The sequence below is a fragment of the Streptomonospora halophila genome (assembly GCF_039542725.1).
Classification (GTDB): Bacteria; Actinomycetota; Actinomycetes; order Streptosporangiales; family Streptosporangiaceae; genus Streptomonospora; species Streptomonospora halophila.
On record NZ_BAABIK010000004.1, the window covers coordinates 171,499 to 227,868 of the forward strand.

Genomic DNA, 56,370 nt, shown 5'->3' on the forward strand with positions numbered 1-56,370 from the left:
GGAACCGCCGTGAGGAAGTCGCCCAGGCCCAGGGCGCGCAGCACCAGCAGGCGCGGCCGCGCCTCCCCGCTGCCGCGCTGGGGGCCCGTGGCCGCCGCGGCGCCGCTCATGGTGGCGCCGCTACCGCAGCCCGTGCGGGGCAAACGCGCGGGCCCGGGCGGAGCGCCGCCCGGGCCCGGATCGGCGGGCGTGCCGGGTCAGGTGTTGGCCCGGCTTCCGCTGATCGATGCCAGCACCGACGAGGGGTCGCGCTCGACTGCGAGGTCGCCCAGCGAGACGACGCCCACGACGCGGTCGGCGTCGATCACCGGCAGCCGCCGCACCGCGCTCTCGCGCATGATGCGCACGGCCTCGTCGATGCTGTCGTCGGGGCCCACCACCGACAGGCGGCCGCTGAGGGCGCCGCCGGCCGTGGCGGTGCCGCAGTCGGCGCCGTCGGCGACGCAGCGCACCACGATGTCGCGGTCGGTCAGCACGCCCAGCGCCGAGTCGTCCTCGGTCACCACCACGTCGCCGATGTCCTTGTCCCGCATGATGACGGCGATCTCGTACAGCGTCGTCTGCGGAGACACGGTGTAGGGAGGCTGGGTCATGATCTCCCGAACCTGCTCGGCCATTGGATCCTCCTGCGTTGCGGCTGTCCCGGATACCGGGTTCGCCCAGGGGGCCCGCACCCCCGCCCGCCGCTCCGGCGCCGGGCGGCGGCGTCCGGGTCGCTCCTCGGCCTCTGCGCGCCCACTACCGCGGTCTCGCGGGGCCAAACCACGCCGCGCGCCGCTCCCGCGGCGGCCCGGGCCCGGACGCGCCGGGGCGAAGCCCTGGTTAGGCAGGCGTCGCTGCGGGTAGCGGCGCGCTCGCCGATCCGGGACCGGTCGGGCGGTACCGGACGGCGGGGGAGAGCAGGAGGACGGCGATGGCCCTGGAGCGCGGTGAGCGGGCGAAGCTGGACCGGATCGGCCGGCACCTCGCCCGGGAGGACCCCGACTGCCGCCGGCGCATGCGCGCGTATTCCGAGCGGCTCGCCCGAAACGCCGGAGAGGCCGACCGCGAGCCGGCGCCCTGGGCGGCCGTCCTGCTGGTGTGGGCGGCCGTGCTCACGTCGGCGCTGGTACTTCTCGCCGCCACGGTCGGCGCCGTCTGAGCACCCGACCGCCGCGGCACCCCGCTTCGCGCGCCCCCGGGCCCGGACCTGCGGGTACCCGAGCGGCCGCGTCCACGCCTTCACGAATGACCCGGCCTGTGCCCGGGCGAGACGAACGGAGTCCCGATGACCCAGACCGTGCAGTCGGAGCGCGAGGCCTCGCATGAGCGCGGTCCGATCGCCGGCGGATCGACCTTCGTCAGCTGGATGTCCTCCACCGATCACAAGGTGATCGGCAAGATGTACCTCATCACCTCGTTCGGGTTCTTCGTCGCGGCCGGCGTGATGGCGATGCTGATCCGCGCCGAGCTGATGTGGCCGGGCATGCAGGTCGTGACCCACGAGGGCTACAACCAGCTGTTCACGATCCACGGCACGGTCATGATGCTGCTGTTCGCGACCCCGCTGTTCGTGGGGTTCGCCAACGTGATCGTGCCGCTGCAGATCGGCGCGCCCGACGTGGCCTTCCCGCGGCTCAACATGTTCAGCTACTGGCTGTTCCTCTTCGGCGGGCTGATGGTCGTCGGCGGCTTCCTCACGCCCTCGGGAGCGGCCAGCTTCGGCTGGTTCGCCTACACGCCGCTGTCGGACGAGGTGCGCTCGCCCGGCCTGGGCGGCGACCTGTGGGTGCTGGGCCTGCTGGTGTCGGGCCTGGGCACCATCCTGGGCGCGGTCAACTTCCTGACGACGATCGCGGTGATGCGCGCGCCGGGGATGACCATGTTCCGGCTGCCGCTGTTCACCTGGAACACCGTGTTCACCGGTGTGCTGATCCTGCTCGCGTTCCCGGTGCTGACCGCGGCGCTGGCGGCGCTGGCAGCCGACCGCATCCTCGGGGCCCAGGTCTACGACGCGTCCCACGGCGGGGCGATCCTCTGGCAGCACCTGTTCTGGTTCTTCGGCCATCCCGAGGTCTACATCGTCGCCCTGCCGTTCTTCGGGATCGTCACCGAGGTGATCCCGGTCTTCTCGCGCAAGCCGCTGTTCGGCTACGGGGGGATGGTCGCCGCCACGCTGACGATCACCGGGCTGTCGATGACGGTGTGGGCCCACCACATGTTCGCCACCGGCGCGGTGCTGCTGCCGCTGTTCTCGTTCCTGTCGTTCCTGATTGCCGTGCCGACCGGAATCAAGTTCTTCAACTGGATCGGCACGATGTGGCGCGGCCAGCTCACCTTCCCGTCGGCGATGCTGTTCTCCGTGGGGTTTCTGGTGACGTTCCTGTTCGGCGGGCTGACGGGGGTGATCCTGGCCTCGCCGCCGCTGGACTTCCACGTCACCGACTCCTACTTCGTCGTGGGCCACTTCCACTACGTGCTCTTCGGCACCGTGGTGTTCGCGATGTTCTCCGGCTTCTACTTCTGGTGGCCCAAGATGACCGGGAAGATGCTCCACGAAGGACTGGGCAAGGCGCACTTCTGGTCGCTGTTCGTCGGGTTCCACACCACGTTTCTGGTCCAGCACTGGCTGGGCGTGGAGGGCATGCCCCGCCGGTACGCCGACTACCTGCCCTCCGACGGGTTCACCGCGCTCAACATCGTCTCCAGCATCGGGTCGTTCGTCCTGGGCGCCTCGACGCTGTTCTTCCTCTGGAACATCTGGCACACGGCGCGCACCGCGCCCAAGGTCGAGACCGACGACCCCTGGGGCTACGGGGGCTCCCTGGAGTGGGCCACCTCGTGTCCGCCGCCGCGGCACAACTTCACCACGCTGCCGCGGATCCGCAGCGAGCGGCCGGCGTTCGACCTCAAGTTCCCGCGTGTGCCGCGGCCCGAGAACACCGCGAACGCGGTGGAGAACTGAGGACGCGGTGGAGAGCTGAGCGAGAATCCCGCGCAGTGCCGGGCTGGGCAGGCCGGGGCGCCCGGCGGAGCGCTGAGGGGCGCGCGGACGCGGCCGGGCGCTGCGGCGAGCGGCCCGCGGCGGTGGCTCGGGGCGCAGCCCGGTCGGCCGCCCGCGACTACAATCGGGCGGCGTCGGCGGCCCCGATCAGCGCGCCCGGCACGCTGTGCCGAAGGGCGCGCCCGCGAGACCGGGACGGACGGTCTCGCGGGCGCGGTCAGGGTGCCCGGGGGCCGCTCGGCGGCGCCCCGCGCGGGTGGCCGGGCAAGCCGCGCCCCCCTCGGCGCGGGCGGCGGCGGGGTGCGGCGCCGGGAGGGCGCTGCCGCGGCGGTGCCCGCCGGCGCGGGCCGGGCGCGGTACCGGTACGGCCGCCCCGGATTCCGTATTTGGTTGAGGATTGAACGATCTGGCGGGAATTCTACCCGCTCAACGCGCCGCGGCCGAATCGTGCCGGACGCAACCGCCCGTGGGTGCGCCACGCCCCCGAGGGCGCGGCGCACCGTCGGTCACTGCTTCGTGGCGTGCTCGGGACGCACCGAGATCACGATCCGCTCCTCGTCCGGCGCGGCCCACGGGTAGCGGTCCCGGCCGAGGTAGCGCTTGGCCAGGTGGTCGATGAAGGCGTTGCCGTCGTCCTCCTCGATCGACTCCACCCGGCCGCGCACCTCCACGTAGCGGTACGGGTCGTCGGGGTCCTGCACCGACATCGCGATGCGGTCGTCGCGCAGCAGGTTGCGGTACTTCTGCCGACCGCGGGTCTGGCTGAAGCGGACGTGGTCGCCGTCCCAGTCGATCCAGACGGGGTTGGCCTGCGGCTCGCCGTGCGGACCGAGCGTCGCCACGTGCGCGAAGCTGGGTTTGTGCAGAATGTCTTCGCGGTCATCGGGGATGGTGTTCATGCGGCTCCTTTCAGCGGCGGTCACACGCGGCTATCCCCCTATCACGACGCGGCCGGTCCAAACGTCCTCCGTCCCGGTGGGGGCGGAGCCGCTGCGCAAGCGCCCCGCCTGCCCCCTCGGCGCGCCCCGGCCTGACCGGCGGTTTCGCCGACGGGGCCACGGGTAGCGGCGGTCCCGGAGGCGACCTCGGCGCGTGGCGGAGACCGCGCGCCGCGCGCCGACGCTGAGACCGAACGCGGGGAACGGAGTGATGTTCCATGTCCGCCGAGCGGAACGCACCGCCGATCGCGGGCTATGAGGGCCTGCCCGTCGGAACGCTGCAGCATCGCGTCCGCGCGCTGACACAGGAGCAGATGCGTGACCTGATCGACTACGAGGCCGCACACGCCGACCGGCCCCAGGTGCTGGAGATCCTCCGATCGCGGCTGCGGGAGCTGGAGAACGGCGCCGAGCCCTCCGGCGGCGACCAGGACTTCCACCCGGAGACCCCGCAGGCGGCCCGGGGCGGATCGGAGGTCGGCACCGGCGGGCAGGCGCCCCCGGGCAACCCGCCGCCGCACGGCGTGCCCGCCCAGCCCGCCAAGCCCAAGGGCGACAATCCGCCCGGCCCCGGAAACGGGTGAGGAAGAGCCTGCGAACACGGCCACCGGGGCGCCCGAACAGCGGGGCGCCCCGTTCCATGAGGAGGTCCCGGCGATGACACACGACTTCCCTGGGGGAGGCGGAGGCTACGACCCGCGCTCCTTCGAGGAGTTCCTGGCGCGCTTCTTCGGTTCCGGCGGCGCGCGCCGCGCCTCGCACCGCGTCGACCTGTCCAAGCTGATGGACACCGCCACCCGGGAGGTGGTGTCGGAGGCGCTCGCGCGCGCCTCCCAGAGCGACCGGACCGATCTGGACGCCGCCCACCTGCTGTGGGCGGTGCTGCGCTACGCGCCGGCGCGCGAGCTGGTCCAGCGCACCGGGGCCGACCCCGAGGCTCTGGCGGCGTCGGCCGGGAGCGAGGCCGAGCGGGCACCCCAGGCCGGGCCGGGCGTGCCGGCGCTGACCCCGGCGGCCAAGCGCACGCTGCTCGACGCCCACCAGATAGCGCGGGCGATGGGCCGCCCCTTCATCGCTCCCGAGCACATGCTCTTCGCCCTCGCGGTCAACGGCGAGTCGCGGATGGGCCGCATGCTCGCCGAGTCCGGCGTGACCCCCGAGTCGCTGCAGTCGGCGGCGAGCTCGGGTCCCGCGCCCGCGGGCGCCGGATCGCAGAGCGGCACCGCCGCCCAGCAGGAGAGCACGACGCCCAACCTGGACGAGTTCGGCACCGACATCACCGCCCTGGCCGGCGAAGGCCGGCTCGACCCGGTGATGGGCCGCGAGTCCGAGGTCGAGCAGACCATCGAGGTGCTGGCGCGCCGCCGCAAGAACAACCCGGTGCTCATCGGCGACCCGGGCGTGGGCAAGACCGCCATCGTCGAAGGCATCGCCCAGCGGATCTCCGACAACGACGTCCCCGACACCCTCAGCGGGCGCCGGCTCGTCCAGCTCGACCTGGCCGGCGTGGTGGCCGGCACGCGCTACCGCGGCGACTTCGAGGAGCGGGTGCGCAACATCATCGAGGAGATCCGCAACGACGACAAGCTGCTGATCTTCATCGACGAGATGCACACCGTCGTGGGGGCGGGCGGCGCCGAGGGCGCGATGAGCGCGGGCAACATGCTCAAGCCGGCGCTGGCCCGCGGCGAGCTGCACATGATCGGCGCCACCACCCTCGACGAGTACCGGCAGAACGTCGAGAAGGACGCGGCGCTGGAGCGCCGCTTCCAGCCGGTGCTGGTCTCCGAGCCCAGCGTCGCAGACACCGTGGAGATCCTGCGCGGCCTGCGCGACCGCTACGAGGCCCACCACCAGGTGCGCTTCAGCGACGACGGGCTGGTGGCGGCCGCCGAGCTCTCCGACCGCTACATCTCCGACCGGTTCCTGCCCGACAAGGCGATCGACCTGGTCGACCAGGCGGGCGCGCGGGTGCGGCTGCGCGCCAAGCGGCCCAGCGTCGACGTCCGCGAGCTGGAGGAGCGCCTGCGCGAGCTGGAGGCCCGCAAGGAGCAGGCGGTCCGCGACGAGGACTACGAAGCCGCCTCGCAGGCCCGCGACGAGATCAACCGGACGCGCGAGTCCATCGCCGAGGTGCGCGACACCGGGCCCGAGCAGGTGCCCGTGGTCGGGGTCGAGGACGTCGCCGAGGTCGTCTCGCGGATCACCTCGATCCCCGTCTCCCAGCTCACCCAGGAGGAGCGCGAGCGGCTCACCGGGCTGGAGGAGCGGCTGCACGCCCGCGTGGTCGGCCAGGACGAGGCCGTCACCGCGGTCGCAGAGGCGGTGCGGCGCTCGCGCGCCGGCCTCGCCTCGCCCGATCGGCCCATCGGCAGCTTCTTGTTCCTGGGGCCCACGGGTGTGGGCAAGACCGAGCTGGCGCGGGCCCTGGCTGAGGCGCTGTTCGGCTCCCAGGAGCAGATGATCCGCTTCGACATGAGCGAGTTCCAGGAGCGCCACACCGCCGCGCGCCTGGTCGGGGCGCCCCCCGGTTACGTCGGCTACGAGGAGGCCGGCCAGCTGACCGAGGCGGTGCGGCGCTCGCCCTACTCCGTCATCCTGCTCGACGAGATCGAGAAGGCGCACCCGGACATCTTCAACCTGCTGCTGCAGACGCTCGACGACGGGCGGCTCACCGACGGGCAGGGCCGCACCGTCGACTTCCGCAACACCGTGGTCATCATGACCAGCAACCTGGGGTCGGAATTCATCACCGGCGGAGGGCCGATCGGATTCATCGGCGCCGAGGAGGGCGAGCGCGACCGCGCCACCCGCGAGCGGATCATGGCGCGGCTGCGCGACGAGTTCCGGCCCGAGTTCCTCAACCGCGTCGACGAGATCATCGTGTTCGCCCAGCTCACCGAGGACGAGCTGGCGAAGATCACCCGGCTGCTGCTGGAGGAGACGGCGCGCAGGCTGCACGCCCAGGACATCGGCATCGAGTTCACCGACGACGCGGTGCGCTGGCTGGCGGCGACCGGCCACCAGCCCGAGTTCGGCGCCCGGCCGCTGGCGCGCACGATCCAGCGCAGCGTCGGCAATCCGCTGTCGTCCCGGCTGCTCAACGGCGAGCTCGCGCCGGGCGACCGCGTGACGGTGCGGGTCGGCGAGCAGGGGCTGGACTTCAGCGTGGACACCAGCACCCGCCGCACCGCGGAGAGCCGCCCCGCGCAGGCGTGACCGCCGCGCCGCGGCCCCGGCCGGCCGGGCCTTCGGGCGGGCCCGGCCGGGCCCGCGGCCGCTGTCCGGCGCTCGCCCCGCCGGCGCCCGGGGCCGGAGGCGCACCGGCTTGAACGGGCCGGACGAGGCGGGTGTCGTGAGGTCCTCGTGCACGCCGCCGGACTCGGCGGCGGATTCCGGCACGCCGCCCCCCGGTGAACCGCGCCGCCGGCACTCCGCGGTGGCGCCACCCCGCGGTGGCGGCGGCGATGCGCATCGCGGGTGAGCGGCTCCCGACCCCTGTCGCGGCCCAGGCCGCCGAGGACGGCCTCGGCGCGCGGGCCGCCGGCGTTCAGCGGCGGGCGCGGCGCTTTCCTGCAGACCGCCCGGTGCCTCCGGCGGCGCCCCCCGCGACCCGCTCGCCTTCCGGTACTCATCCCGCACTTCGTCACACAGCGTGACCATAGTGCCCGATGCGGGAGGGCACCCGTTTCAGCGTCGCTGCGATTGGTAGTCGACTGATCGTGCCCACAGGGCGGGGCGTCCACCGCCGCACGAGGCGGGGGCCACGGGGGGAAGGAGTCGACGGACCATGAGGTTCCTCGGTGTCAACGCCGTTTTCCACGACCCGGCCGCAGCGCTCGTCGTCGACGGCTCGATCGTGGCCGCGGCCGAGGAAGAGCGGTTCAACCGGCGCAAGCACGGCAAGCGCCCCGTGCCGTTCTCGGCCTGGGAGCTGCCCGAGCAGTCCATGCGGTGGTGCCTGGAGACCGCCGGACTGGCGCCCGAGGACCTCGACGGCGTCGCCTACTCCTACGACCCCTCGCTGGTCCGGCCGGAGGGGGAGCGGCTCGACCCCGCCTGGGAGGACCTGCGCACCCTCTACGCCCGGCGCGCGCCCGTGTTCCTGGCCACCGCGCTGCCGGGCCTCGACTCCGCCCGGGTGCACCACGTGCCCCACCACGTCGCGCACGCGGCCTCGGCCGGGCTGGCGGCCCCGCCCGCGGGCGGCGGGCGCGACCGCGCCGTGCTCACCGCCGACGGCCGCGGCGAGGACACCGCCCACCTGCTCGGCGCCTACCGCGGCGGCGAGCTGGAGATCCTGGCGCGCCAGAGCCTTCCGCACTCGCTCGGGCTGGTCTACGAGGACCTCACCGACCACCTCGGCTTCCAGCGCTCCAGCGACGAGTACAAGGTCATGGCGCTGGCCTCCTCGGGGACGCCCCGCTTCATCGGCGCCCTGCGCGAGATGATCGCCCCCACCGGCGACGGCGGCGTCCGCGTCGGACCGATCGACTTCGCCGCCTTCGCCAAGCGGCGCGCGCCCGGCGGCGAGGTGACCGCCGACCACGCCGACCTCGCCGCCGGAATGCAGCGGCGCCTGGAGGAGGTCCTGCTGGAGCTGGCCTCCTGGCTGCACCGCGAGACCGGCCTGCCGCGGCTGGCCATGGCCGGGGGAGTGGCGCTGAACTGCGTCGCCAACACCCGCATCGCCGCCGAGGGCCCGTTCGAGGACGTCTGGGTGCAGCCCGCCGCCGGCGACGCCGGAACCGCGCTCGGCGGCGCACTGCACCTGGCACGGCAAGCGGGCGAGGACGTCGCCCCCATGACGGGCGCGGACCTGGGGCGCGGCTGGAGCGAGGCGGAGCTGGCGGGCGCGCTGGAGGCGGCCGGCCTCGACTACGAGCGCCCCGACGACATCGCCGACACCGTCGCCGCCGCGCTCGCGCGCGACGAGCTGGTCGCCTGGTTCCAGGGGCGCAGCGAGTACGGCCCCCGCGCGCTGGGCCGCCGCTCCCTGCTGGCCAACCCGACCGATCCCGCCAACCTCGACCGCATCAACGCCGTGAAGGGCCGCGAGAGCTTCCGCCCCGTCGCACCGATGGTGCCCGCCGAGCGCGCGGGCGAGATCTTCGCCCGCGGCCCGCTGCCCAGCCCGTACATGCTGTTCGTGCACGACGTCGCCGAGCACTGGCGCGACCGCATCCCCGCCGTCGTGCACACCGACGGCACCGCGCGGGTGCAGACCGTCGAGCCCGGCGACGAGGTGCTCCACCGGCTCCTGCACCGCTTCGAGGCCCGCACCGGCGTCCCCGTCGTGATCAACACCAGCCTCAACACCGCCGGGCGGCCCATGGTCGACAGCCCCCGGGACGCCCTGGAGTGCTTCGGGTCCTCACCGGTGGACCTGCTTGCCATCGGGCCGTTCGCGGTGCGGCGCTCCCGGCTGAACGGGAAGGGCTGACCCGTGGACCGCGCATCCGCCGCCGCGCGGGCGGAGAAGAAACGGGCGCCCGCCTACGCCGTCGTGGTGCCGACGGCGGGCCGCCCCGAGCTCGAGCGCACCCTGCGCCCGCTGCTGGCCGCGGGCCCCTGCGCGCCCGCCGAGATCGTCGTCGTGGACGACCGGCCCGCGCCGCAGGGCCCGCCGCCCGGCGTCGACCCCGGCGTCGGCAACCTGCTGCGCTCGGGCGGGCGGGGCCCGGCCTGCGCCCGCGACGTCGGCTGGCGCCGCACCGCCGCACCCTGGGTCGTCTTCCTGGACGACGACGTGGCTCCCGGCGACGACTGGCCCGCCGAGCTGGCCGCCGACCTCGCGGCCTGCGGCGACGGCGTCGGGGGATGCCAGGGCCGCATCGAGGTCCCGCCGCCCCGGGGACGGCGCCCCACCGACGCCGAGCGCGGAACGCTGGCGCTGGCCCGCGCCCGCTGGATCACCGCCGACATGGCCTACCGCCGCGCCGCCCTGGCCGCCGCCGACGGCTTCGACCGCCGGCTCAAGCGCGCCTACCGCGAGGACACCGACCTCGCGCTGCGCGTGCTCGACGCCGGCTACGCCCTGGTCGCCGGGACGCGGCGCAGCGTGCACCCGATGGTCCGCGACGCACGGCTGCTGCGCAGCGTGGCCGCGCAGGCGGGCAACGCCGACGACGCGCTGATGCGTCGCCTGCACGGGCCCCGCTGGCGTGCACGCGTCGGCGAGCCCCCGGGCCGGCTGCGCCGCCACGTGGCGGCCACGGCGGCGCTCGCCGGTGCGGCCGCCGCCCCGCTGCTCGCCCCGCTGTTCGGCCCGCGGACCTCGGCAGCGGCCGCCGCCGGGCTGGGTTCTTTGTGGCTGGCCGCCACGGCCGAGTTCGCCTGGCGCCGGATCGCGCCGGGCCCGCGGACCCGCGACGAGACCGTGCGCATGGCGGTGACCAGCGCGCTCATCCCACCGGCAGCGTGCGCGCAGCGGGTGGCGGGGGAGTGGCGCCACCGGCGAGCCCGGCCGCACCGCGAACGGCACGTCAAGGCCGTGCTGTTCGACCGCGACGGCACCCTCGTCCACGACGTCCCCTACAACCGCGACCCCGGCCTGGTGCGGCCGCTGCCGCACGCGCGCGCCGCGCTGGAGCGGGCGCGCACCGCCGGACTGCGTGTGGGCGTGGTGACCAACCAGTCGGGCGTCGCCCGCGGCCTCATCACCCCCGCCGAGCTGGAGGCCGTCAACGCCGCCGTGGAGGAGCGCCTGGGCCCCTTCGACGCGTGGCGGGTCTGCGTCCACGGCGAGGACGACGGCTGCACGTGCCGCAAGCCGCGCACCGGCCTGATCGAGGCCGCCGCCGCCGACCTGGGCCTCAGCCCCCGCGAGTGCGCGGTCATCGGAGACATCGGGGCCGACGTCGAGGCCGCGCGCGCCGCCGGCGCCCGCTCCGTGCTGGTGCCCGGCCCGGCGACGCGCGCCGCGGCGGTGGCGGCGGCGCCCGAGACCGCGCCGCGGCTGACCGGTGCCGTGCGCCGCCTGCTGCGGGACGGTGCGGCATGACCGCCGCCGAAGGGCGCCCGGCGCCGCGCGGCGGCACCGTGCTGGTGGCCCGCATGGACAACGTCGGCGACGTGCTGCTGGCGGGCCCCGCCGTGCGGGCGGTCGCCGCCGGTGCCGATCGCCTCGTGCTGCTCGCCGGCCCGCGCGGGCGCGCCGCCGCCGAGCTGCTGCCCGGGGTGGACCGCGTCCTGGAGTGGTGCGCCCCCTGGATCGACCCCGAGCCGCCGCCGCTGACCCGCGACAGCGCCGACGAGCTCGTGGCCGCCGTCCGGGCCGAAGCGCCGTCGGCCGCGCTCGTCCTCACCTCCTTCCACCAGTCGCCGCTGCCGCTGGCCGCGCTGCTGCGGACGGCGGGGGTGGGCTGGATCGGCGCGGCCTGCGAGGACTACCCCGGCTCCCTGCTGGACCTGCGCCACCGGACCGACCACACCCGGCCCGAGGCGGCGCGCATGCTGCGCCTGGCCGAGGCCGCCGGGTACCGGCCGCCGCCCGGCGACGACGGCAGGCCGCGCGTGCGCCGCCCGCTGCCACCCACCGCCCACCTGGCGGGAAGCCCCGGCTACGTCGCCGTGCACACCGGCGCTTCGGTGCCCGCCCGCGCCATACCCCCGCAGCTGGCCGCCGGCACCGCGGCGTCGCTGGCGGCCCGGGGCCGGCGCGTCGTGGTCACCGGGACCCACGGCGAGCGGGCCGAGACCGCGGCCGTGGCCGGCGAGGCCGGCGACGCCGGCCTGGACCTGGGCGGACGCACCGGCCTCGCGGAGCTCGCCGGCGTGCTGGAGTCCGCGTCGGTGCTGGTCAGCGGAAACACCGGCGCGGCCCACCTGGCCGCGGCCGTCGGCACCCCGGTGGTCTCGCTGTTCGCGCCGGTCGTGCCGGCCTCCGCCTGGGCGCCCCAGGGCAGCCGGGTGCGGCTGCTCGGCGACCAGGACGCGCCCTGCCGCGGCACCCGCGCCCGCACCTGCCCCGTGCCCGGCCATCCGTGCCTCAACCGAGTGACTCCCGACGACGTCCTCGACGCCGTCGACGACCTGGACCGAGGAGCGCCGTGACACTGCAGCGGTCCCGCCCCGCCGAGCGCCGCGAGCCGCGGCGCCCGTCCACTCTGCGCGTGCTCCTGTGGCACGTCCACGGCTCCTGGACCACCTCCTTCGTGCAGGGCCGGCACCGCTGCCTGCTGCCGGTCGACGCCGACCGCGGCCCCGACGGCCGCGGCCGCGCCCGTACCTGGGACTGGCCCGGCGGCGCCGTCGAGGTCGCGCCCGAGCGGCTCGCCGACGAGCCCGTGGACGCGGTCGTGCTCCAGCGCCCCCACGAGCTCGACCTCGCCGAGCGGTGGCTGGGCGGGCGCCGCCCCGGACGCGACGTCCCCGCCGTCTACGTCGAGCACAACGCGCCGCGCGGCGGCGTCCCCGACACCCGCCACCCCCTCGCCGAGCAGTCCGACATCCCCATCGTGCACGTCACCCACTTCAACGACCTGTTCTGGGACAGCGGCCGCGCGCCCACCGCCGTCGTCGAGCACGGCGTCCTCGACCCCGGCCACCGCTACACCGGCGAGGTCGAACGGGCCGGCGTGGTGGTCAACGAGCCGCTGCGCCGCGGCCGCGTCACCGGAACCGACTTGCTGGCCGGCTTCTCCCGGGCCGCCGCCCTCGACCTCTTCGGCATGGGAACGGCCGGCGCGCCCGCCGCGCTCGGCCTGCCCCCCGAGCGGCTGCGCGCCTACGAAGACCTCCCCCAGCACCGCCTGCACGCCGAACTGGCCCGCAGGCGCGTCTATCTGCACCCCGTGCGCTGGACCTCGCTGGGACTCTCCCTCATCGAGGCGATGCTGCTGGGCATGCCCGTCCTCGCTCTGGCCGCCACCGAGGCCGGCGAGGCGATTCCCCTGGACGCGGGACTCGCGACAACCCGTGTCGACGCATTGCACCGGGCGCTGGGCGAGCTCGTCCGCGACCCCGCCCGCGCCGCCGAGCAGGGCCGGGCCGCGCGCCGTGCGGCCCTGCGCCGCTATTCCGTCGACCGGTTCCTCGACGACTGGGACCGGATACTCCAGGAGGTGACACGGTGAGAATCGCCATGGTCTCCGAACACGCAAGCCCGTTGGCGGCCCTCGGCGAGCAGGACACCGGAGGGCAGAACGTGCACGTCGCCGAGCTGGCCGCCGCCCTGGGCGCACGCGGCCACGAGGTCGTGGTCCACACCCGCCGCAGCGGGCCCGACGAGCCCGAGAACGTCGAGCTCGCGCCCGGCGTCCGCGTGCACCACGTCGACGCCGGACCGCCGCACCCGCTGAGCAAGGACGAGCTTCTGCCCTACATGGGCGAGTTCGCCGAACGCCTCGCCGAGGCGTGGCAGCGCGACCGCCCCGACATCGTCCACGCCCACTTCTGGATGAGCGGGCGCGCCGCCCTGGACGCGGCCGCGCCGACCGGCACCCCCGTGGTGCAGACCTTCCACGCCCTGGGCACCGAGAAGCGCCGCCACCAGGGCCCCGACGACACCAGTCCCCCCGAGCGGGAGAGCGTCGAGCGCGCCGTCGCGCACGGGGTCGACCGGATCGTCGCCACCTCCGGCCAGGAGCGCCGGGAGCTGCGCACCTGGAACGTCGCCCGCAACCGGATCGCCGTGGTCCCCTGCGCCGTCGACTGCGAGGCCTTCCGCCCCGAGGGGCCCGCCGCCGAACGCGGCGACCGCCCCCGCATCCTCACGCTGGGCCGGCTGGTGCCCCGCAAGGGGATCCGCACCGCAATCGGCGCGCTCGCCGGGGTGCCCGACGCCGAACTCGTGGTCGCGGGCGGGGCCCCGCCGGAGCGGATCGACGAGGACCCTGAGATCGCCGCACTGCGCGCGTCCGCGGAGGAGGCCGGTGTGGCCGACCGCGTCGTCTTCACCGGCGGCGTGCCCCGCTCGCGGGTGCCCGAGCTGCTGCGCTCGGCCGACATCGCCGTCAACGTGCCCTGGTACGAGCCCTTCGGCATGAGCACCGTCGAGGCCATGGCCTGCGGCGTACCCGTCATCGCCTCCCACGTGGGCGGCCACCTCGACACCGTCGTCCAGGGCGTCACCGGCCGGCTCGTCCCGCCGCGCGACGCCCGCGCCCTGGCCTACTGGATCCGCATGCTGCTCGCCGACCCCGTCACGCGCGAGAGCCTGGGGATCGCGGCCGCCGACCGCGCCGCCGTGCGCTACACGTGGCCGCGGGTGGCCCGCCAGACCGAGGACTGCTACGCGAGCGTGCTGCGCGAACGCGGCCGCGAGGTGCCCGAACCGGCGGGCGAAGCCGCCGCCCTGGCCGCGGGAGGTGTCTGATGCATCCCCGGCTGAAGCGGCTGAGCGGCGCGCTGGAGGGCGTCGACAGCGAGTGCGCCGTGCGGTGGGGCCGCATCCTCGGCGAGGAGCTGCCGCGCGGGCGCCGGCTGCTCGCCTGCGGCAACGGCGGCAGCGCCGCCGAGGCCCAGCACCTCACCGCCGAGCTGACCGGGCGGTTCGCCACCGAGCGCATCCCGCTCTCGGCGATCTGCCTGCACGCCGACACCTCCAGCCTCACCGCCATCGCCAACGACTACGGCTACGGCCAGGTCTTCGCCCGCCAGCTGCGCGCCCACGCCCGCCCGGGCGACATCCTGATATGCCTGTCCACCAGCGGCAGCAGCGAGAACGTGGTCGCCGCGGCCGCCACCGCAGGCGAGATCGGCCTGCGCACCTGGGCGCTGGCCGGCGCGTCCCCCGGCGCGCTGCAGGCCGTGTGCGAGGAGAGCCTTGCGGTCCCCTCGCCGGACCCGGCCACGGTCCAGGAGGTCCACCTCTCGCTCATCCACCTGATGTGCGAGGAGGTCGACGCCGTCTGCGGCGCGGCCGCGCCGGCCCCCCGGCGGGCCGGGCTGTCCGCGGAAGGGGCGGCGTGAGCCGCGCCCGCGGGCCGCTGGTCGTCGTCGGCGACGCGTTCCTCGACGTCGACGTCGTCGGCGATCGCCGCACCACCGGGCACGGCCAGGACGCGCCGGTGCTGGAGGCCTGCGGGGCCCGGCACCGCCCCGGCGGCGCCGCCCTGGCCGCATGGCTGGCGGCCCGCGACGGCCACCCCGTCGTGCTGGTCTGCTCCCTGGGCTACGACGGCCCCGGCGAGCGCGTCGCCGAGCTGCTGCAGGACGCGCTGACCCTGGTGCGCCTGGACCAGTCCGGGGCCACCCCGGTCAAGTCGCGCATCCGGGCGAACGGGCGGACCCTGCTGCGCGTCGACGACGGCGAGGGCCGCCCCGACACCGCGGGCGACCACGCACGCGCGGCCGAGGTGATCGGCCGGGCCGGCGCCGTGCTCGCCGCCGACTACGGCCGCGGCGTGGTCGAACTGCCCGCCGTCCGCGAGGCGCTGACCCGCGCCGCCCGGCGCCGGCCCGTGGTGTGGGACCCGCACCCGCGCGGCCCCGCGCCCGTCACCGGTGCGGCCCTGGTCACCCCCAACGCGGCCGAGGCCGGCGCCGGGGCCGCCGACCCCGAGCGGGCCGGCGAGATCGCGGCGCGCCTGGCCCGCACCTGGCGGGCGGACTCGGTCGCGGTGACCCTGGGCGGCGAGGGCGCCGCCTGGGCGCCGCCGGACGGGCCGGGCCGCTTCTTCCCCGCACCGGTGAGCGTGTCCGAGGCCGATGCCTGCGGCGCCGGCGACCGCTTCAGCGGAACCGCCGCCGGGGCCCTGCGCACCGGCGCCGACACGGCCGACGCCGTCGCCGAGAGCGTCCAGGCGGCCTCCCGGTTCGTCGGCAACGGCGCCGCGGGCGCCACGGCGGAGTCGGGACCCATGGCCGGGGCGCTGCCACTGGGCCTGGGGGAGAGCGCCGATGCGCTGGCCGAGCGCGTGCGCCGCAGCGGCGGCAGGGTCGTCGCCGCCGGCGGGTGCTTCGACGTGCTGCACGCCGGGCACGTCAGCCTGCTGCGCCGGGCACGCTCGCTCGGCGACTGCCTGATCGTCTGCCTCAACAGCGACGCCGCCGTGCGCGCGCAGAAGGGGCCGCACCGGCCCCTCACCTGTGCCCAGGACCGGGTGCGTGTGCTGTCGGAGCTGGAGTGCGTCGACGCGGTCACCGTCTTCGACGAGCCGACACCGGTCCGGGTCGTCCAGCGGCTGCGGCCCGACGTGTGGGTCAAAGGCGGCGACTACGCGGCCGAGGAACTGCCCGAGCTGCCCGCCGTGACCGCCGGCGGCGGCCAGGCGGTCATCCTGCCGCTGCTTCCGGGGCGCTCCACCAGCCGCATGGTGGCCGCCCGCAGCCGCACGCCCCCCTGAGCACCGCCGGGGCGCGCCCGCACCACGCCCCCGTGCGCGTCCGCCCAGACGGTCGAGAACACGAGGTGGAGGGAGTACGCAAATGCGACCGCTCGGAAACACACTGATCACCGGTGGCGCCTCCGGCCTGGGAGCCGCCGTGGCCCGGGCCGTGGCGGAGGAGGGCGGTCGGCCGCTCGTCGTCGACCGCGCCCGCCCGGCCGAGGGCCTCGACTACGACTACGTGTGCGCCGACATCGCCGACCGCGCCGAAGCCGAGGACGCCGTCCAGCGCTCGGCCGACCGCGCCGGCGGCCTGCACGCCGTCGTCAACGCGGCGGGGATCGACGCCTGCGGGCCGCTGGACAAGGTCGACGCCGACGACTGGGAGCGCGTCGTCAAGGTCAACCTCATCGGCACCGCCTCGGTGGTCCGCGCCGCCCTGCCCCACCTGGAGGCCTCGCGCGGCACCGTGGTCGACTGCGCCTCGACGCTGGGCACGCGCGCCGTCCCCGACGCCACCGCCTACTGCGCCTCCAAGGCCGGCGTCATGGGCTTCACCCGCGCACTCGCCGCCGAGACCGCCGGGCGCATCGGCGTGACGCTGCTGGTCCCCGGCGGCATGGACACCGCGTTCTTCGACGACCGCCCCGAGGCCTACCGGCCCGGTCCCGACGCCCGCCTCAACCAGCCCGAGCACGTCGCGCGGGCCGTCGTCTTCGCCTTGGCCCAGCCGCCCGGGTGCGAGGTGCGCGAACTCGTCGTCTGCCCCTCGCAGGAGACGTCCTGGCCCTGACCCGGGGCCGCTTCGCCGGTGCACCGCGAGCAATGGGGGGATCATGAGTCAGGCACACATCGGCCGCGCCGTCGTCACCGGCGGCGCCGGTTTCGTCGGCTCGCACCTGTGCGAGCACCTGCTGGACGCCGGCGCCGAGGTCGTCTGCGTGGACAACTTCGCCACCGGCTCCGCCGCGAACGTGCGCCACCTGGCCGACCGCGCCGGGTTCAGCACGCTGGAGGCCGACGCCACACACCCGCTGGTGGTTCCCGGGCGCGTCGACACCGTCTTCCACCTGGCCTCGGCGGCGTCGCCGCGCGACTACCTGCGCCTGCCCGTGGAGACCCTGGAGGCGGGCAGCCGGGGCACCCGCAACGCGCTGGACCTGGCGGCCGAGCACGGTGCCCGCACCGTGCTGGCCTCCACCAGCGAGGTCTACGGGGACCCGCTGCACCACCCCCAGCACGAGAGCTACTGGGGCAACGTCAACCCGGTGGGCCCGCGCAGCGTCTACGACGAGGCCAAACGCTACGCCGAGGCCCTGACCATGGCCTTCCACCGCTCCCGCGGCGCCGACGTCGGCATCGCCCGCATCTTCAACAGCTACGGGCCCCGGATGCGCCCCGACGACGGCCGCGCGGTCCCGACCTTCATCCGCCAGGCGCTGGCCGCAGAGCCCATCACCGTCTCCGGCGACGGCATGCAGACGCGGTCGGTGTGCTATGTCGACGACACGGTGCGCGGCCTGATCGCCCTGGCCCGCTCCGGCATCGTCGGCCCGGTCAACATCGGCAGTCCGCACGAGCTGTCCATGCGCCGGCTCGCCGAGCTGGTGCGCGGCGTCTGCGGCTCCGACTCGCCCATCGTCGCGGTGGGGCGTCCCGCCGACGATCCGCGGTTCCGCCGCCCCGACACGTCGCTGGCGGCCCGGGCGCTGGGCTGGCGCCCGCTGGTGCCGATGGAGGAGGGGCTGCGGCGCACCGTCGCGTGGTTCGTGCGCACCCGGGCGGCCGCCGCGCCGGGGGAGGACCGTACGGTGGAACCGACCGCGGGCCGCGCCTGAGCCCGCAGGCCTGAGCCGCAGCAGGGTGGACGGCACCGCACGAACGGGTCCCCGGGGCGCCTCGGCGCCCCGGGGACCTGCGCGTGAAACCGTCGGCCGATCCCTCAGACGTCGGGTACCAGCTGCTTGCGCAGCTTGGCCAGGGACGCCGAAAGGGTCCGCGAGACATGCATCTGCGAGAGGCCGACGATCTCGGCGATCTCGGCCTGGGTCTTGTTGCCCGCGAACCGGAGGAGCACGATCCGCCGGTCGCGCGGCGAGAGGGTTGCCAGCGCCGGCCGCAACGACGCCCGGTCGGCGACGTTCTCCAGGTCGTGGTCCTCCTCGCCGAGCGTGTCGCCCAGCGTCTTGTCCTCCTCCTCGGCCCCGTAGGGCACGTCGAGGGACAGGGCGCTGTAGGCCGACGAGGCGTCGATGAGCTCAAGCGTGTCGTCGACGCTCATCTCCAGCCGTTCGGCGATCTCGGCGACCGTGGGCGAGCGGCCGTGCTCCTGGGCGAACGACGAGGTCACCCGGTTGAGCTCGGGCCGCTTCTCCTGATACTTGCGCGGCACCCGAATCGCCCATGTGCGGTCCCGGAAGTGGCGCTTGACCTCTCCGGTCATCATAGGCAGGGCGTAGGAGATGAACTCCTTGCCGTAGTCGGGATTGAAATCGCGGATCGCCTGGACCAGGCCGACTGTCACAACCTGGCGCAGGTCTTCCTCGGGCTCACCGCGGTTGCGGTAGCGGCGGGCGATGCGGCGTACGACCGGAGCATGCAGATCCACCAGGTTCCGATAGATCTCATCACGCTCGGCCGGGCCCGCGGACCCACCCTTGAGCTGCGCGAACAGTTCCCGCGTGCGGGTGTAGTAGGCTTCGTCGGTTTTGCTGTTCCCTCGGGAACTGCGCGGACGCGGTACTGCGGTCTCTCGTTCGCGGAGCGTGCTCGATGCGCTCATCGTCAACGTTCCTTCTGCGATCGGAGTTGACCACCGACCACATGCCCCCGGATCGCACGGCATGTTGTGCACCATGCCGGCGATGTGGCTCCCCCGTACTGTGCGGTGGGTCACCGCAGCGGGGGCCGGGACGCACATGATGGCGTCGTAGGCCGCGCTGTCGGACCTCCTGCACAACACGTTGACCATATCGAGATATGCGCGATTAAGCCAGCCCGCCCCCGTCCGATTCCGCCCGGTTTTGCGCTTAATTAACGCGTGAGATTACGAAGCCGCAGGGTAGACGGGGTGAGGACAACAGTGGTCTTTGCCATAGGAAATCTCACGCAATCGCTTTCCTTCGTCAGGCGGTGTGTGTGTTTATGGGGGGTATCGGGTAGTGGGCGACAGCGCGGATCCCGAGCGGCGGCGCGGCGCGCCGGATCGCGGCATGCGACCGCGTGCGGAGGCGAACCCGGCGGGTGCGCGGGTGGGGGTCGTCGTGGCCACCCGCAACCGCCGCGCGGACCTTGCCCGGACATTGCGCCGGCTTTCCTCGGCCTGTCCGGACGCGCCGGTCACCGTGGTCGACAACGCCTCCAGCGACGGCACCGCCGACCTCGTCCGGTCGGCCTCGCCCGGCGCCGGCGTGGTGGAGCTGGCCCGTAACCGCGGATGCGCCGCCCGCAACGACGGCGTCGCCGCCAACCCGGCCCCCTACATCGCCTTCTGCGACGACGACTCCTGGTGGGAGCCGGGCGCACTGGAGCGCGCCGCGGCCGCCTTCGACGCCCATCCCCGCCTGGGCCTGGTCGCCGCGGCCACGTTCGTCGGCGAGGACGCGCGCCCCGACCCGATCAACGAGGAGCTGGCCGCCGGACTGGGGCCGGCCCCGCGCGGCCTGCCCGGCCCGCGCGTCCTCGGCTTCCTCGCCTGCGCCGCGGTCGTGCGCCGCGAGGCGTTCCTCGACGCCGGCGGGTTCAGCGACCTGCTGTTCTTCACCCACGAGGAGGCCCTGCTGGCTCAGGACCTCGCAGCGCTGGGCTGGGAGGCCTGCTACCTCCCGCAGGTGCGCGCCCGCCACCACCCCTCCGCCGACCGCCCGCCCAGCGCCTGGCGGCGGCGCCTGGACCTGCGCAACCGCGTCCTGGTCTGCTGGATGCGGCGCCCCGCCGAGCGGGCGCTGGCCGAGACCGCCCGGCTGGCGCGCGCGGGCAGCCGGGAGCCCGCGGCCCGGCGCGCCGTGGCGGGCGGCGACCGCGGCCTGCCGCGCGCGCTGGTGCAGCGGCGACGGCTCCCGCCCCGCGTCGAACGCGACCTGCGCCTGCTGGAGCGGCGGTGAGCCGCCCGGGCCGCCCCGATCCCCGTGTGGGCGCGGTGGTCATCACCCGCGACCGCCGCGGCGAGCTGCTGGGCGTCCTGGAACGGCTCACGGCCCTGCCCGAGCGGCCCCCGATCGTGGTGGTCGACAACGGCTCGCGCGACGGCAGCGCCGACGCCGTCGCCGCGTCCTTCCCCGATGCGGCGCTGCTGCGCGCGGGGGCCAACCTGGGGGCGGTGGGCCGCAACCTCGGAGCCGAGGCACTGGATACCCCCTACATCGCCTTCTGCGACGACGACACCTGGTGGGAGCCGGGATCGCTCGCGCTTGCGGCCGACCTGCTGGACGCCCATCCGGACGCGGCCTCGCTGACGGCGCGGATCCTGGTCGAGCCGTCGCTGCGCGAGGACCCCATCACCCCCGAGCTGCGCGACTCGCCGGTCCCGGCCCCGGCGCACCTGCCCGGCCCCGCCCTGCTGAGCATCCTCGCCGGCGCCTCCGTCCTGCGCGCGTCGGCGTTTCGGGACGCCGGGGGCTTCCACGAGCGGCTGTGGCTGGGCGGCGAGGAGGAGCTGCTGTCGCTGGACCTGGCCGCGGCCGGGTGGTGGATGTGCTGGATCGAGGAGATGCGGGTGCACCACGCCCCCTCCCGCGCCCGCGACAGCAGGGCGCGGCGCCGCCTGGGCATCCGCAACACCCTGTGGACGGCGTGGCTGCGCCGTCCCGCGGGCGCGGCGCTGCGGCGCACCGGACGGGTGCTGGCCTCGGTGCCCGGGGATGCGGCCAGCGCGGCGGCGGTCGCCGAGGCGCTGGCCGGGCTGCCGTGGGTGCTCGGCGAGCGCCGACCGGTGCCGCCCCGGGTGGAGGAGGGGCTGCGGCTGCTGGAGGCGCCGCAGGGCCGCTCGGCGGCGCGGCGCTACATCGGCTGAGCGGGTGCGGGGGACCGGGAGGGGGCGGGAAGGAAGGGGGTCAGTCCACGGGCGAGGTGGGGTCCTCGCCGGTGAGGGCGATCTTCTCGGCGAGTTCGGCGAGCTTGACGTTGAGCTTCTGCGAGGCCTCCCGCAGGCGCTCCCAGGCCTGGTCGGCGGTCATGTGGTGGCGCTCCATGAGGATGCCCTGGGCCTGGCCGATCGTCTCGCGGGTGTCCAGGGCGCGGCTGAGGTTGGCGATGTGCCGGTTGGCGGCGAGCGCGGAGGCCGCCTGCGCCGAGTAGATGACCCCGACCTCGTGGGCGTCCTCGCCGAAGGACTGCGGGCGCGCCGCGTAGAGGATCAGTACCCCCAGCGTCTCGCGCGCCGTGAACAGCCGGAAGCTCAGCAGGCTGCCGATGGGCAGCTTGGCGGCCTCGGCGGCGTATCTGGGCCAGCGCGTGGAGGAGGTGAGGTCGGGGAGGTAGACGTAGGTCCCCTTGCTCATCGAGTCCAGCGACGGGCCTTCGCCCAGCTCCAGTTGCAGCGCGTCGCTGCGGCGCACGATGTCGTGGGTGCACACCGGGGTCTGCAGACTGGTCCGCGACTCCACCAGGCTCACGCCGGCGTAGTCGCATCCGGGGACGGTGGTCACCGCCAGGTCCACCATCCGCTGGAGCGTCGCGCGCAGGTCCGGTTCAGCGAACAGCGAACGCACCACCTCCGCGAACCCCCGGGGTGAGGGAGAGTGGTCCTTGTTGAGCATCGCACGCCCTCCTGTGCCGTTATTCGAGCGCCGACTCGAATCGCCCCTCCGGTGCGGAGCCCGCGCACAGCACAAGCGCTCGGCCAGGTGACCGAATGGCTCCGCAGTGTGAGAATCGAGGTGCGACCGATCCGGTCGTTGGCCTTCCCGATCGAATGCGAGTATTGCCCGCACTCCTTGCCTGTGTCAACGACTGTACCTGCCGCCGGACGGCGTCGATTCGCGGACCCGCGGACCCCGGGGGTCTCCGCGGTCTCCGGCGGTGCGGGCCGGAGGACCTGCGGGGCGGCGATCGGCTAATCCGTCGTCCGCGGCCGTTTCCGGAGAGGCGGCGCAGCGATCCGATCGGCTGCGCGGCGGGCCGCGCGATTCCATGCGGAATCCGCATCGAATCGCCGCCCGGCCGTAGTCGGGACCTTCGTCCCCGCCACCCGCGGATTCGCCACAGAATTCCCCATGCGGGGTTCAATCCCGTGCAAACGGAAAGCGGGCCCGGAAATGTGCGCAGGACCACCGGGATTGGCGGCGGCCCGCGTGTTCCGCCGCGGAACGCGCTTGCCCGCCTGTCCCCTCGCTTGCGGTGTTCTGCGGGCGTGCCGGACGTCCCGGCCGCACCGGGGTTCGGGCCGGCGCCCGGTCCGCTCGGACCGGGCACCGACCCGGGGAGCCCGGCGGCGTCGCTCTGCCGCGGGCGCCCCGCGTCGGCTTATGCGTCCCGCGCGTGGGCCGGGGTGCACCCGAGCGCGCCGTTCGCGACGGGCGCTGCCGCGGCCCCGCTGGCTAGCCCTCGCCGTGGAAGCCGAACTCCTCGGGCGAGGGCCGCTCGACGTCGCCGGCCTCGGTGATCTCGCCGCCGGCGTTGTCGGTGACGCGGGCCTCCTGCAGGGTTTCGGGCTCCTTGCCCGCGCGGAACTCCATGACCAGTGCCCCGGAGTATCCGCCGTGGTCGCCCTCGGAGGAGGCGAACGGCACCAGGCCCGGCCCCGACCAGTCCTGGCCGTGCACGGCGTCGATCAGGCTCTGCCGAGTGGGGTCCTCGCCCGCCGCCATCAGTGCCTTGGACATCAGGGTGGCCTGCACCATGCCGTAGACCGTGGTGTTGGTCATCGGCCTGTCGCTGTCGGCGTACTCGTCGTAGATCCCGGCGTACAGCTCGATCCAGGGGTCCTCCTCCTGGGTGACCGCGGGCAGGTAGCCGGTGTAGATCATCCCGTCCAGCAGTTCCTCGACGGGCAGGTCCTCGTTGCCGGCCTCGGCCGCGAACTCCGAGAGCAGGCCCTTCAGCGTCGCGGTGTCGGCGCCGATGGTGCTGACCACGAACTGCGGGTCGTAGCCGATGCTCGCCGACTCCAGTATCGCCAGGGCGGTGAACGCCGGGATGCACGAGCACACCACCACCTCGGCGCCCTCCTCCTTCAGCGCCGCGATCTGCGGGCCCAGGTCGGTGTTGCCGGAGTCGTAGGACTCCACGGCCACGCGCTGCTCGGCGATGTACTGCTCCAGGCCGGCCTCGGAGTCGGCGCCCACGTCGTCGTTCTGGTGCAGGTAGCCGACCTTGGCGTCGGGCAGGTTCTCGGCGATGTACTGCCCCTGGATCTTGGCCTCCTTGGTGTAGTCCACCTGGAAGCCGTAGGTCAGCGGGTACTTGTCCGGCTGGTTCCACATCAGCGCGCCCGAGGACACGAACAGGTCGGGCACGCCCTCCTTGTCGAGGAAGTCGACGACCTTGGAGTGGGTGGGCGTGCCCAGGCCGCCGAGCATCGCGAAGATCTCGTCGTTGTGCACAAGCTCCCGGGTCACCTCGATGGTGCGGGCCGGGTCGTAGGCGTCGTCCTTGACGACGTAGTCGATCTCGCGTCCGTTGACGCCGCCGTTGTCGTTGACGTAGTCGAACACGGCTTGGGCGCCGATGGAGATCTGGCTGTAGCCGGGGGCGGCCGGTCCGGTCAGCGGCTGGTGCGAGCCGATCTTGATGCTGCTGTCGGTGACGCCGGTCGAGACGTCCAGGTCGGCGGCCGCGCCTTCCTGCACTTCGCCGGCTCCTCCGCAGGAGGTGGCCAGCAGGACCGCCGCCGTCAGGGCGGCGGCCGGGGCGATGCGTGATCTCATGTTTTCTCCCGGGCGGTGGGTCGGGGACGGGGTGCGGGCGGGGTGCGGGGTGGGTTGGTCAGCGCCCGCGGCGGACCAGTCCGGCGAGGCTGCGCAGCATCCCGTGCAGGCCGTGCGGCCACACGAGCACGACGACGATGAGCAGCACGCCGAAGAACACGATCGGCAGGTTGTTGGCGACGTCGGTGTCCAGGGACAGCGCGTGGGCCAGCTCCTCGCCCCACACCTCCACGTAGACCAGGGCGACCGCGCCGAAGAAGGCGCCCCACATGCTGCCCAGCCCGCCCAGCACCAGCGCCGCGAGCAGGCTCAGCGACAGCGTCACCGTGAAGGAACTGGGCGTGGCCGTGCCCAGCAGATAGGCCTGGCAGGCGCCGGCGAGCCCGCCGGCGCCCGCGCTGACGACGAAGGCGATCACCTTGGTGCGGCCCACCGGGACTCCGGCCAGGCCCGCGGCCGCCTCGTCGTCGCGCAGCGCGCGCATCCGCCGGCCCAGCCGTCCCGCGCTGATCGTGGCCAGCACGACCAGGCAGACCAGCGTGGTCAGCCACACCGCCGCGGACTGCCACTGGGTGTCGGTGACCACGCCCGCCAGAGCGGCGGGCGCGCCGCGGGTGGAGAAGGCCAGTCCGTTGCTGCCGCCGAGCAGCTCGGGGAAGCGCACCGTCAGCGAGGGCAGCCCCACGGCCAGCGCCAGGGTCGCGCCCGCGAGGTAGGGGCCGTGCAGCCGTGCCGTGGCGGCGCCGACCAGTACCCCGGCCGCGCAGCTCAGCACCACGGTGATCACCATGTTCAGCCACAGGGGCAGCGCGGGCTGGTTCAGCACGAGCAGCGCCATGGTGTAGGCGCCGATGAACATGAACGCGCCGTGGCCCAGGGAGATCTGCCCGCTGTAGCCGATGAGCAGCTGCAGGCCGGCGATGGCCAGCATGTAGTAGCCCACGCTGCCGATACGCAGGTCGCCGGTGGGTCCGGTGACCCCCATCAGCGCGACGACCGCGGCGAAGGCGGCGGCCGCGGCCAGCGGGAACCGCACCAGGGCCGGAAGCGCCCGCCAGCGGTTGGCGAGCGAGGGCGCGGCCGAGCCCGGGGCCGGGGCGCCCCGGCCGGTGGACGCGTGGTTGCGCAGCGAGACCATCACTACACCTTTCGCGCGGTCGGGCGGGAGAACAGGCCGTCCGGCCGGATGCTCAGCACCAGGACGAGGACGGCCAGCGCCGCCAGCGTGGTCAGCTCCGGCCCCGCATAGCCGGAGACGTAGGACAGGCACAGGCCGAGGAGCACGCCGCCGGCCAGGGCGCCGAAGGGGTTCTCCAGCCCGCCCACGACCGCGGCGGCGATGGCGTAGATGAACACGGCGTCGAGCACGTTGGGGAAGATGAACGGCGGCGCCGCCAGCATCCCGGCCAGCGCGCCGATCACCGAGGCGATGGCCCAGCCGGTGGTCAGCATCAGGCCCACCCGCACGCCGCTCAGCCGCGCGGCCTCGGGGCGGAACGCCGCGGCGCGCATCCGCAGCCCCAGCGGGGTGAATCGGTACAGCCCGAACAGCAGCAGCGCCGCGCCGCCCACCGAGGCCAGCGCGAACCAGTCGGAGGGCGAGAACCGGCCGCGAAAGCCCAGCGGGTAGGAGAACGAGTGCGGCTCGTTGCTCCAGATCATCCCCGCCAACCCCTGCAGGACCAGCAGCAGGCCCAGCGTGACGATGATGGCGCTGAGCGGGGAGCGCCCGTGCACCGGGCGGATCAGCAGCCGCTCGGTGGCGGCGCCGAGCACCAGCCCGGTCGCCAGGGCGGCGCCGAACCCCAGCCAGTAGCTGCCGGTGGCCTGCGAGACCGTGTAGGCGATGTAGACCGAGATCAGCGCCAGCGCCGGCTGCGCGAAGTTCACCACGCGGGTGGCCTGGTAGATGATGACCAGCGACAGTGCGAGCGCCGCGTAGACCGCGCCCGCGGACAGACCGCTCAATGTCAGGTCGATGAAGTGGTCCACGGATCTCCCTCTTCTAAAAGCCCAGGTAGGCGTGGCGCATGCGGTCGTCGGCCAGCAGCCGGCCGGCGTCCTCGGCCATGGCGACCTCGCCCTGGTTGAGCACGAGGCCGTGGTCGGAGACCGACAGCGCACTGCGGGCGTTCTGCTCGACCAGCACCACCGTCAGGTCGCGTTCGGCCCGCAGGTCCAGCAGCATCCGCATGATCTGCCGGGTGACCAGCGGCGCCAGACCCAGCGAGGGCTCGTCCAGCAGCAGCACCCGCGGGCGGGCCATCAGCGCCCGGCCCAGCGCGAGCATCTGGCGCTCACCGCCCGAGAGCGTGGCGGCCGGGCGCGACACCCGCTCGCGCAGCGGGGGGAACAGCTCCAGCACCTCGGCCGCGCTCCGGGCGCGGTCGCGCCGGCCCGCGCGCCACAGCCCGCCCAGGCGCAGGTTCTCCTCGACGGTCAGCTCGGCGATGACGCCGCCGCCTTCGGGCACGTGCGCCAGGCCGTGGCGGACGTGGCGCTCGGCCGGCAACCGGGTGATGTCGGCGCCGTCCAGCAGTACCCGGCCGGACTCGGCGCGCTTGAGGCCGCTGAGCGTGCGCAGCAGCGTCGTCTTGCCGGCCCCGTTGGCGCCCAGTACCGCGCAGATGCCGCCGCGGGGCACGCTCATGCTCACCCCGTTGAGCGCGGTCACCGCGCCGTAGCAGGCGGTGAGCCCCTCCACGCTGAGCATCGGCCGTTCAGCCATCGGTACCCGCCTCCTCGGGCTCGCCCAGGTAGGCCTCGGCCACCGCGGGGTCGGACCGGATGCGCTCGGGCGGGCCCGCGGCGATCACCTCGCCGAAGTCCAGCACCACGATGTGGTCGCAGACGTCCATCACCAGGTCCATGTGGTGTTCGACCAGCAGCACGCCCATGCGCGAGCCGAAGGACTTGACGGCCGCGGCCAGGGCGGCCATGTCCTCGCCGGACAGGCCGCCGGCGGGCTCGTCGAGCAGCAGCAGCTCGGGTTCGGCGACCACCGCGCGGGCCAGCGCCACGCGCTTCTGCACGCCGAAGGGCAGGGTGCCCGGCATCGCCCGGGCGGCATGGGCGGCGCCGAACTCCGCCAGTGCGGCCATCGCCCGCTCGCGCAGCCGCCGCTCGTCGGAGTGGTAGCGGCCCAGGCCGGTGAGCATGGCGAACGCGCCCCCGCGGCAGAGCCGGTCGGCGCCGACCATGACGTTGTCCAGCGCCGAGAGCCCGGGGAACAGGTTGAGGCCCTGCAGCGTGCGGGCGATGCCCAGGTCGGCGAGGTGGTGGGGGCGGTGCCGGCGCAGCCGGCGGCCCTTCCAGGAGACGGAGCCGCTCTGCGGGCGCAGGACGCCGGAGACGACGTTGAACAGCGTCGTCTTCCCGGCGCCGTTTGGCCCGATCAGCCCGACGACGCTGCCGGGCGCCACCGACAGCCCCACGTCGTTGAGGGCTGTCAGGCCGCCGAAGCGCACGGTCACCCCCTCGGCGGTGAGCAGGGGGTCCGGCGTTGTGGGTCTCATGCGCTCTGCTTTCCGTGCCGGGTCGGAGTCCGCTGCGATACCGACCGGTTGGCATGTATGGGGTAGTCGTCCGCCGCTGCGGAGGGAACGGCGGGTCGTGGTTCGAGGGACGGTCGCGGGGTCCGTGGGCGCACCCCGCGGGGTGCGCCCACGGACCCCGCGCGGTTCTCAGCGGAAAATGCGGGCCAGGTCCACCCGCGAGCGGATGTTGAGCTTGCGGAAGATCCCGCGTAAGTGGTGTTCGACGGTGCGGGGGCTGATGAACATGTGCGCGGCCACCTCGCGGTTGGTGGCCCCTTCGGACACCAGCAGCGCGATCTGGTGCTGCTGGGTGGTCAGACCGCGGTCGACCCGGTCGGAGCCGGCCGCGGGCTCGGGGTCGCCGATCGCCCGCAGCTCGCCGCGGGCCTGCTCCACCCACAGCCGCGCGCCGATCCATTCGAAGGTCTCCAGCGCCTCGCGCAGGTGCTCGCGCGCGCGGCCAGGGAAGCGGTTGCGGCGCAGCGTCGTTCCGTACAGCAGCGCGGTGCGGGCCCGCTCCACGTCGTCGTCGCCGCACGCCCGGTGCAGCCGCAGCGCCTCCTCGAAGAGGTCGGCGGCCTCGTCCGGGGCAGCCAGCAGGCCCCGGCAGCGCGCCGCGACCGCCTGGCTGCTCAGGCTGCCGGTCGCATCGGCCCACGCCTCGAAGGGCGCCAGCGCGACCTCGGCGCGGCCGTGCTCGCCGGTGCGCACGCAGGCCTCGACGAACACCGGCGCGGTCAGCAGCCGCATCGTCGGGTGGCCGTAGCCCGCACCGGCGTGGTTGAGCACGCGCAGCCGCGAGAACGCGCTGTGGGCGTCGCCCTGGGCCAGCTCCAGCAGGGCCAGGGCCCACGAGCTGAGCGCGATCGGCAGGCCCAGGCTGTTCTCGCACGAGCGCTCGGCCACGGCGCGCGCCCGTTCGTGGCAGGTCTCGGAGTCGCCCTGGATGGCGGCGAGCAGGCTCAGCGCGGCGAGGTGGTGGGTGGCGCAGTTGCGCTGGCCGGTCTCGCGGGCCAGCCGCAGGCCCGTCATGCAGTTGCCGATACCCGAGGGGAACCTGCCGCTCCAGAACTCCGAGTAGACGAGGAACTCCAGCGCCTGGGGCACGACCGCCAGCGCGCCCCGGCGCCGGGCCACCGCCACCGCGCGGGTCGCCAGCGCGTGCACCAGCGGCGCGTCGCCCAGCCGCAGTCCGGCGATGCTCGCCCAGATCAGCTCGGCCGGGGTGTCGACCTCCTCGGCCAGGTCGGTGGCGCGCCGCAGCGGCTCGACCGCGCCCGCGTAGTCGCCGGCGAAGCTGAGCGCGCAGCCCTCCATGTAGGCGAACGCCAGCCGCATGGCCGGCGGGTCGTTGTCGCGGGCCAGCGGCGCCAGCCGGCGCGCCGCCGCGGCGTGGCGCACCGGGTCGCCCGCGAACGACGCGGCGTCGGCGGCGCGCATCAGCGAGCGCACCGCCAGCTCGCGGTCGTGGGGCAGCAGCTGCTCGGCGGTGGACAGCAGGGCGTCGGCGGTGTCGATCGCGTTGCCTTCGCGCAGCCGGACCTGGCCGCGGATCAGCTCCAGCACCCCGGCCTGGCGGGGGGAGACCGCGTCGGGCTCGGCGCGCTCCAGCAGCTCCGAGGCCCGCTCGGGCATCCCCGACAGCCACGCGTCCTGGGCCGCCGTGGACAGCCGGCACGCCCGCAGCCGGGGGATCGGGGTCAGCTCGGCGGCCTGCTCCAGCGCGGCCGAGGCCACCGAGTGGCCGTTGAGCTCCTTGGCGGTGTCGGCCGCCGCGGCCAGCTCGGCCGCCAGCTCGGAGTCGGGCCCCTCGGCGGCCGCGGCACGGTGGCGGGCGTAGCGCGAGGGCTCGCGCTTGGGGTCGACGACGCGGGCCAGGCGGGCGTGGGCGGCGCGGCGCCGCACCACCGGGGCGGCCTGGTAGGCGGCCGTGCGCAGCAGCGGGTCGGTGAAGACCACCCGGGCGCCGTCGATGCGCACCAGCCCGGCGTTCTCGGCGGGTTCGAGGTCGCCCACGGTCGTCTCCGGCCGCCCCGCGGCGCGCACGAGGTCGTCGGCGCCGCAGTCGGGGTCGGCCGAGGCCAGGAGCAGCAGGTGGCGGGTCGGCTCGGGCAGGTGCTCCAGCCGCGGTGCGTAGGCGCCGCGCAGCCGCGCCGGCAGCGGCAGGGTGCGCGGCAGGGACCGGGCGCCCGAGAGCTGGTCGCGGGAGAGCGCCGCCGCGAAACCGCGGGCGGCCAGCGGGTTGCCGTGGCTGGCGCGCACCAGTTCGGCGCGGACACCGGCGGCGATACCGCCGGGCGCGGCGTCGCCGAGGACCTCGCTGACGGCCGCGTCGGAGAGCGGGCTCAGGGTCGCGGCGGGGATCCCGGGCACCGCGGACTTGGGCGCGTCGTCGCGGGCGGCGAAGACCACCGCCACCGGGTCGGTGCCCAGCCGGCGCGCGGCGAAGGCCAGCGCGTCCAGGGACGCGGAGTCCATCAGGTGGGCGTCGTCGACGCAGACCAGCAGGGGAGCGGAGTGGCCCAGCAGGCACAGCGTCCGCAGCACTCCGATGGAGAGCGGGAAGCGGTCGCTCTCGGCCACGCGTCCGGTCTCCATCGCCTGCTCGATGGCCGCGGCCTGATGCGCCGGCAGTTCGCCGATGCGATCGGCGACCGGGCGCAGCAGGCGCTGCAGGCCGGCGAAGGGCATCGCCGACTCGGACTCGGTGCCGGCCGAGCTGAGCACCATCGCGCCCTTGAGGACCACGGAGTCCTGCGGCGCCCGGCTGCGGTTGACCTGCGGCGTGCGCGCCACCTCGCAGGCGTGGTCGAGCAGGGCGGTCTTGCCGATGCCCGGGCCCCCGCAGACCAGCAGTGCCGCGCCTTGGCCGGCGCGGGCGCCGTCCAGGGCGTCGGTGAGCATCCGCTGCTCCGACTCCCGGCCCCGGAGGCGGATTCCGGGAGTCGGCGGGGGATTCGCTGTGGGCACGCCCTCAAGTTACACAGCGCTCGATCCTGTCGACAGGTGACCGGGGACACACTGGTGATTTCACCGATAGGGCGCTGCGTGAGGCGGCGGGTGCGGCTGGTAGCGGCGGCGCGGCCCGCGCCGGCGGGTCGGCCGGAGGGTGCTCCGCCGCCCGCGCGGGCCCGGTCGGTGCCCACATCGGCGCCCTCGGCGCCACCGCTCCGTCAACGACACACGGCGAACACTTGTACGAATTTTACTCCGCCTCCGGTATGCTCTGGGTCACACCCGCCGCCTTGCAGGCGCAGTCCCGCGGCGGCGCGCGACCACCCGGCGGGCCGCCGACCACGGTGCGCCCGCCCACGTTCTCCACTGCCTGCCGAGCACTCACCTCTTGGGGCGATCATGACGTATCTCCTGGTCATCGGGACACGCAAGGGCCTGTTCACCGCAACCGCCGAGGACCGCCGCACCTGGCGGATGCGCGGCCCGCACCGCCTGGACAGCGCGGACTACGCCAACATGGCCGGCATCTACGCGGTGGGCATCGAGCCCGGCACGCGGCGGATCCTGGTCGGAGCCGAGAGCTCCCACTTCGGGCCCAGCGTGTGGTCCAGCGACGACCTCGGCGCCACCTGGCACGAGCCGGACCGGGCGCCGATCGCGTTCCCCGAGGACGTCGACGCCACCTTCACCCGGGTGTGGCAGCTCGCCTTCGGCGACGAGCCCGGCACCGTCTACGCCGGGGTCGAGCCCACCGCGCTGTTCCGCTCGACCGACGGCGGCGAGAGCTTCGAGCTGGTGCGCGGCCTGTGGGACCACCCCCACCGCGGCGACTGGTGGCCCGGCGCGGGCGGGGCCGCGATCCACACCGTGATCCCCGGGCGGGTCAGCGCCGACGGCACCGACCCGCGGGCCATGACCGTGGCCATGTCCACCGGCGGGGTGTACCAGTCCCGCGACGGCGGCACCGCCTGGAACCCGGCCAACCACGGCATCACCGCCGTCTTCCTGCCCGAGGAGTACCCCGAGTACGGCCAGTGCGTGCACAAGGTCGCGGTCGGCAGCGACGGCGAGTTCTACGCCCAGAACCACCACGGCGTCTTCCGCAGCACGGACCCCGCCTCGGGCTGGACCCCGATCGCCGACGGCCTGCCCACCGACTTCGGGTTCTCCTTCGTCACCCATCCGCACATCCCCGGGTCGGGATACGTGTTCCCGGTGGTCAGCCAGGAGGTGCACCTGCCCCCCGACGACCACCTGGCCGTCTACCGCACCGACGACGCGGGCCGCAGCTGGCGGCCGGCCGCCAAGGGGCTGCCCGAGGACCCCTACTACGGGATCGTGCTGCGCGACGGCGCCTGCACCGACGGCGCCGCCGACCCCGGCTTCTACTTCGGCACCCGCAGCGGCGACGTCTACTGCACCACCGACTCCGGCGGCGAGTGGACGCAGGTGGCCGCGCACCTGCCCGACGTGCTCTGCGTCCGCGCGACGGAGGTGTGAGCCATGGGTGTGACGGTCGTCCTCCCGCAGGTCCTGCAGAGCGACGCCGGGGGAGCCTCCCGCGTCGACATCGCGCTCGGTGCCGCGGCGCCCGCCGGCGCAGCGGCGCCCACCGCCGCCCCGCCGGACTCCGCGCCCACCCTGCGCGCCGTCCTCGACGAGCTCACCCGCCGCCACCCGGGGCTCGACCGCCGGATCCGCGACGAGCAGGGCCGCCTGCGCCGCTACGTCAACGTCTTCGTCGACTCCGACGAGTGCCGCGCCGTCGGCGGCCTCGACACGCCCGTCGCCGACGGCACGGAGGTCCGCGTCCTCCCGTCGGTGGCCGGCGGCTGACCCGCGCTCGGGTCGGCCCGACCCGCCGCGTGCCCCGACCGGCGCCGGCCCGGCCGGGCGCCGCGAACGCGCTGCGCAGGGCCGCCGCCGCTCCTCCCCCGCAGAGGGGAGGCCGGCGGCGGCGATCCGCTCTGCGGGGGGAGGCCCGGCGGCGCGGCCCCCGGCGAGAGTGGGAGCCCTCGGCAACCGGTGCGGCCGCTCGGCCGCCGGAGTGAGGGAGAGCGCGATGACGACGGCACGATCCGGGAACGGGTCCGCGGGCGGGGGCGCGCGCAGCCGCCAGCGCGGGTGGCTGCGCTGGACGCCGGTGGCGGCGCCGCTGTGGTCGCTGGGATACGCGCTGGTGGCGCTGCTCTGGGCGCTGACCGCGGGAGGCCCGCCCGTGGAGTCCGCCGGCGACCCGTCGCTGGGTCCGCTGGCCGTCCGCTTCGGCCCGGGACCGGCGTGGGCGGCGGTGCTGCTGGCGGGCCTGCCCGCCGCGGCGGTGGGCGCGGCCATGCTGAAGGGCGTGCGCACCGGGCGGCGTCTGCTCCTCGCCGCGGGCGCACTGGTCGCGGCACTGCTGCTGCTCTGCATGATCGACGTCCGCCTGCTGATGCTTCTGGGCTACGTGCCCTACGGACTGGTCGGCGTGGTGGCCGGCAGCGACGTGGGTGCGGTGTTCCTGGCCCAGGCGCTGACCCGGGACATGCTGCACCAGGTGGTCTGCCTGGCCGGCGGGCTCCTCTGGGCGGCGGCCGCCCTGGCCTACGCGCGGCGCAGCAGGGGCGGGTGCGTGCACTGCGGGCGCACCGGCCGGGCGCACGGGTGGACCTCGCCCGCCGCCGCGGCGCGGTGGGGGAGCGTCGCGGTGTACGTCGCGATGGCGCCGCCGCTGCTCTACGCCGCCACCCGGTTCGCCTGGTGGCTGGGCATCCCGATCGGGATCACCCGGGAGTTCCTGCGCGAGGGCCAGGCCGACGGCTCGTGGACCTCGGGCGCGTTCCTTGCGGGCTTCGCCACCGTCGGCGCCGTGCTGACGCTCGGGCTGGTCCAGCGCTGGGGCGAGGTCTTCCCCCGCTGGGTGCCGGGACTCGCCGGCCGGCGAGTCCCGGTCGCGCTGGCCGTGGTCCCCGCCTGCGTCGTGGCGGTGCTGGTGTTCGTCGGCGGCATCGCGATGGTCTCGGGCTATGCTGCCATGGCCGGCGGTGCCGCGGATGCGAGCGGTCCGTTCGGGGCCGCGGTGCTGGCGGGCCTCATCGCCGTGCTCTTCCCGGTCTGGGGCGCGGCCCTTGCCGCCGCCGCGCTCGCCTACCACCTGCGCCGCCGCGGCGCCTGCGCCGACTGCGGACGCGGCGTGGCGCGTCCGTCCCCCGCACCGGCGAACTAGCGGCACGCGCGCCGGTCCGGTGCCGGGCGGGCCGGCCGCCTCCGCGGGGGTGGGGGCGGAGGCGGCCGGCGGTGCGCTGCCGCCTCAGGCCGAGACCGGGCGCGAGCCTGCTCCCGCGTGAACGGGGAACCGCGCCAGGCCGCGGATCGTGGTCGTCCGGCGCCGCCGCGGCGCTTCCGCGGCCCGCAGGTGGGGGAAGCGCCGCACGAGTGTGCGCAGCGCGATCTCCCCCTCCAACCGGGCCAGCGGCGCGCCGAGGCAGTAGTGCGCGCCGCCGGAGAAGGACAGGTGCTCGCCCGCGTTCTCGCGGGTGAGGTCGAACCGCGCCGGATCGGGGAAGACCGCCGGGTCGCGCCCGGCCGCCCCGACCAGCACCAGCATCGGGGTGTCGCGCCGGACGGCGCGCCCGGCGATCTCGACGTCCTCGTGGGGGAAGCGGCCGACCAGTTGGACGGGGGAGTCGTAGCGCAGCGCCTCCTCGACCGCCCGGGGTGCCAGCCCGGGATCGGCGCGCAGGGCCTCCCACTGGTCGCGGTGGACCATCAGCGCGGCCACCGCGTTTCCGATGAGGTTCACCGTGGTCTCGAACCCGGCCACGAGCAGCAGCTGCGCCATGGCGTGCAGCTCCTGCGCGGTCATCCGCTCGTCGTCCACGGCGGAGACCAGGTCGCTGACGATGTCGTCGCGCGGGTCGCGGCGGCGCTCCTCGACGAGCCTGCCGAACATCGCGTCGATCTCGGCCGAGGCCCGCATGAGCTCGCGGTACCGGCGCAGGCTGCGCGCGCCGTCCAGCGAGGCGCCCAGCGTGTTGCCGTAGTGGAGGAACCGCTCGCTGTCGGCGCCCTCGATCCCGAGCAGCTCGGTGATGACCGCGATCGGCAGCGGTGCGGCGAAGTCGCGCATCAGGTCGAAGCGGCCGCGCGGTTCGACCGCGTCCAGCAGCCGGTCGGCGACGCTCTGCACCATCGGCCGGTACGCCGCCATCCGGCGCGGCGAGAAGGCGGGCCGCGCCAAGGCGCGCAGCCGGGCGTGGTCCGGCTCGTCGCGCTGCAAAAACGACAGGTCGAGCAGGTCGAAGTCGGGCAGCGGATACTCGCCGACGGGCCGCACGCCGATGCGCCGGTCGCGCAGCACGCCGCGGGCGGTCTCGTGGGAGGCGATCGTCAGCACGCCGACGCGGCTGCGCTGGACGGGCTCCCCGGCGTGCATCCGCGCGTAGACGGGATAGGGGTCGAGGCGCCAGGGCCAGTGGTCGACGCGGCTGAAGGCGTCGCCGGTCTGGGCGAAGAACCAGGTCAGGCCGCGCTGGATGCGCAGACGTGCGGCGAAGCGGAGTTCGGTGGTGGAGAGCATTGACGCGCCCCCTGGCTGCGCTGGAAACCGGATGCCGACATGGTGGTGCGGACGGGGCCGAGGCACGTGCCGGCCGTGCGAGGTCGCGGTCGGCGCTGCGGGTGCGGTAACTTGGCCACATGGCCAACTTAGCCGATCGTGCAACTTCGGGTCGAGGGGCGCGGCGCCGCGAGCAGTTGGTGGCAGCCGGGCTGGACCTGCTCGCCGAGGGCGGTTGGCCCGCCATCACGGCGCGGGCCGTGGCCGAGCGCAGCGGGGCCAACACCGGACTGATCCACTACCACTTCGGCGGCCTGGCCGGGCTGCGGCGCGACGTGGCCAGGGCCGGCACCGAGCAGGTCCTGGAGCCCTTCGCCGAGGCGCTGCTGGAGCGGGGGAGCGTCGGCGAGGTGCTGGACGAGCTGGCCCGGATCATCCCCGCATCGACCGACGACGACCGGGCCATGCGCATCGCCGTGGAACTCGTCGTCGGCGCCCAGCGCGAACCCGACCTATGCGATGTGCTGCGCGACGAGCTGCGCGAGGCGCGCGGCCGGATCGCCGATCGCGTCGCCGCGCTGTATCCCCACTGGGGGCCGCGGCGCTGCACCGGGGCGGCCGTCCTGGTAACCGCGCTGCTCGACGGGCTGGTGCTGCACGTGATGGCCGACCGCGAGGTGCCGGTCGGCGCCGCTTCGGAGGCGCTGCGCGACCTCCTGGAGGGCGCGGACTGAGTGCCGGCGCCGGCGGCCGGGAAGCGGTCGGCGCGACGACCGAGTCAACGACCACGAAACCGGAAGAGGGGCCGCGATGGAGATCGCCGACCGCCCGCAGCCGCCCACCGGAGCGGCCCGGCTGCTGTTCCGCGCGCCGGTCCACCTGTACCGATGGGGCCTGGGGCCGCTGCTCGGCGGTCGGTTCCTGCTGCTCAACCACGTCGGGCGGACGTCCGGGCGCCGCCGGCGGACCGTTCTGGAGGTCGTCGACCGCACACCCGGCGGCGCCTACGTCGTCTGCTCCGGGTTCGGCCCGCGCGCCGACTGGTACCGCAACGTACTCGCGCATCCGCGAGTGCTCGTCCAAGTGGGCGCGCGGCGCTTCGCGGCGGAGGCCGAGCCGCCGGCCGCAGACGAGGGCGCCGGGTTCTTCGTCGGCTACGCCCGCCGCCACCCGCGCGCCGCTGTGCGGCTGGCGCGGATGATGGGCTTCGTGCTTGACGGGTCGGAGGAGGACTTCCGGGCCGCGGGGCGCGAACTGCCGTTCGTCCGGCTGCACCCTCGCGCCTGAGCGCCGCCGGGTGCGCGCCCCTCGGCCCCCCGGGGCCGGACCGGCGCCCTTCGCGCGAACCCTCCCTGCATGCCGTCTAGGGCACGTAGACCGTCGCGCCCTCGCGGCGGGCCTTGAGGGCGCCGGTCAGCCGGGGCGCCAGGGCGGGGTGCAGCAGGCCGGGCGCGGCATCGGGTGCGACGAAGGCGAAGTCGTCGAGCTCCTCCTCCTGCAGCGTGATGGGCACGCCCGCGTCCACCGAGCCGCAGTCGAAGACGAACGACAGGAACGGCTTGGGGCGGGCGCCCCGGGGCGCGCTCCACTGCACGGACAGCAGCGTCCCGGCGGTGCGGCTCAGCCCCACCTCCTCGGCGACCTCGCGCTCGCAGGCCAGATGCGGGGCCTCGCCGTCCTCGACGACCCCGCCCGGCAGTGTCCAGTGGTCGCGGTAGTTGGGATCGACCAGCAGTACGCGGCCGAATTCGTCGGTGATCAGCCCGAATGCGGCCAGATAGGCCGTGGGCAACGAGGCGAACCACTGCTCGGGAGGAAGGAATTGCGCCATACCCGCAGCGTAGGCCGTGCCGGAGATCGCGGCGACGCGGCACCGGGCCGCGCGGGCGCCGAGACCGCGGCCGTGCCGGGCGACACACAGAATAATCTACGATGTAAAGGCGCCTGTGGTGACGCGCCCACCCCCTAGACTGAACGCCGACCGAGGCGCAGGCTCCAGCCTGCACCTGAGACGGCGGCGCGCCCGCCCGCCGGCCGCGGTCGGGCGCCGGCGGAGCGGGGCGGGACCGCACCCGGTGCGGCTACGATCGCAGGGATCGGGCCACCCATCGAGAGAGCGCGAAAGCGGAGGTACGGACGTGGGTCCGTTGGAGCACGGCGACCCGGAGCGCATCGGCCGGTACCGGCTGATCAGCCGGCTGGGTGCCGGGGGCATGGGGCAGGTGTACTTCGGACGGTCGGCGGGCGGCCGCCCGGTCGCGGTGAAGCGCATCCACCCCCACCTGGCGACCGACACCTCCTTCCGCGATCGCTTCGCCCGCGAGGTCACCGCCGCGCGCCAGGTCAGCGGTGCGTTCACCGCCCCGGTCATCGACGCCGACCCCGACGACCAGGTCCCCTGGCTGGTGACCTCCTACGTGCCCTCGCTGCCGTTGGACGAGGCCGTGCGCAGCTACGGCGGGCTGCCCGAGCACACGCTGCGCGTGCTGGCGGCGGGCCTGGCCGAGGCCCTGGGCGAGATCCACCGCGTCGGACTGATCCACCGCGACCTCAAGCCGGGCAACGTGCTGCTGGCCGAGGACGGGCCGCGCGTCATCGACTTCGGCATCGCCCGCGCCAGCGAAGGCACCGCCGCCACCCAGTCGGTCATCGGAACGCCCGGTTTCATGTCGCCGGAGCAGATCCAGGGCGAGCACCTCACCGCCGGCAGCGACATCTTCGCCTTCGGCGCGGTGCTGGTCTACGCGGCCGGCGGCGTGGGGCCCTTCGGCGAGGGCGCCATGCCCACCCTGGTCATGCGCGTCATGCAGCACGACCCCGACCTCTCAGCGGTGCCCGCCCAGCTCCAGCGCCTGGTCTCGGCCTGCCTGGCCAAGGACGCGCGGGGACGGCCCTCGCCGGGCCAGTTGCTCGACGCGATCGGCGACATCCCCATCGGCGAGTCCTGGCTGCCCGCCCAGGTCATGCGCGGTGTGCGCGAGCAGGTCGCCCGGACCAACTCCGCGCTGAGCGGCGCGGGCACCACCGACGGCGCCGACACCGGCGGGTCGACCTCCGTGCTCGGCGGAGCGGCCGCCGGCGCGGCGGCGGCCTCCGCCCTCGGCGACGACGCGGCGACCCGGGCCGCCGGGCAGGGCGGCGCCGACGCCACCTCCGTCATGGGGGCCGGCGGGGCGGGCGGTACCTCCCAGCACCCGCCGCCCTACCACCCCGACGGCCCGCGGCCGGACCAGACGCGCGCCTACGACCAGGCCGCCTCCACTGCGGCCTACGGGCAGCACACCCGCGCCTACGACCAGCAGGGCCCCGCCCCGACATCCGCTTACGGCACCGGCGGCCGGCAGCATCCCCCGACCGCCGCGATGCCTCCGGCCCAGGACGACCCCTATGCCGGCATGTACCGCGGCGGCGCCGGAGACGCCTACGGCGGCGGCCGGCAGTCCCAGGACGAGCAGCGCCGCCGCGACGAGGAGCTCCGCCGGCAGCGCGAGGAGCAGCAGCAGCGCGAGCAGCAGCGTGAGGAGCAGCGCCGCAGGCAGGAGGCCGAGCGCGCGCACCGCGAGCGCGTGCGGGCCGAGCAGGAGGCCGCCCGCCGCGCCCAGGCGCAGGCCCGCCATGCCGACCAGCCCAGCCTGTGGAGCTTCGCCAAGCTGCTGCCGCTGCTGATCATCCCGCTCATCCAGATACCGCTGGGAACGGGCGTCTCCTACGCCTGGCAGTGGTTCACCACCGAGTCGGGCATGTGGAGCGGCCAGGGGTGGTACTACCCGGGCGTCTTCACCCTCGACGGGTTCTTCCACGCCATGTACCTGGGCTACTTCCTGCTGAACAACATCGTGGGCGCCGAGTTCCTCATCCGCTCGCTGCGCACCGGCTACGTGGTCGGCTCCGCGCTGGCGCTGGCCGTCATCGCCGGCACGAACGGGATGCTCTACTACTACGGCTTCTGGGGCTGAGGCGCGGGGCCGCGGGGCGCGGCCCCGCGCCGGGGTGCTACGCGGCCTCGGCGCTCGCGCGCAGCGCCGCGATGAACCACTCCCACTCGGGCACCCGCGGCTCGAACGCGGGCCAGCCGTTGATCACGCCCATGAGCTTCCAGTAGCGCTCGACACGGCGGTCGGTGAACACGGCGTACCCGTCGGCCAGGCGGCGCCGCTCGGCCGGGGTGTCGGCGGCCCCGCCCTCCAGTGCAGCGGCCACCAGCTCGTCGACCACGGGCCGGGCCTCGGCGGAGTCGGGCGCGATACCGGCGGCGCGGGCGGCGGCGACCGATTCGGCGATGCGCTCGGCGAGCCGGGAGGCGCCCTCGGCGGACCGCTCGAAGGTGCCGTCGGCTCTGCTGCGCTCCTGGGCTCGGGCCATGTCCCGCACCCGCTCCCGGAAGCCGGGGTCCTGGACCAGTTCGGCAAGCTCGACCCAGGCGTCCACCTGCTCGGGACCGGGCTCCTCGGGCAGCTCCACCCGCACCGAGCGCTGGTGGGCGACGAAGTCCTCGTCCAGGTCGAGGCCGCCGAAGACGGCGTCGTGGTAGTCGTCGATGATGCGCTGCCGCTCCTCGGCGGACAGGCGGGCGAGGTCGGTCATGAGGCTGATCTCCCGTTGTGTCGGCGTGCGATGGGCGACGGTGCTCAGCACCGCCCGGCGCAGGCGCAGCATCCGGATCCGCTCGTCCAGCGAGCGCACGTGCGCGGCGGCCACCTCGCCGAGGTCGGCCTCGCGGCCCAGGACCGCCCTGATCGTCGCCAGGTCGATCCCGAGCTCGCGCAGCGTGCGCACCAGGTCCAGCCGGGCCGCGGCCTCGGCGTCGTAGAGCCGGTAGCCCGCGGCGCTGCGCGCCGTCGGCGGCACGACGCCCGCGTCGGCGTAGAACCGGATCGCCTTGACGCTCAGTCCGGTGCGTGCGGCCAGCTCACCGATGGTGTGCAGGCCTTCCTGCGTTTCCATGTCCGCCATCGTGGAGTCTCCCCTCACTGGAGGGTCAACCGGCTTTCGCCGGTGGTGCCGACGCGTCCGGCCCGGCGCCGCGCGCCCTCCGCCGGGCTCACCGCGAGTACAGTGCGGCGGCGGCGCGCAGGCAGCCGGCCAGGGCCGAGCGCAGCTCAACGGGCTCCAGCACCTCGATCTCGGGGCCGTAGGCCGCGAACTCCGAGGTGGCCACCGCCACCGACTCGACCAGGAGCTCGGCCTCGCACCATCCGTCGGGGCCCGGTTCCAGCCCTTCTGCGCCGGCGGCGGTGATCGGGGAGGACAGGGCGGGCATCAGCTCCAGGGCGCGGCGCGTCAACCGGACGCGGGTGCGCAACCGGTGCCGGCTCTCCTCGAACTCCCGCGACCATTGCGCCCACGAGGCGGCGAGGTCGAAGTCGGCGGGGCGCTCGAAGACGTCGTCGCGCACCTGGAGGCCGCACACCCGCGAGACGCGGAAGGTGCGCGGGCGGAGCGGGCCGGAGGGCGCGGGCCGGCCCTCGCCGCGGTGCGGGCGCGCGAGGAAGTACCAGGTGCCCCCCTTGAGCACGACGCCCAGCGGGTCGAGCCGCCGCCGCACCTCGGCGCCGTCCCACCGGCGGTAGGCGGCGTCGATCGTGTGCTGGTCCCACACCGCGGCGGCGATCGCGCTCAGGTGCGGGGTCTCCTCGGTCGCCCGCCACCAGCCCGGCGCGTCCAGGTGGAAGCGCGACCGCACGCGCTCGGCGCGTTCGCGCAGCTCCTCCGGCAGTGCCGCCAGCAGCTTGAGGTCGGCCGCGGCCATCTCGGCTCCCAGCCCCAGCTGGGCGGCGGCATCGGGTAGGCCCGCCAGGAGCAGCGCGTCGGCCTCGCCGGCGGTCAGCCCGGTCAGCCGGGTCCGGTAGCCGTCGAGGAGGCGGTACCCGCCGCCCGCGCCGCGGTCGGCGTAGAGCGGGATGCCGGCACCGCTCAGCGCCTCGGTGTCGCGGTAGATCGTCCGTTCGGAGACCTCCAGGGCCGAGGCCAGCTCGGCCGCGGTCATCCGCCCGCGGTTCTGCAGCAGCAGCACCAGCGAGACCAGTCGGCTCGCACGCATGCACCCCAGTATGCGGCGTGCACCTGACAGCCGGTGTCAGTATCCCGGCGACCGTGTGCCGGGGCCGGTAGGCGTTGTGGAGGCCGTGGGTGCCGGGCCGGTGGGTGTCGCGGAGGCCGCGGGTGTCGCGGAGGCCGCGGGTGTTGCCGGGTTGGCGGAAGCCGCGGGACCGGCGGGCGTTGCGGAGGCGGTGGGAGTCGCGGGGCCGGTGGGTGTTGCGCCGAACCCGGCCTTGCTCAGCGCCTCCTGCACGGCGCCGAAGGCGGGCTTGGGCGCGTAGTCCTGGTCGAAGGGCAGCGCCGCGCCCTGGCCCGGGAACCAGGACGGGATCCAGGAGTCGGCGTCGCCCACGCCCCACACTGTGACCCCGGTGCATTTGCTGACCTGCAGGCAGTTGCGCACGACCGTGCGGTAGTCCTCGGCCTGGGCGCGCAGCTCCTCCTCGCTGGCGGGCATGTCGATGCTGATGTCGAGCTCGGTGACGGTGACCTCCAGCCCGAGGTCGGTGAACCTGCGCATGTTCTCGACCATGTCGTCGGGGACGGCGCCGACGCTCAGGTGGCTCTGGAATCCGATGCCGTGCAGCGGGACGCCCTGCTCCAGCAGCGACTTCGCCAGCTCGTAGAGGGCGTCGCTCTTGGCGTTGCGGCCCTCGATGCTGAAGTCGTTGATGTAGAGCCGCGCGTCCGGGTCGGCCGCATGGGCCGTGCGCAGCGCCTCGGCGATGTAGTCCTTGCCCAGGGTCCGCAGCCACAGGTTGCGGCGCAGCTCGCCGCCGCTGTCGCGGAACGGCTCGTTGATCACGTCCCAGGCGTAGACCCGCCCCTTGAAGTGGTCGCCGACGACGGTCTCGATGTGGTCGTGCATGATCGAGCGCAGCTCATCGGGACCGAAGTGTCCCTCGGACAGCCACTCCGGGTTCTGGTTGTGCCAGAGCAGGGTGTGGCCGCGCATGTCCTGGCCGTGCTTCTCGGCGAAGTCGACCAGGGTGTCGGCCAGAGAGAAGTCGTACACACCGCGCTCCGGTTGCAGGGTGTCCCACTTCATCACGTTCTCCGCCGTCAGTGATCCGTACTGCTCGCCCAGGACCGCCCGGTAGTGGCGGTTCCTCTCCAGCAGGTACGGGTTGGCGGCGGCGCCGATGCGGATGCCGTGTTCGGCGGCGAGGTCGCGCAGCGGGACGCCGCCGGCCTGCGTCGGTCCGGCCGTCGCCCGCACGGCGACCACGGCCAGCAGGACGAAGAGCAGCAGGCCTGCGCCTACCGCCATGAGGTGCGTTCGCGGGGCTCGGTGCTTGACCATGGGGCCCTCTTTCGCTGCCGGTTCCCGGGCGCCGGAGCGTCCGGCGCCCGGCGGCCCGCCTGGTGCGCCGCGGAACGGGCCGCGTCTCGATCATCCCAGTCCGTCCACGATGTGCCGGGAACCTTGTCCGTTTGCGGCCGCCGTGTCGCGCATGCGCCCCTTCCGCCCGCGGGTCCACCGGACCGCGAACGGCCTCCGCTCCGCCCGGCCGCATTCGGTGCGAGCTGGTAAGTTCCCCACGTGCGGCGGCGCGCTCACAGGCGGGGGGAACCAGACGATGAGGCGCCCGACGATCGTCGACATCGCGAGGGCGGCGGGAGTGTCCAAGGGCGCGGTCTCGTGCGCCCTGAACGGCCGCCCCGGGGTTTCCGAGGCCACCCGCACCCGCATCCTGCGCATCGCCAGCGACCTGGGCTGGGCGCCGAGCAGCGCCGCCCGCGCCCTCTCCGACGGACGGGCGGGCGCCATCGGCCTGATCATCGACCGCCCGGCGATGGTGCTCGGCGTCGAGACGTTCTTCATGCGCTTCATCGCCGGCATCCAGGAGGAGCTTGCCGACGCCGACACGGCGCTGATGCTGCAGTCGGTCGACGAGACCTCGCCCGAGCTGGCGACCTATCGGCGCTGGTACGCCGAGCGCCGCGTGGACGGGGTGCTGGTGGTGGATCTGGTGCGCGACGACCCGCGGGTGGGAGCGCTCACGGTGATGGGCCTCCCGGCGGTGGCCGTGGGCGGGCCCGAGGGCACGGGCGGCCTGCCGTGCGTGTGGTCCGACGACGGCGGCTGCATGCGCCTGGCGGTGCGCCACCTCGCGGGGCTGGGCCACCGCAGGATCGGCCGCGTGGCCGGCCCCGAGAACCTGGTGCACACCGGCGTGCGCACCGAGGCGCTGGCCGGTGCGGCGCACGAGCACGGCCTGCCGCCGCCCGTCGTGGTGCACACCGACTACACCGGCGAGCGCGGCGCGCAGGCCACCCGCGACCTGCTCGCCGGCCCCGAGCCGCCGACCGCGCTGGTTTACGACAACGACCTGATGGCGGTGGCGGGCCTGAGCGCGGCCCAGGAGCTAGGCGTGGCCGTTCCGGACCACCTGTCCATCGTGGCCTGGGACGACTCCCCGCTCTGCCAGGCGGTGCGCCCGGCCCTGACGGCGATCCGCCGCGACCTGTCCGAGCACGGCCGCCTGGCGGCCTCGCTGCTGCTCGATGCGGTCGCGGGCGGCGAATCCCGGCGCGTGCCCGCGCCGCCGGGCGAGCTGGTGGCCCGGACCAGCACCGCGCCGCCGCGAAACTGAGCGAGCCGCCGCGGGACGGGGCCCGCCGGGCGGGCCCCGGGCGGCCGGCGCGGGCGCCCGCACGGTCGTCGCCGCAGCCGCACCCGGTACCGCGGATGCGGAGGGCTCCCGGCGGTGCGCCGGCCCCGTCCGAAGCGGCGCCGGGGGAGGGGGCGGGGACTCCGGCGGTTCGGGCCCGTTGAGGTGCGGATTCCGAGTTTCGAGTTAATTTCGCTATGTGACCCCTTGGTGTCTTATGGCGACCATGTTACATTCATCACGTCTGGGAGCGCTCCCAACGGGAGTGCAGGTGGCCGCCGTTCCGGACGTGTACGACCCGAAGGGAGCACACCCCCGTGGGCCGACCATCCCGTCGCCGCAGCCGCGCGGCCGTTCCGCCCCCACCGACCGGAGCGGCCGTTGCCGCCGACCGCACCGCGCCGCCGACACCGCCGCCCCCTCGGGCGGATCGGAGCGGCGCCCGCCCGGACCCCCCGGGCCGGGACGCCGCCCGCCGCGGCTGACCCGGCGCCGCCGGCGCGACCGCTCCCGCATGTCCGCTGCGGCCCGTCCCTTCGGGCCGGGGCACGCGCACGCGGCCGCCCGGCGACCCCCGGCCACCGATCCATGACAGCGAGGAAGCGCCATGACCGACCCGAGCCGCGCCCGGCTCCGCCGGCGCGTGCGCGCACTCCGTCCGCGGGGCGCTGTCGAACCCGGTGGCACGCCGACCGCGCGGGGGCGGACGGGAGCGGCGCGGACGCCGGCGCCGGCGCTTCACCCGCCTCCGGCAGGCGGTTCCGGGCGGATCCCCTGCGCCCGGACACGCCTGCGCCCCCGCGCCTCGGCGGGTGCCGCCCGCAGCGGCGCCCGCCGAAGGCGGAGACCGACGCCTCAGCGCGTCGCCCCGGACCCTGGGACCGGCCGCATCCATATCACTGCGGCCTCGTGCGGCCGGTTCCAGGCCGGCGGACCGGGACGGCGGCCCCGCCGCGACGAAGCCATCCCTGGAGAACGGCGCCCTCCCGCCCCTTGAGGGCGCCGCGATGACGAGGGGCGGGACGGCTGCGGTCCCGCCCCTCGTACTTGTGTGCGGCTGACCGCCCGGCGCGGCGCCCGGGGAACCGGCGCCGCCCCCCGCTCGTCCCTCAGCGGTGCCGCGGCGGGGCCGTACTCTGCCGCACCACCAGGTTGGTGGCCAGGTCCAGACGCAGGTTGGGCGGCTGCTGGCCGCGGCTGAGCATCAGCGCGAGGCGCGTGGCCTCCTCGGCCATCTCGGTCAGCGGCTGGCGCACCGTCGTCAGCGGCGGACCGACCCAGCGCGCGACCGGCAGGTCGTCGTAGCCCACCACGCTCAGGTCCTCGGGAATCCGCACACCGAGCTCGCGCGCCGCCTCGTACAGGCCCATGGCCTGGAGGTCGCTGCCGGCGAAGATCGCCGTGGGCGGGTCGGGCGAGGTGAGCAGGTCGCGGCCGTGGTTGTGGCCGCCCTCGATGTGGAAGTCGCCCGAGCGCACCAGCCCGGGGTCGACCGGCAGGCCGGCCGCGTCCAGCGCGGAGCGGTAGCCGTCGATGCGCGCCCGGCTGCACAGCACGTCGGTGGGCCCGCCGATCACCGCGATGCGCTCGTGGCCGAGCTCGATCAGGTGGCGCGTGGCCACCAGGCCGCCGTTCCAGTTGGCCGAGCCGATGGAAGGCACGGCCTCGTCGGTGTCGCCGGTCGGGTCGACGACCACGAACGGGATGCTGCGGGCGGTCAGCCGCGCCCGCTGGTCGGGGGCCAGGTCGGAGAAGACCAGGATCGCGGCCGTGGACTGGCGCCCCAGGACCGCCTCCACCCAGGCGTCGCGCGGGGTCTGCTCGCCGCCGGACTCCGAGAGCACCACGCTGAGGCCCTCGGCGCGGGCGATGCGCTCGACACCGCGGATGACCTCTATCGCCCACGCGCTGTCCAGCTCGTGGAAGACGAGGTCGATCGTCGGCGAGCGCCCGGCGCCGGGGCCCCGGCGCCTGCGGTAGCCGTGCCGGTGGATGAGCTCCTCGACGCGCGCACGGGTTTCGGGCGCGACGTCGGCGCGCCCGTTGAGGACCTTGGAGACCGTCGGCACGGATACCCCTGCGGCCTCCGCAATTTTCGAGATCGTCACGGGCTCGGATCCGGCGGGGCCCTGGGGCATCGGGGCGGGTTCTGCTGTCACAAGCCTGCATTTTACTGGGCGTCTCCCGATGGTGCCGCAGCGGGAGGGTGACGAACTTCTCGCGGACTATTGACGCTTGTCACGGCAGCGCCGTAAATTCTGGCAGCACGCATTGCGATAACTAGTCCGATAGTTTCGATAGGACGTAGCCATGACTCCCCACAGGGCCGGCACCGCTGGCGCACTCGCGCTGCTCCTGTTCACCGCCACCGCGTGCGGCGGCTCCGGAGGTTCCGGAGGCGGCGACGGCGACGGCGAGATGAACGTACTCATGTACCAGGACTCGCTCGCGGTCGTGCAGAAGAACGCCGCGAAGCGGTTCAACCAGGAGCACGACTCCACCAAGGCCGTCATCCAGGAGGTCCCCGGCGACGGCTACGAGGACAAGCTGCGCACGGTCATGGGCTCGGGCCAGGCCCCCGACATGTTCTTCAACTGGGGCGGCGGCAGCATCGAGCCCTACATCGAGCAGGAGATGCTCCTGCCATTGGGGGCGACGCTGCAGGCGAACCCCGAGATGGAGGACGCGTTCATCCCTTCCATCCTCGAGGCCGGCAAGGTCAACGACACCCAGTACGGCATCCCGCTGCGCGGCACGCAGCCCGTCATGCTCTTCTACAACGAGAAGGTCTTCGAGGAGGCCGGCGCGAAGCCGCCCGAAACCTGGCAGGACATCCTCGACCTGATCGACACGTTCAAGGAGGAGGGCGTCACCCCCTTCGCCCTCGGCGGGGCCACGCCCTGGACCGAGCAGATGTGGATGCAGTACCTGGTCGACCGCAAGGGCGGGCACGAGGTCTTCCAACGCATCCAGAACGGCGACCCCGCAGGATGGCGCGACCCGGCAGTGCTGGACGCGGCCGAGACCGTGCAGGACCTCGTCGACCGCGGCGCGTTCGGCGACAACTACGCCTCGGTGAGCTATGAGGAGGGCGCCGCCTCGGCCCTGCTCTCCGAGGGCAAGGCCGCCATGCACCTGATGGGCTCCTGGGAGTACTCCACGCAGCTGGCCGACGCGCCCGAGTTCGCCGAGGAGCACCTGGGCTACACCGCGTTCCCCGAGCTGCCCGAGGGCGACGGCAACCCCCAGGCCGTCGTCGGCAACCCGACGAACTTCTTCTCCGTCACCGACGACGGCGACACCGAGGCCGAGGTCGACTTCCTCAAGCAGACCTACAGCGACCCCTACGTCAAGGACATGGTCGAGAACGGCGAGGTCCCCACGACGACCAACGCCGAGGAGATGATCGAGAAGCACTCGCCCAACCCCGACTTCGCGACCTACCAGTACCAGATGGTCCGCGACGCGCCCACCTTCCAGCTCTCCTGGGACCAGGCGCTGCCCCGCTCGCAGGCCGAGCCGATGGTGACCGAGATCGAGAAGCTGTTCAACAAGCAGATCACGCCCGAGGAGTTCGTCGACAACGTGGCGGCGCTCCAGTGAGCGTTCTCTCGCCCAACCGGAGCGGACGCCCCGCGTCGGCCCGGTCCCAGGCGCGCACCGCCGGTCGCGGCGGTGCGCGCTCTGGGGCGCCGCGCGCGGGACGTCCCAGCGCCTGGTGGGGGCTTCCCGCACTGCTGTTCTTCGGCCTGTTCGCCGTGCTGCCCATGGTGCTGGTGGTCTATCTGTCCCTGACCACCTGGGGAGGGCTGGGATCACCTCAGTTCGTCGGGTTCGCCAACTGGACGCGGCTGCTCGGCGACTCCGTCATGCACCGGGCCATCGCCCTGACCCTGATGCTGACCATCGGGAGCTGGGCGGTGCAGACACCGATCTCGCTGCTGCTCGGCGTGTGGGCGTCGGGCCGCCAGCGCAACCGAGCCGTGCTCTCGGCGGTCTTCTTCGTGCCGCTGCTGCTGTCCTCGGCCGCCATCGCCATCATCTGGCGGGCGCTGCTGGACCCCAACTTCGGCCCGCTCGCTCAGATCGGGCCCCTGATCGGGGTTCCGGGACTGGACCTGCTCAGCAGCGAGTCCGGGGCGTTCATCGTGATCCTGTTCGTCAGCGCCTGGCAGTTCATCCCGCTGCACACCCTGCTGTACCAGGGCGGCGCCCGGCAGATCCCCGAGTCGCTGTACCAGGCCTCCGAGATCGACGGCGCCGGCCGCTACCGCGCGTTCTGGCACATCACCCTGCCTCAGCTGCGCAACACGATCACCACGTCGTCGGTGCTGATGATCGTGGGATCGCTGACCTACTTCGACACGGTGCTGATCATCACGGGAGGCGGCCCCGGGCACGCCACCACGATCGTGCCGTACCTGATGTACGAAGCCGGGTTCGAGAACTACCAGTACGGCTACGCCAGCGCCGTGGCCTGCGTGCTGGTGGCCGTGGCCACCCTCGCCTCGCTGCTGATGGTGCGCTTCACCGGATTCGGCTCGATGCGCAGCACCCGGGAGGGGATGTGACCGCGACCTCTCCGGCCACCGCCGGCCGGCAGACCCCGCCTACGCGCGCCGCCGGACCGCACAGGCGCAGGCGCCTGCGCAGCTGGCGCCAGCGCCCCAACCCGGTCGCGGGCTTGGGCGCCTTCGCCTGGCTGCTGGTGGTGGGTGTGCCGCTGTACGCCCTGCTGGTGGCCACCTTTCAGCAGACCTCGGAGTACCGGGCGGCCGGCCCGCTGACCATCCCGTCGGACCCGACGCTGGACAACTACGCCAGGGCGATCGAGAACGGACTGGCGGGCTTCGTACTCAACACGATCGTGGTGACCGCGGTGGTGGTCGCCCTCGTCGTGGCCCTGGCCGTGACCGCGGGCTATGCCATCGTGCGCACGCGCTCGCTGATGACCAACTCGCTGTTCCGGGTCTTCCTGCTGGGGCTGGCCATCCCGAACCAGGCGGTGATCATCCCCGTCTACCTGATCATCATCGAGATGGGCCTGTACGACTCCCTGGCCGCCATCATGCTGCCGACCGCGGCGTTCGCCCTGCCGGTGTGCATCCTGATCCTGACCGGGTCCATGCGCGACATCTCCGACGACCTCTACGAGGCGATGGAGCTGGACGGCGCGGGATCGGTGCGCATGTTCTTCCGGCTGGTCGTACCGCTCTCCCGGTCGGGCATCAGCACGGTCGCGGTCTACGCCGCGCTCCAGGCCTGGAACGGCTTCCTGTTCCCGCTGATCCTGACCCAGTCAGCGGACAAGCGGGTCATCACCCTGGGTCTGTTCGAGTTCCAGGGGCTGTACCGCGTCGACATCCCCGGTCTGCTGTCCGCGGTCGTGCTGGCGACGCTCCCCCTGTTCATCGTCTACCTGGTCGCCCGCCGCTCGCTGGTCAGCGGCCTGATGGGCGTCGGCGGAAAGTAGCCGGCGACGGGCGCCGGCGGTCCGCCGCCGGCGCCACCGCGCCCCCACCGGAACCAACAGCCACCGGAGCCCCGCGCGGGACTCCGCAATGAATAAGGACGGTATATGTCGCCGCATTCCAACCTCGCCCCCTGGCAGGACGCCGCGCGTCCGGCCGACGAACGGGCGGGCGAGGTTCTCCGGCTCATGACCTTAGAGGAGAAGGTCGCCCAGCTCTACGGAGTCTGGGTGGGCGCCGACGGATCCGGTGAGGGGGTCGCCCCCCACCAGCATGACCTGGCCGAGGTGCCCCCCGAGTGGCACCAGGTCATCGCCGACGGCCTGGGCCAGCTCACCCGCCCCTTCGGCACCGCCCCCGTCGCCCCGGCCATGGGGGTGCAGGCGCTGGCCAACTCCCAGAAGGAGATCGCGGCGGCCAACCGGTTCAACATCCCCGCCATCGCGCACGAGGAGTGCCTCTCGGGCTTCGCGGCCTGGCAGGCGACCGTCTATCCGACCCCGCTGGCCTGGGGAGCGTCCTTCGACACCGACCTCGTGGAGCGGATGGCGGCCCAGATCGGCGCCTCGATGCGGCGTGTCGGCATCCACCAGGGACTCGCTCCGGTGCTGGACGTCAGCCGGGACCCGCGGTGGGGCCGCACCGAGGAGACCATCGGCGAGGACCCCTACCTGGTCGGCACCGTGGCCACCGCCTACGTGCGCGGGCTGCAGTCGACGGGCGTCGTCGCCACGCTCAAGCACTTCGCCGGATACTCCGCCTCGCGCGCCGGACGCAACCTTGCGCCGGTCTCGGCGGGCACGCGCGAGTTCGCCGACCTGCTGCTGCCCCCCTTCGAGATGGCGGTCGCGCTGGGCGGCGCCGGATCGGTGATGCCTTCCTACACCGCCAACGACGGCGTGCCCGCAACGGCCGACCCCGGCCTGCTCACCTACCTCCTGCGCGAGGAGTGGGGCTTCTCCGGCACCGTGGTCTCCGACTACTTCGCCGTCACCTTCCTTCAGACCCTGCACGGCATCGCCGGGTCGGGCGCGGAGGCCGCGGCCGCGGCGCTGGAGGCCGGCGTCGACATCGAGCTGCCGACCCTGCGCAACTACGGCGCCCCGCTGCTGGAGGCCGTGCGCGACGGACGCGTGTCCGAGGACCTCGTGGACCGCGCCGCCCTGCGCGTGCTCATCCAGAAGTGCGAGCTGGGCCTGCTCGACCCCGACTGGACGCCGTTCCCCGCCGAGTCCGCCGAGTCCGCCGGGGCGGAGGGCCGGGGCGGCGACGCGGCGGCCGACGTCGACATCGACCTGGACCCCGCCGAGCACCGCGCGCTGGCCCGCCGCCTGGCCGAGGAGTCGGTGGTGCTGCTGGCCAACCCCTCCGGCGCGCTGCCGCTGGCGGGCGGCCGCCGCACGGCCGTGGTCGGTCCGCTGGCCGACTCCACGGAGGCCATGCTGGGCTGCTACTCCTTCCCCGCCCACGTCGGTCCCTCCCACCCCGACGTCGGGATCGGCATCGAGGTGCCGACACTGCTGGAGGGGCTGCGCGCCGAGCTGGGCGGCGCCGTGCTGGACCACCGGCGCGGCTGCGGTGTGGACGACCCCGAGACCTCCGGCATCGCCGAGGCCGTTGCCGCCGCCGAGGCCGCGGACGTGTGCGTGGCCGTGGTCGGCGACCGGGCCGGGCTCTTCGGCCGCGGGACGTCGGGCGAGGGCTGCGACGTCGCCGACCTGCGGCTGCCGGGCGTGCAGCACGAGCTGGTCGAGGCGCTGCTGGAGACCGGTACCCCGCTGGTGCTGGTCGTGATGAGCGGGCGCCCCTACGCGCTGGGCGGCCTCGCCGAGCGGGCGGCGGCCGTGGTGCAGGCGTTCTTCCCCGGCGAGGAGGGCGGCCCGGCGGTGGCGGGCGTGCTGTCGGGACGGGTCAACCCGAGCGGCCGACTGCCTCTGGCAGTGCCGCGGGACGGCGGCGGCCAGCCCGCCTCCTCCTATCCGGCTCCGCCGCTGGCACGGCGCAGCGAGGTCAGTACGGTCGACCCCTCCGCGCTCCACCCCTTCGGCCACGGCCTCTCCTACACCTCCTTCGCGTGGACGGACTTCCGGGTGCACGGGCGGCCCGCTGGCTCCGGCGACCCGGTCGCGACCACCACCGACGGCTCCTTCACCCTGGGCTGCACGGTGCGCAACACGGGAGCGCGCGCCGGCACCGAGGTCGTCCAGCTCTATCTGGGCGACCCCGTCGCCCGGGTGAGCCGGCCGGTGTGCAGCCTCATCGGGTACGTGCGGGTGGAGCTGGAGCCGGGCCAGGAGCGGCGGGTGGAGTTCGCCGTACCGGCCGACCTGGCCGCCTACACCGCTCCCGACGGGCGGCGCATCGTGGAGGCCGGGGACCTCGACCTGTCCCTGCGGGCCTCGTGCGAGGAGGTGCGGCACACGTCCCGCGTGCGCCTGGAGGGGCCGACCCGGGAGGTCGACCACACCCGCCACCTGGTGAGCGAGGCCGCCGTGGCCGACTAGCTGCGTTGTCCGGGGTGCGCCCGCCGCGGGCGCCGTCCCCGGGGGAGCGGCGATGGCGGCGTCCCCTGCTCGGCGGGCCCGGTCGGCGCCGCCGCGCGGGCCGGACGGTTCCCCTCGCCGCCCTCGGCGGCCGCGCTGCAGGCCGGTGGTCGGCCGCCCGCGCCCCGGCGTGCGGCGAAGGTGCCGGATGCGGGCGCGGCGGGATCCGCCGCAGCCCAGGTGCCGGCACCTGCGGCGTCTCCGGAAGGGTGTGGCAGCGGCGCTGGAGGCTCCGGACGACCTGAACCGGTTCAGATTCGGTAACGGGTGTTGACCGCTGAACCGGTTCAGTGATGTTCTTGCCGGACTTCGTGAGTGGTGCGGATCCCGCGGCGGCCGCGCCCGGACCGCCTGGCGATCGGGGCGTTGCGCGGCGACGCGCGGAGGCGCCCCCGCGGGTGCGTGCGGCCGCGGCACCTGCGGTCGGCGCGGCCCGACTCGACCCCCGGCCGCGTCCGCGTGGCCGGGCCGGGCCCGCCCCCTCCCTCCCGTGCCACCGGGGAGGGGGCGGCGCCGCCCGGTGGGAGAATCACGCGCCTGGACTTCACGGGCCGTGCCCGCGGTCCATCGCAGGTGAGGGAGCCGAGAGCACTCCGCACGTCACGCACGCGCCCAGCGCCGCCGCGAGCCGTCCCGGAGTGCCCCAGCGGGAGCTCCAGCCGGCGAGGGGCTTCACGCGGAAGAGTGAGGCTTTTGTCGGCTTCTCGCAAAGAAAATGAAACAGGCCTGTAGGCTCTGCGAACACGCAGGTCACTCAGTATGCTCCCCGCGCCCGCGGGGATGGTCCCGACCGGGCCGAACTGGCCGCCGAAGTGCAGCAATGCTCCCCGCGCCCGCGGGGATGGTCCCAACCCCGTACTGCCCGACCACCGCTGCCCCGTATGCTCCCCGCGTACGCGGGGATGGTCCCAATCCCTGCCACCTTCCCCGCCTGGCAGGCGGCGCCCTCGACCGCTGTCGACGAAGAGCGCAGTTGCGGATCGATGGGGACCGCGGCTTCAGGGACGACTCTCTTCACAAGTTCCGCCGCCCCCGCACCCCGGCGCCGAATTGCTCACTGACAAGCAGACGAGCCGACTGCGGGCTCTGTTCGCCGACGGCCGCCACGTCGAGGCCGAAGCAACGTAGGGGATCTACCCGCTTTTGTGGGGATCGGCGGGCATGAGCGGGGTCGGCAGGGCCCACTCGGCATCGGTGAGTTCGAAAGGACCGGACACGGCCGTCGAGTGTGCCGGTGCGGGCCCTGCTCCGCTGCCGATTCCAAGAAGCAGTGCCTAGCTAGGCCTCCAGGTGCAGTCCGGCGTCCATGCTCGCGAAGGCCCGCCGCACGCAGGCGGGCAGCTCGCCCGGGTCGCAGTCGGGCAGCCACTCATCGAGCGCGCAGCGCCATGCGGCCACGGCGAACTCGATCAGCAGCCGCAGCTCAAGGCTGTCGGCGGTACCGAGCCGGTCGGCGATCCGGGTCTGCATCTCGGCGCAGTGCCGCAGGGAGTGGCCCTCCAGTGCGGCGGAGCGGGCGACCAGGCGCAGCGTCGGCGCGAAGCGGCGGTACCAGTCGCCGTCCATGCGCTCCACGGTCGCCAGCATCGCGTCGCGCAGGACGTCGACCAGCCGCCCGGATTTCGGGGTTTCGTCCAAGACGTCCAGGTAGGCGCTCCAGAGCTGCTTGAGGGCGGTGAGCGCCACGTCCTCCTTCGACCGAAAGTTGCGGAAGAAGGTGCGCCGCGACACCTCGACCTCGTCGAGCAGCGCGTCCAGCGGCGTCTCGTCGAATCCGCGCTCGGTGAACAGCGTCACGGCGGTCTCGGCGAGGACCCTGCGGGTGCGCTGCTTCTTGCGTTCGCGGAGGGTGGCGGGCTGCGGGGCGGTCGTCATCGACCCCAGTCTAACGTGTGCGCGCCGATTGAGCATATGCTTCTATGGAGCAAACGCCACACTGTGGCATTTCAATGCTGTCCCGACCGGAAGGAGCGCGACCGTGCGCGCACTCGTCGTCGACCACGCCGCCGAGGGCCATCTGGCCCGCACCGAGGTGGCCGACCCCCGTCCTGCCCCGCACGAGGTGCTGGTGCGCGTCGAGGCCGTCTCGTTGAACTACGGGGAGGTCGCCGAGGCGGCCTCGCTCGACCGGCCGGACGGCACCCCGGTCGGCTGGGACGCCGCCGGCGTGGTCGTCCGGGCGGCGGCCGACGGGTCGGGACCGGCTGAGGGGACCCGGGTCACCACGCTCGGTGAGGCCGGTTGGGCCGAGCTCCGGGCCGTGCCCGCGTCCTTGCTGGGCGCTGTGCCCGAGGGGGCCGATCCCGGCGCCGCCAGCACCGTCCCGGTCGCGGGCCTGAGTGCCCTGCACGTGCTGCGCCGCACGGGTTCGCTGCTGGGCCGCCGGGTTATGGTCACCGGCGCCTCCGGTGGCGTGGGCCGCTACGCGGTGCAGCTCGCCGCCCGCGCGGGTGGGGAGGTGGTGGCGATCAGTCGGGACCCCGCCCGCGCTGACGAGCTTCGGGGGCTCGGCGCCCACGAGGTCCGCGCCGAGCCGGCCGCCGTCGAACGGCCGGTCTTCGCGGTGCTCGACGCTGTCGGCGGCCGTTACCTGGTCGACGCGTTCGCGGCGCTGCAGGCCGGGGGAGTGCTGGTCAGCGTGGGGCGCTCCGCCGAAGAGGACGCGGTACTGGCGCCCGAGGCCCTGCAGGGCGCCGGCGGGGGGCACGACCGGTCGATCAGGACGTTCTTCCTCTACGGCGACCCGGCGGTCGACTTCTCCGCCGACCTGTCCTGGCTGGCGGCGGAGGTGGCCGCGGGCCGACTCGATCCGGGGATCAGCTGGCGAGGCCCGTGGACGCGCTTCGCCGAGGCGGCGGGCGCCCTGCTGGAGGGGCGGTTGCACGGCAAGGCGGTGCTGGAGGTCGGCTGAGCGCGGCGGGCGGCGCCTGCATTCCGGTCACACCGGCGGAGGGTCGGGCGACGGCGGGGGAGGCCGATGGGTTCGGCCTCCCCCGCCGTTCTCCGCGCCGTTCGCCGGCCCAGGGGAGGGGGTGCCGGGCCGGCCCCGCGGCGGTGGACGGGAGTGGGACCTGCGCTCTGGGAGCGCTCCCACGAATGTAGGCAGCGGAGCGTCGGCTGTCAACGGGTGCAACCGCCCCCATTCGCCCCCGCGGCGGCCAGCCGACCCCGGCGGGCCGCGAACGCGCCGCGGCTCACTCGCCGGGCCAGTCGGCGTAGCGGATGCGGCGCAGCGAGGTCACCTCGCCGAGCGTGCCCCACTCGTCCTTGCCCAGCCGCGCTATCGGCCGCAGCAGGCTGATCTCCGGGTGCCCCTGCGCCAGCACGGACTCCTCGACCGCGGCGTGCACCACTTCCCCGAAGACGACCGTGGAGTCGCCCAGGCACAGTGTCGAGTGCAGACGGCACTCCAGCGCGGCGGGGGAGTCGGCAACCCGCGGGGGCGTGACCACCGCACTTGGCTCGCGGCGCACGCCCACCGCGTCGAACTCGCTGACCTCCGGCGGGAAGTCGGTCGCGGTCGCGTTGATCTCGCGCTGCAGCCACTCCGGCGCGAGGTTGACCACGAACTCGCGGGTCTGCTCCACGTTGCGCAGGTGGTCCTTGCGCCCGACGGAGGTGAACTGCACGATCGGCGGACTCGCGCACGCCACGGTGAAGAAGGAGTGCGGCGCGAGGTTGTCGACGCCGGCGGCCGAGACCGTCGAGACCCACGCGATGGGCCGCGGCACGACGGTCGCCGTCAGCAGCCGGTAGAAGTCCGGGCCGGCGGTGGACCGGGGGTCGAAGTCGACGCGCATGGACCGCAGTATCCACCCAACGCCCTCGTAGGCCCAATCCGGCCGGGCACCGTGCCGGGGACAGCCTCGGCGGAGGGGAGCGCCCGTCAGCCGAGGCGGGCGACGCCGGTGAGCAGGTGCGCCGGCGAGCAGGGGCGCCGAGCCCCGCGTCGACGCCTGCGGCCACCCGCGGGCACGCGGTGCCGTCGAAGGGGCATACTGCCCGCATGGAGTTGATCACGTCCGCCGATGTGGCCGCCGCCGAGGAGCGCTTGGCCGGGATCACCGTGCGCACGCCGCTGGTGCCCTGTGAATGGGCGCCCGGGGAACTGCTGGTGAAGCCGGAGAACCTGCAGCCGGTCGGCGCCTTCAAGATCCGCGGCGCCGCCAACGCGCTCGCCCGGCTCGTCCCCGAGCGGAGGCGGTCGGGCGTGATCACGCACTCCTCGGGCAACCACGGCCAGGCTCTGGCCTACGCGGCCCGCGCGCACGGCGTCCGCTGCGTTGTGGTCGTGCCCGCAGGCGCGCCGCGGGTCAAGGTGGACGCGATGCACCGCTTCGGTGCCGAGACCGTGGAGGTGGAGCCCGCCCGGCGCGCCGAGACGGCGCGCGGGCTCGCCGACGAGCAGGGGCTGACGCTGGTGCCGCCGTTCGACCACCCCGACGTGATCGCGGGCCAGGGAACGGTCGGCAGCGAGATCGCCGCCGACCGGCCCGACGTCGAGGCGGTGCTGGTGCCGGTGGGCGGCGGCGGGCTCGCCGCCGGGGTGGCCACCGCCGTCAAGGCCCGGTGCCCCGGCGCGGCGGTGATAGGCGTCGAACCCGAGCTGGCCGCCG

The 56,370-nt window shown here is 74.6% G+C and carries 47 protein-coding genes and 1 pseudogene (2 of these 48 cut by a window edge); 29 read left to right on the forward strand and 19 right to left on the reverse strand.

The window, feature by feature from the left end:
• Nucleotides 1-110, reverse strand: the start of a protein-coding gene (locus ABEA15_RS05465) for a glycosyltransferase family 9 protein (protein WP_345555731.1). It extends 952 nt beyond the left edge of the window; only the first 110 of its 1,062 coding nucleotides appear in the window; its start codon is at nucleotides 108-110; its stop codon lies off the left edge, out of view.
• Between the two features lie 87 nt (nucleotides 111-197).
• On the reverse strand, nucleotides 198-617 hold the full coding sequence (locus ABEA15_RS05470) for a CBS domain-containing protein (protein WP_344148331.1): 420 nt from the start codon (nucleotides 615-617) through the stop codon (nucleotides 198-200).
• A 296-nt stretch (nucleotides 618-913) separates the two neighbouring features.
• Between ABEA15_RS05470 and ABEA15_RS05475 the strand changes: the two genes are divergently transcribed.
• Nucleotides 914-1,141: a DUF3040 domain-containing protein gene (locus ABEA15_RS05475; RefSeq protein ID WP_344148328.1), complete on the forward strand. Its 228-nt coding sequence runs from the start codon at nucleotides 914-916 to the stop codon at nucleotides 1,139-1,141.
• Nucleotides 1,142-1,267: 126 nt separating this feature from the next.
• A complete protein-coding gene (gene ctaD / locus ABEA15_RS05480) occupies nucleotides 1,268-2,944 on the forward strand; it encodes an aa3-type cytochrome oxidase subunit I (RefSeq protein WP_344148325.1) in 1,677 nt (558 codons plus the stop codon).
• Nucleotides 2,945-3,489: 545 nt separating this feature from the next.
• Here the strand turns inward: ctaD and ABEA15_RS05485 are convergent.
• Nucleotides 3,490-3,882 carry a PPOX class F420-dependent oxidoreductase gene (locus tag ABEA15_RS05485; protein WP_344148322.1) on the reverse strand — a complete coding sequence of 131 codons (393 nt, stop codon included), beginning with the start codon at nucleotides 3,880-3,882 and terminating at the stop codon, nucleotides 3,490-3,492.
• Between the two features lie 257 nt (nucleotides 3,883-4,139).
• Between ABEA15_RS05485 and ABEA15_RS05490 the strand changes: the two genes are divergently transcribed.
• From ABEA15_RS05490 to ABEA15_RS05540, 11 genes are all read left to right on the forward strand, one after another.
• Nucleotides 4,140-4,505, forward strand: a complete 366-nt coding sequence (locus tag ABEA15_RS05490; RefSeq protein ID WP_345555732.1) for a DUF8129 domain-containing protein — start codon at nucleotides 4,140-4,142, stop codon at nucleotides 4,503-4,505.
• 73 nt (nucleotides 4,506-4,578) lie between these two features.
• The gene (locus ABEA15_RS05495; RefSeq protein WP_345555733.1) at nucleotides 4,579-7,140 is read left to right on the forward strand and encodes an ATP-dependent Clp protease ATP-binding subunit; all 2,562 of its coding nucleotides are present in this window, start codon (nucleotides 4,579-4,581) and stop codon (nucleotides 7,138-7,140) included.
• A 571-nt stretch (nucleotides 7,141-7,711) separates the two neighbouring features.
• Entirely contained in the window at nucleotides 7,712-9,364 is a 1,653-nt protein-coding gene (locus tag ABEA15_RS05500; protein WP_345555734.1) for a carbamoyltransferase family protein, read from the forward strand.
• 3 nt (nucleotides 9,365-9,367) lie between these two features.
• Nucleotides 9,368-10,924: an HAD-IIIA family hydrolase gene (locus ABEA15_RS05505; RefSeq protein WP_345555735.1), complete on the forward strand. Its 1,557-nt coding sequence runs from the start codon at nucleotides 9,368-9,370 to the stop codon at nucleotides 10,922-10,924.
• Nucleotides 10,921-11,976: a glycosyltransferase family 9 protein gene (locus ABEA15_RS05510; RefSeq protein ID WP_345555736.1), complete on the forward strand. Its 1,056-nt coding sequence runs from the start codon at nucleotides 10,921-10,923 to the stop codon at nucleotides 11,974-11,976. Before ABEA15_RS05505 ends, ABEA15_RS05510 begins: the two co-directional genes overlap by 4 nt.
• Nucleotides 11,973-12,998, forward strand: coding sequence for a glycosyltransferase (locus ABEA15_RS05515; RefSeq protein WP_345555737.1), 1,026 nt, complete (start codon nucleotides 11,973-11,975; stop codon nucleotides 12,996-12,998). The genes ABEA15_RS05510 and ABEA15_RS05515 overlap by 4 nt, the downstream gene beginning before the upstream one ends.
• On the forward strand, nucleotides 12,995-14,239 hold the full coding sequence (locus ABEA15_RS05520; protein WP_344148303.1) for a glycosyltransferase: 1,245 nt from the start codon (nucleotides 12,995-12,997) through the stop codon (nucleotides 14,237-14,239). The genes ABEA15_RS05515 and ABEA15_RS05520 overlap by 4 nt, the downstream gene beginning before the upstream one ends.
• Nucleotides 14,239-14,835 (forward strand): D-sedoheptulose-7-phosphate isomerase, encoded by a 597-nt coding sequence (locus ABEA15_RS05525; protein WP_344148300.1) that lies wholly within the window; start codon nucleotides 14,239-14,241, stop codon nucleotides 14,833-14,835. The genes ABEA15_RS05520 and ABEA15_RS05525 overlap by 1 nt, the downstream gene beginning before the upstream one ends.
• The gene (locus tag ABEA15_RS05530) at nucleotides 14,832-16,211 is read left to right on the forward strand and encodes a PfkB family carbohydrate kinase (protein WP_345555738.1); all 1,380 of its coding nucleotides are present in this window, start codon (nucleotides 14,832-14,834) and stop codon (nucleotides 16,209-16,211) included. Before ABEA15_RS05525 ends, ABEA15_RS05530 begins: the two co-directional genes overlap by 4 nt.
• Nucleotides 16,212-16,293: 82 nt before the next feature.
• Nucleotides 16,294-16,986 (forward strand): SDR family oxidoreductase, encoded by a 693-nt coding sequence (locus tag ABEA15_RS05535; protein ID WP_344148294.1) that lies wholly within the window; start codon nucleotides 16,294-16,296, stop codon nucleotides 16,984-16,986.
• A 43-nt stretch (nucleotides 16,987-17,029) separates the two neighbouring features.
• The gene (locus ABEA15_RS05540; RefSeq protein ID WP_344148291.1) at nucleotides 17,030-18,031 is read left to right on the forward strand and encodes a UDP-glucuronic acid decarboxylase family protein; all 1,002 of its coding nucleotides are present in this window, start codon (nucleotides 17,030-17,032) and stop codon (nucleotides 18,029-18,031) included.
• 104 nt (nucleotides 18,032-18,135) lie between these two features.
• Here ABEA15_RS05540 and ABEA15_RS05545 read toward each other — a convergent pair whose 3' ends face one another.
• On the reverse strand, nucleotides 18,136-18,975 hold the full coding sequence (locus tag ABEA15_RS05545) for a SigB/SigF/SigG family RNA polymerase sigma factor (protein ID WP_344148288.1): 840 nt from the start codon (nucleotides 18,973-18,975) through the stop codon (nucleotides 18,136-18,138).
• 430 nt (nucleotides 18,976-19,405) lie between these two features.
• Here ABEA15_RS05545 and ABEA15_RS05550 point away from each other — a divergent pair, with 430 nt between their 5' ends.
• Complete coding sequence (locus ABEA15_RS05550; RefSeq protein WP_345555740.1) at nucleotides 19,406-20,296, forward strand: glycosyltransferase family 2 protein; 891 nt, start codon at nucleotides 19,406-19,408, stop codon at nucleotides 20,294-20,296.
• Nucleotides 20,293-21,204 (forward strand): glycosyltransferase family 2 protein, encoded by a 912-nt coding sequence (locus ABEA15_RS05555; protein WP_345555741.1) that lies wholly within the window; start codon nucleotides 20,293-20,295, stop codon nucleotides 21,202-21,204. Before ABEA15_RS05550 ends, ABEA15_RS05555 begins: the two co-directional genes overlap by 4 nt.
• Nucleotides 21,205-21,244: 40 nt before the next feature.
• Here ABEA15_RS05555 and ABEA15_RS05560 read toward each other — a convergent pair whose 3' ends face one another.
• From ABEA15_RS05560 to ABEA15_RS05590, 7 genes are all read right to left on the reverse strand, one after another.
• On the reverse strand, nucleotides 21,245-21,949 hold the full coding sequence (locus ABEA15_RS05560; RefSeq protein ID WP_345555742.1) for a GAF and ANTAR domain-containing protein: 705 nt from the start codon (nucleotides 21,947-21,949) through the stop codon (nucleotides 21,245-21,247).
• Between the two features lie 780 nt (nucleotides 21,950-22,729).
• A complete protein-coding gene (locus ABEA15_RS05565; protein ID WP_345555743.1) occupies nucleotides 22,730-24,058 on the reverse strand; it encodes an ABC transporter substrate-binding protein in 1,329 nt (442 codons plus the stop codon).
• Nucleotides 24,059-24,116: 58 nt separating this feature from the next.
• A complete protein-coding gene (locus tag ABEA15_RS05570; protein WP_345555744.1) occupies nucleotides 24,117-25,196 on the reverse strand; it encodes a branched-chain amino acid ABC transporter permease in 1,080 nt (359 codons plus the stop codon).
• 2 nt (nucleotides 25,197-25,198) lie between these two features.
• Nucleotides 25,199-26,050: a branched-chain amino acid ABC transporter permease gene (locus tag ABEA15_RS05575; RefSeq protein WP_344148270.1), complete on the reverse strand. Its 852-nt coding sequence runs from the start codon at nucleotides 26,048-26,050 to the stop codon at nucleotides 25,199-25,201.
• Nucleotides 26,051-26,063: 13 nt separating this feature from the next.
• Nucleotides 26,064-26,786, reverse strand: a complete 723-nt coding sequence (locus ABEA15_RS05580) for an ABC transporter ATP-binding protein (RefSeq protein WP_345555745.1) — start codon at nucleotides 26,784-26,786, stop codon at nucleotides 26,064-26,066.
• Nucleotides 26,779-27,573, reverse strand: coding sequence for an ABC transporter ATP-binding protein (locus ABEA15_RS05585; RefSeq protein WP_344148263.1), 795 nt, complete (start codon nucleotides 27,571-27,573; stop codon nucleotides 26,779-26,781). Before ABEA15_RS05585 ends, ABEA15_RS05580 begins: the two co-directional genes overlap by 8 nt.
• A gap of 168 nt (nucleotides 27,574-27,741) precedes the next feature.
• Nucleotides 27,742-30,564 carry a helix-turn-helix transcriptional regulator gene (locus ABEA15_RS05590; RefSeq protein WP_345555746.1) on the reverse strand — a complete coding sequence of 941 codons (2,823 nt, stop codon included), beginning with the start codon at nucleotides 30,562-30,564 and terminating at the stop codon, nucleotides 27,742-27,744.
• A gap of 384 nt (nucleotides 30,565-30,948) precedes the next feature.
• Between ABEA15_RS05590 and ABEA15_RS05595 the strand changes: the two genes are divergently transcribed.
• From ABEA15_RS05595 to ABEA15_RS05605, 3 genes are all read left to right on the forward strand, one after another.
• Nucleotides 30,949-32,049 carry a WD40/YVTN/BNR-like repeat-containing protein gene (locus ABEA15_RS05595; protein WP_344148257.1) on the forward strand — a complete coding sequence of 367 codons (1,101 nt, stop codon included), beginning with the start codon at nucleotides 30,949-30,951 and terminating at the stop codon, nucleotides 32,047-32,049.
• Nucleotides 32,050-32,052: 3 nt separating this feature from the next.
• On the forward strand, nucleotides 32,053-32,385 hold the full coding sequence (locus tag ABEA15_RS05600; RefSeq protein WP_345555747.1) for a MoaD/ThiS family protein: 333 nt from the start codon (nucleotides 32,053-32,055) through the stop codon (nucleotides 32,383-32,385).
• A gap of 226 nt (nucleotides 32,386-32,611) precedes the next feature.
• The gene (locus ABEA15_RS05605; RefSeq protein WP_345555748.1) at nucleotides 32,612-33,754 is read left to right on the forward strand and encodes a hypothetical protein; all 1,143 of its coding nucleotides are present in this window, start codon (nucleotides 32,612-32,614) and stop codon (nucleotides 33,752-33,754) included.
• 84 nt (nucleotides 33,755-33,838) lie between these two features.
• On the opposite strand, the gene ABEA15_RS05610 is transcribed toward ABEA15_RS05605, so the two are convergent.
• Entirely contained in the window at nucleotides 33,839-35,107 is a 1,269-nt protein-coding gene (locus tag ABEA15_RS05610) for a cytochrome P450 (protein ID WP_345555749.1), read from the reverse strand.
• Nucleotides 35,108-35,226: 119 nt separating this feature from the next.
• On the opposite strand from ABEA15_RS05610, the gene ABEA15_RS05615 reads away from it, so the two are divergent.
• The gene (locus ABEA15_RS05615) at nucleotides 35,227-35,820 is read left to right on the forward strand and encodes a TetR/AcrR family transcriptional regulator (RefSeq protein ID WP_345555750.1); all 594 of its coding nucleotides are present in this window, start codon (nucleotides 35,227-35,229) and stop codon (nucleotides 35,818-35,820) included.
• A 76-nt stretch (nucleotides 35,821-35,896) separates the two neighbouring features.
• On the forward strand, nucleotides 35,897-36,373 hold the full coding sequence (locus ABEA15_RS05620) for a nitroreductase family deazaflavin-dependent oxidoreductase (protein ID WP_344148241.1): 477 nt from the start codon (nucleotides 35,897-35,899) through the stop codon (nucleotides 36,371-36,373).
• Between the two features lie 76 nt (nucleotides 36,374-36,449).
• Here the strand turns inward: ABEA15_RS05620 and ABEA15_RS05625 are convergent, their stop codons facing one another.
• Nucleotides 36,450-36,917, reverse strand: a complete 468-nt coding sequence (locus ABEA15_RS05625) for an NUDIX domain-containing protein (protein WP_344148238.1) — start codon at nucleotides 36,915-36,917, stop codon at nucleotides 36,450-36,452.
• Between the two features lie 307 nt (nucleotides 36,918-37,224).
• Here ABEA15_RS05625 and ABEA15_RS05630 point away from each other — a divergent pair, with 307 nt between their 5' ends.
• Nucleotides 37,225-39,042, forward strand: coding sequence for a serine/threonine protein kinase (locus tag ABEA15_RS05630; RefSeq protein WP_345555751.1), 1,818 nt, complete (start codon nucleotides 37,225-37,227; stop codon nucleotides 39,040-39,042).
• A 37-nt stretch (nucleotides 39,043-39,079) separates the two neighbouring features.
• Here ABEA15_RS05630 and ABEA15_RS05635 read toward each other — a convergent pair whose 3' ends face one another.
• The 3 genes from ABEA15_RS05635 to ABEA15_RS05645 form a co-directional block, all read right to left on the reverse strand.
• The gene (locus ABEA15_RS05635; RefSeq protein WP_344148232.1) at nucleotides 39,080-40,030 is read right to left on the reverse strand and encodes a helix-turn-helix domain-containing protein; all 951 of its coding nucleotides are present in this window, start codon (nucleotides 40,028-40,030) and stop codon (nucleotides 39,080-39,082) included.
• Nucleotides 40,031-40,127: 97 nt separating this feature from the next.
• On the reverse strand, nucleotides 40,128-41,126 hold the full coding sequence (locus ABEA15_RS05640) for a helix-turn-helix transcriptional regulator (protein ID WP_345555752.1): 999 nt from the start codon (nucleotides 41,124-41,126) through the stop codon (nucleotides 40,128-40,130).
• Between the two features lie 36 nt (nucleotides 41,127-41,162).
• Nucleotides 41,163-42,428 (reverse strand): endo-1,4-beta-xylanase, encoded by a 1,266-nt coding sequence (locus ABEA15_RS05645; RefSeq protein ID WP_345555753.1) that lies wholly within the window; start codon nucleotides 42,426-42,428, stop codon nucleotides 41,163-41,165.
• Between the two features lie 277 nt (nucleotides 42,429-42,705).
• On the opposite strand from ABEA15_RS05645, the gene ABEA15_RS05650 reads away from it, so the two are divergent.
• Complete coding sequence (locus ABEA15_RS05650; protein ID WP_345555754.1) at nucleotides 42,706-43,722, forward strand: LacI family DNA-binding transcriptional regulator; 1,017 nt, start codon at nucleotides 42,706-42,708, stop codon at nucleotides 43,720-43,722.
• A gap of 1,127 nt (nucleotides 43,723-44,849) precedes the next feature.
• On the opposite strand, the gene ABEA15_RS05655 is transcribed toward ABEA15_RS05650, so the two are convergent.
• Nucleotides 44,850-45,878 (reverse strand): LacI family DNA-binding transcriptional regulator, encoded by a 1,029-nt coding sequence (locus tag ABEA15_RS05655; RefSeq protein ID WP_344148340.1) that lies wholly within the window; start codon nucleotides 45,876-45,878, stop codon nucleotides 44,850-44,852.
• A gap of 172 nt (nucleotides 45,879-46,050) precedes the next feature.
• On the opposite strand from ABEA15_RS05655, the gene ABEA15_RS05660 reads away from it, so the two are divergent.
• The 5 genes and pseudogenes from ABEA15_RS05660 to ABEA15_RS05680 all read left to right on the forward strand — a co-directional run.
• Nucleotides 46,051-47,343: an ABC transporter substrate-binding protein gene (locus ABEA15_RS05660; RefSeq protein ID WP_344148220.1), complete on the forward strand. Its 1,293-nt coding sequence runs from the start codon at nucleotides 46,051-46,053 to the stop codon at nucleotides 47,341-47,343.
• Nucleotides 47,340-48,311: a carbohydrate ABC transporter permease gene (locus ABEA15_RS05665; RefSeq protein WP_345555755.1), complete on the forward strand. Its 972-nt coding sequence runs from the start codon at nucleotides 47,340-47,342 to the stop codon at nucleotides 48,309-48,311. The genes ABEA15_RS05660 and ABEA15_RS05665 overlap by 4 nt, the downstream gene beginning before the upstream one ends.
• Nucleotides 48,308-49,213, forward strand: coding sequence for a carbohydrate ABC transporter permease (locus ABEA15_RS05670; protein ID WP_425579362.1), 906 nt, complete (start codon nucleotides 48,308-48,310; stop codon nucleotides 49,211-49,213). Before ABEA15_RS05665 ends, ABEA15_RS05670 begins: the two co-directional genes overlap by 4 nt.
• Nucleotides 49,214-49,318: 105 nt before the next feature.
• Complete coding sequence (locus tag ABEA15_RS05675) at nucleotides 49,319-51,715, forward strand: beta-xylosidase/alpha-l-arabinosidase (protein WP_344148210.1); 2,397 nt, start codon at nucleotides 49,319-49,321, stop codon at nucleotides 51,713-51,715.
• Nucleotides 51,716-52,664: 949 nt separating this feature from the next.
• A pseudogene (locus tag ABEA15_RS05680) lies at nucleotides 52,665-52,879 on the forward strand (ISL3 family transposase); the annotation flags it as partial.
• A gap of 153 nt (nucleotides 52,880-53,032) precedes the next feature.
• On the opposite strand, the gene ABEA15_RS05685 reads toward ABEA15_RS05680, so the two are convergent.
• Nucleotides 53,033-53,629 (reverse strand): TetR family transcriptional regulator, encoded by a 597-nt coding sequence (locus ABEA15_RS05685; RefSeq protein WP_345555756.1) that lies wholly within the window; start codon nucleotides 53,627-53,629, stop codon nucleotides 53,033-53,035.
• Between the two features lie 103 nt (nucleotides 53,630-53,732).
• Here ABEA15_RS05685 and ABEA15_RS05690 point away from each other — a divergent pair, with 103 nt between their 5' ends.
• Nucleotides 53,733-54,665 (forward strand): zinc-binding dehydrogenase, encoded by a 933-nt coding sequence (locus tag ABEA15_RS05690; protein WP_345555757.1) that lies wholly within the window; start codon nucleotides 53,733-53,735, stop codon nucleotides 54,663-54,665.
• Nucleotides 54,666-54,948: 283 nt separating this feature from the next.
• Here the strand turns inward: ABEA15_RS05690 and ABEA15_RS05695 are convergent, their stop codons facing one another.
• Nucleotides 54,949-55,554 (reverse strand): flavin reductase family protein, encoded by a 606-nt coding sequence (locus tag ABEA15_RS05695; RefSeq protein ID WP_345555758.1) that lies wholly within the window; start codon nucleotides 55,552-55,554, stop codon nucleotides 54,949-54,951.
• Nucleotides 55,555-55,760: 206 nt separating this feature from the next.
• Here ABEA15_RS05695 and ABEA15_RS05700 point away from each other — a divergent pair, with 206 nt between their 5' ends.
• Nucleotides 55,761-56,370: the 5' portion of a threonine ammonia-lyase gene (locus ABEA15_RS05700; protein WP_345555759.1), read on the forward strand. It continues 338 nt past the right edge of the window; the window shows 610 of its 948 coding nt (coding positions 1-610); its start codon is at nucleotides 55,761-55,763; the stop codon falls past the right edge of the window.

What these genes read in the sequence shown, in the direction of transcription:
- ABEA15_RS05470 (WP_344148331.1), bottom strand. Translation starts at nt 617, where the DNA reads ATGGCCGAGCAGGTTCGGGAGATCATGACCCAGCCTCCCTACACCGTG.
- ABEA15_RS05475 (WP_344148328.1), top strand. Translation starts at nt 914, where the DNA reads ATGGCCCTGGAGCGCGGTGAGCGGGCGAAGCTGGACCGGATCGGCCGG.
- ctaD (WP_344148325.1), top strand. Translation starts at nt 1,268, where the DNA reads ATGACCCAGACCGTGCAGTCGGAGCGCGAGGCCTCGCATGAGCGCGGT.
- ABEA15_RS05485 (WP_344148322.1), bottom strand. Translation starts at nt 3,882, where the DNA reads ATGAACACCATCCCCGATGACCGCGAAGACATTCTGCACAAACCCAGC.
- ABEA15_RS05490 (WP_345555732.1), top strand. Translation starts at nt 4,140, where the DNA reads ATGTCCGCCGAGCGGAACGCACCGCCGATCGCGGGCTATGAGGGCCTG.
- ABEA15_RS05495 (WP_345555733.1), top strand. Translation starts at nt 4,579, where the DNA reads ATGACACACGACTTCCCTGGGGGAGGCGGAGGCTACGACCCGCGCTCC.
- ABEA15_RS05500 (WP_345555734.1), top strand. Translation starts at nt 7,712, where the DNA reads ATGAGGTTCCTCGGTGTCAACGCCGTTTTCCACGACCCGGCCGCAGCG.
- ABEA15_RS05510 (WP_345555736.1), top strand. Translation starts at nt 10,921, where the DNA reads ATGACCGCCGCCGAAGGGCGCCCGGCGCCGCGCGGCGGCACCGTGCTG.
- ABEA15_RS05525 (WP_344148300.1), top strand. Translation starts at nt 14,239, where the DNA reads ATGCATCCCCGGCTGAAGCGGCTGAGCGGCGCGCTGGAGGGCGTCGAC.
- ABEA15_RS05535 (WP_344148294.1), top strand. Translation starts at nt 16,294, where the DNA reads ATGCGACCGCTCGGAAACACACTGATCACCGGTGGCGCCTCCGGCCTG.
- ABEA15_RS05540 (WP_344148291.1), top strand. Translation starts at nt 17,030, where the DNA reads ATGAGTCAGGCACACATCGGCCGCGCCGTCGTCACCGGCGGCGCCGGT.
- ABEA15_RS05545 (WP_344148288.1), bottom strand. Translation starts at nt 18,975, where the DNA reads ATGAGCGCATCGAGCACGCTCCGCGAACGAGAGACCGCAGTACCGCGT.
- ABEA15_RS05550 (WP_345555740.1), top strand. Translation starts at nt 19,406, where the DNA reads ATGCGACCGCGTGCGGAGGCGAACCCGGCGGGTGCGCGGGTGGGGGTC.
- ABEA15_RS05560 (WP_345555742.1), bottom strand. Translation starts at nt 21,949, where the DNA reads ATGCTCAACAAGGACCACTCTCCCTCACCCCGGGGGTTCGCGGAGGTG.
- ABEA15_RS05565 (WP_345555743.1), bottom strand. Translation starts at nt 24,058, where the DNA reads ATGAGATCACGCATCGCCCCGGCCGCCGCCCTGACGGCGGCGGTCCTG.
- ABEA15_RS05570 (WP_345555744.1), bottom strand. Translation starts at nt 25,196, where the DNA reads ATGGTCTCGCTGCGCAACCACGCGTCCACCGGCCGGGGCGCCCCGGCC.
- ABEA15_RS05580 (WP_345555745.1), bottom strand. Translation starts at nt 26,786, where the DNA reads ATGGCTGAACGGCCGATGCTCAGCGTGGAGGGGCTCACCGCCTGCTAC.
- ABEA15_RS05585 (WP_344148263.1), bottom strand. Translation starts at nt 27,573, where the DNA reads ATGAGACCCACAACGCCGGACCCCCTGCTCACCGCCGAGGGGGTGACC.
- ABEA15_RS05595 (WP_344148257.1), top strand. Translation starts at nt 30,949, where the DNA reads ATGACGTATCTCCTGGTCATCGGGACACGCAAGGGCCTGTTCACCGCA.
- ABEA15_RS05600 (WP_345555747.1), top strand. Translation starts at nt 32,053, where the DNA reads ATGGGTGTGACGGTCGTCCTCCCGCAGGTCCTGCAGAGCGACGCCGGG.
- ABEA15_RS05605 (WP_345555748.1), top strand. Translation starts at nt 32,612, where the DNA reads ATGACGACGGCACGATCCGGGAACGGGTCCGCGGGCGGGGGCGCGCGC.
- ABEA15_RS05610 (WP_345555749.1), bottom strand. Translation starts at nt 35,107, where the DNA reads ATGCTCTCCACCACCGAACTCCGCTTCGCCGCACGTCTGCGCATCCAG.
- ABEA15_RS05615 (WP_345555750.1), top strand. Translation starts at nt 35,227, where the DNA reads ATGGCCAACTTAGCCGATCGTGCAACTTCGGGTCGAGGGGCGCGGCGC.
- ABEA15_RS05620 (WP_344148241.1), top strand. Translation starts at nt 35,897, where the DNA reads ATGGAGATCGCCGACCGCCCGCAGCCGCCCACCGGAGCGGCCCGGCTG.
- ABEA15_RS05625 (WP_344148238.1), bottom strand. Translation starts at nt 36,917, where the DNA reads ATGGCGCAATTCCTTCCTCCCGAGCAGTGGTTCGCCTCGTTGCCCACG.
- ABEA15_RS05635 (WP_344148232.1), bottom strand. Translation starts at nt 40,030, where the DNA reads ATGGAAACGCAGGAAGGCCTGCACACCATCGGTGAGCTGGCCGCACGC.
- ABEA15_RS05640 (WP_345555752.1), bottom strand. Translation starts at nt 41,126, where the DNA reads ATGCGTGCGAGCCGACTGGTCTCGCTGGTGCTGCTGCTGCAGAACCGC.
- ABEA15_RS05645 (WP_345555753.1), bottom strand. Translation starts at nt 42,428, where the DNA reads ATGGTCAAGCACCGAGCCCCGCGAACGCACCTCATGGCGGTAGGCGCA.
- ABEA15_RS05650 (WP_345555754.1), top strand. Translation starts at nt 42,706, where the DNA reads ATGAGGCGCCCGACGATCGTCGACATCGCGAGGGCGGCGGGAGTGTCC.
- ABEA15_RS05655 (WP_344148340.1), bottom strand. Translation starts at nt 45,878, where the DNA reads ATGCCCCAGGGCCCCGCCGGATCCGAGCCCGTGACGATCTCGAAAATT.
- ABEA15_RS05660 (WP_344148220.1), top strand. Translation starts at nt 46,051, where the DNA reads ATGACTCCCCACAGGGCCGGCACCGCTGGCGCACTCGCGCTGCTCCTG.
- ABEA15_RS05675 (WP_344148210.1), top strand. Translation starts at nt 49,319, where the DNA reads ATGTCGCCGCATTCCAACCTCGCCCCCTGGCAGGACGCCGCGCGTCCG.
- ABEA15_RS05685 (WP_345555756.1), bottom strand. Translation starts at nt 53,629, where the DNA reads ATGACGACCGCCCCGCAGCCCGCCACCCTCCGCGAACGCAAGAAGCAG.
- ABEA15_RS05695 (WP_345555758.1), bottom strand. Translation starts at nt 55,554, where the DNA reads ATGCGCGTCGACTTCGACCCCCGGTCCACCGCCGGCCCGGACTTCTAC.